Source organism: Kribbella sp. NPDC056861, assembly GCF_040687575.1.
Classification (GTDB): domain Bacteria; phylum Actinomycetota; class Actinomycetes; order Propionibacteriales; family Kribbellaceae; genus Kribbella.
In genome coordinates this window covers 88,900-145,374 of the sequence record NZ_JBFBNQ010000002.1, presented here as the reverse complement: position 1 = coordinate 145,374, position 56,475 = coordinate 88,900, and the positions used below count along the sequence as shown (strand labels likewise).

The window sequence follows — 56,475 nt, the reverse complement described above, 5'->3', positions numbered from 1 at the left end:
GGCTCCTGGAACTCCGAGCGCGCGATCCTGTACCGCCGTCAGGAGCGGATCGCCAAGGACCTCGGTACCGCGGTGAACATCTGCTCGATGGTGTTCGGCAACCTGGGCATGGACTCCGGCACCGGCGTCGCGTTCACCCGTGACCCGTCCAGCGGCCAGCCCGGCGTCTACGGCGACTACCTGCAGAACGCGCAGGGCGAGGACGTCGTGGCGGGCATCCGCAACACGGTGCCTCTCGCCGACCTCGAGCAGATCGACAAGAAGTCGTACGACGACCTGATGGCGATCATGACCAAGCTCGAGGGTCACTACCGCGACCTGTGCGACATCGAGTTCACCGTCGAGCGCGGCAAGCTGTGGATGCTGCAGACCCGGGTCGGCAAGCGGACCGCCGGGGCGGCGTTCCGGATCGCGACCAGCCTGGTCGACGAAGGCGTGATCGACACCGACGAGGCGCTGCGCCGGGTGAAGGGCGCGCAGCTGGCCCAGCTGATGTTCCCGCGGTTCGACGGCGATGCCTCGAAAGACCTGGTCACCAAGGCGATCGGCGCCTCACCGGGTGCCGCGTCAGGCAAGGTCGTCTTCACCTCGGCGGCCGCCGTCGAGGCCGCTGAGGCCGGCGAGAAGGTCATCCTGGTCCGCCGAGAGACGAACCCCGACGACCTGCACGGCATGATCGCCGCCCAGGGCGTGCTGACCAGTCGCGGCGGGAAGACCTCGCATGCGGCAGTAGTTGCCCGAGGCATGGGCAAGACCTGTGTCTGCGGCGCCGAGGACCTCGAGGTTGATGTTGCCGGGGGCAAGATCAAGGTCAAGGGCCGGACCGTCTCCGAGGGTGACGTGATCTCGATCGACGGCACCACCGGCGAGGTCTTCCTCGGCGAGGTCCCGGTCGTCCCGTCGCCGGTCGTCCAGTACTTCGAAGGCTCGCTGGCGGCCGACGAGGGTGACGAGCTGGTCGCCGCGGTGCACCGGCTGATGACGCACGCCGACGAGATCCGGCGGCTCGACGTACGGACGAATGCCGACACCGGCGACGACGCGGCCCGGGCTCGCCGATTCGGTGCCCAGGGCATCGGTCTGTGCCGGACCGAGCACATGTTCCTGGGGGAGCGCCGGGAGGCCGTCGAGCGGCTGATCCTGGCCGACTCGGCGGAGGAGAGCGACGCGGCGCTCGCAGTACTGGAACCCCTGCAGCGCAAGGACTTCCTGGAGCTGCTGGGCGCGATGGACGGGCTGCCGGTGACGATCCGGTTGATCGACCCGCCGCTGCACGAGTTCCTGCCGCCGCTGACCGAGCTGGCGGTCAAGGTCGCGCTGGCCAAGGAGCGGGGCGAGGAGCCGGGGCGCGACGCCGTCCTGCTGACCGCGGTCGAGCGGCTGAACGAGCAGAACCCGATGCTGGGGCTGCGCGGTGTGCGGCTCGGGCTGATGATCCCGGGCTTGTTCAAGATGCAGGTGCGGGCGATCGCCTCGGCCGCCGCGGAGCTGGTCAAGGCCGGCAAGGATCCGCGGCCGGAGATCATGATTCCGCTGGTCGGCGCGGTCCAGGAGCTGCAGTTGGCCCGCGACGAGGTCGAGGCAGTGCTCGCCGAGGTGGCCTCCTCCGAGGGCGTTGAGTGGGCGACCCCGATCGGCACGATGATCGAGCTGCCGCGGGCCGCGGTGACGGCCGAGCAGATCGCCGAGTCGGCCGAGTTCTTCTCCTTCGGCACCAACGACCTGACCCAGATGACCTGGGGTTTCAGCCGCGACGACGTGGAGGGCTCGTTCTTCTCGAAGTACCTGGAGAAGGGAATCTTCGCGGTCTCGCCGTTCGAGTCGATCGACCGGGAAGGCGTCGGCGCGCTGGTGCGGATGGGCGCCGAGCGCGGCCGCTCCACCCGCTCCGACCTGAAGCTCGGGGTCTGCGGCGAGCACGGCGGTGACCCGGACAGCATCCACTTCTTCCACGAGGTCGGCCTCGACTACGTCTCCTGCTCGCCGTTCCGGATCCCGGTCGCGCGGCTGGAGGCCGGCCGCGCCGCGTTGGCCTGACCTCCGGACACCGCACCACTTTGTGTCAGAGGATGACTGCAGACGGTCACGCCTTTGAACGGGGAGCTCAGTGGTGCGGTGGAAGCGGGTCCTGGCTCGGATCTTGGCGCGAGTCGGCGGCGGCAAGGAAGCCGGCTGGTTCCTGCTGATCGTGGTGGTCCTGGTGTTGCTGGTGGTCGGTGGCGTGCGGTTCTACCGCGACTACGCGGCCGTCTCCGACTCCGGAGCGCCACTCGACGATCGGGGGAGCGCCTACCTGTACTTCGACCGGCCCGGCGTGACCGCGACGATGGAGGTCACCGTGCGGGACGCGACGCTGGACTTCGACGTACAGGTCGACAAGTCGTTCGCCGGAGCTGAGGTTGGCTACTCCCTGGTCCTGACCGGCAATGCCGTCTACACGGCCGGTGGCGAGGTCGTGGACGGCTGCCCGGGCGACGCAGTACGCAGTACGGGCGGGGTGCGGTGTCAGGTCGGCAAACTCGATGCTGCGATGACGAGTGCGGCACCTGAGCTGCCGACCGAGGCGAGCGTGATCAGCGGGCGGATCGTTCGCGATGACGACGGGCTGGCGGCGACGATCGGCGTCGACACCGGACGCGGTTTCTCCAACGCCGACGGCAAACGGATCTACTTCGGTCTGCCGGCCATCGGGACCAGCTACCTGCCGACCGCTGAGCGCCGCGCGGTGAGCTTCCCGCTCAACGGCGCGAAGGTGCTCGTGCCGGAGCGGCTCACGCTGACGATCGACTACGGCGAGCTGCCGGTGACCAACCGCGCCGAGAACGTCAGCCCGGAACCGCTCGTCGCGGGCACGCTGTTCTGGTACGAGGAGGACGTGTCCGCGATCAAGGGCCGCGGCTCGCTGGTCGACTCGATCACCGAGGACGACGAGCAGCGCACGCTCTTCCTGGTCGGCCTGTACGTCGGACTCGCCACCGCTTTCCTGCCGCTGCTGCTGCCCGCGCTCTGGCGCTCCGGCGGGCGCATTCGTCGTAATCTTCAGCAATGAGCCGGGAGACGTTGCGTCAGACCTTCGGAGAGGACGCGGAACTCTACGACCGGGTCCGCCCCACCTACCCACCCCGCCTGTACGACGACCTGGCGGCGCTGCTCGGCAAACCCAAGCGCCCGCGGGTGCTGGAGATCGGCTGCGGCACCGGTCAGGCGACCAAGCCGATGCTGAAGCGCGGCTGGTCGGTGAAGGCGGTCGAGCTGAGCCCGGAGCTGAGCCGGGTGGCACGCGCCAACCTGCCGGAGCTCGAGGTGATCACGGCGCCGTTCGAGAGCTGGCCGTTGCCGGCCGAGAAGTTCGACCTGGTGCTGGCCGCGACCGCGTTCCACTGGGTCGACCCCGAGGTGCGGGTGCCGAAGTCGGCCGACGCGCTGCGTCCCGGCGGGTTGCTCGCGATCGTGTCGACGCATCACATCGCGGGTGGCAGCGAGCAGCTGTGGATCGATGTCCAGGGCTGCTACGACCGCTTCACCGAGGATGCCCAGCAAGGCGGGCTGCAGCCGGCGGACGCAGTACCGAAGGACTCGGCCGAGATCGACGCCAGTGGCCGGTTCGGACCGGTCGTCTTCCACCGTTACGAGTGGGAACAGACCTACACGACCGCCGAATACCTCGATCTGCTCAGTTCTTATTCGGGACACCGGGCCTTGACTTCGCAGCGCCGTGACGGTCTGTATGGCTGTGTAAGCGCTCTCATCAACGCCGCGGGCGGGTCGATCACCAAGCGTTACCTGACCGAACTATCCGCTGCAAATCAACTTAACCAACCTCTTGCATCCAGCTGATCCGGTGGTCAAACTAACCGAGCGGGAAGGGCGATCACCGTCGACTTTAGGGTCCGACCTGAACCAGCCGCTGTGGCGGCTCGTGACTCCCTTCCCGCACCAACGTGGAGTCGCGACCGGGCCATGGCCTCCCTGAGTAGGGTTGAGGCCATGGCCCTTTTCGCGCTTCAGCTGAAGTTCACCGACCCGGACCGCCGGATGGAGGTCCGCCCGGCGCATCGCGACTACCTCGCCGAGCTGCACGCCGCCGGCAAGTTGCACGAGGCCGGTCCGTTCGCGGACCAGTCCGGCGCGCTGCTGATCTACGACGTCGCCGACGAGGCGGAGCTCGGCGAGATCCTCGCCAGGGACCCGTACACCACGGCGGGTGTCTACGAGATCGTCACGCTGCTGGAGTGGGAGCGGGGGTTCCCGCCGGCGTGATGGCCGGCGGGCGTACGTAGTACGGGTCAGACCGTCGGCTCGAGCTCGAGGTAGTCGACGTAGGCCCACAGCCAGACGAGCGGGGCGAGCACCATCTCGGGTTCGCCCGTCTCGTCGTCGGCGACGAACAGCATCGACGCCTCGCCGTTCGAGATGTCCTCGATGACGGCCGGGCAGACCTCGACCGCGGCGTCGAACGGCAGGATCTCCGGACCGTTCTCCCACAGCGGCGCCGGCAGCGGCAGCACCGGCGCCTCGTCGGTGCCATCCATGTCGACCGAGACCTTCTGCAGCATCTCGTACAGGTCGTAGGAGATCAGCCCGGCCAGCGGGCTGCCGTCAATGCCGATCAGGTAGGGATCGTCGGCGCCGGACCGGAACGCGTCGCGTACCTCGGGCAGCGCCGCGGGCAGATCCGCGACCTCGATGTACGGCGCCTCGGCGACCTCTTCGTCGTCCTCGTCCTCCTCGTCGGCCAGTTCGCCGCTGCGCATCTGGTCGAACGAGTGCAGCAGCTCGCTCAGCTCGTCGAAGGCGCCGCCGCCAGGAGCCGCCTGCGCGCGCCGCTCCAGGTCACGCAGGTGCTCGATCAGGTCGTCCTCGAAGTGCAGGTCGTACTTCGGCAGCCCCAACTGGCGCCCGGCGTTGATCTGCGCGACGAGCTGGGTGGAGATCGGCCCGAGCCGCTCGGCCAGCACCTCCAGTGGCGTGGTCGGCTTCTCCTCCTCGTCGTGCGCGCAGGAGTCGTCGTCGGTCTTGCCGTCGCTCTCCATCGCGAGCAGCACCGAGAAGGCCGGGAACGCGATCAGCGCCGCGGTCGCCAGCATCCCGTCGCCGATCAGCATCAGCGGGTTGCCGCCGGCCTCGGTCCGCCGGAGGTGGTCGGGCAGCAGCACGGCGGCCTGCTCGACGTTCACCTGGCTGGCCAGCGAGGACAGGCCGTGATCGGTGTCCACGCCGAGCTGCTCGACCAGGGTCTCGGAGCTCATGTCGAAGGTGGAGCGCAGGTAGTAGCGCAGCCAGCCGGCATCCACCGGATTGCCCAGCAGTTCGGCGATCCGGGCGCGGAAGTCGGCCAGGTCGGCGATCGACAGCACCACCAGCACCGGCTGGTCGCCGTCCCCGATCACCAGCGGCCGGGTGTCGCCGTTCTGAAAGCCGTCGATCACTTGGTGCAGGCCTTCAGCTGCTGCTTCCAGCGGCCAGGACTCCGCCTCAAACTCGGTCACACCTGACGTTGTGACGTCGTCTGGCATCGATACTTCCTCTCCGGGCGGTCGGAATGGCTAAGACTATGACGCTGGGGATGCACCGAGGGTTGGCGGCCGGTGCGTCGTGACGTTGGCTACGCTGGGAGCGGTGGGTCGGTGCAGCGGTATCTCACATGTGAGATAAGGTCCGGCGCATGACTGTTGACTACCTGAGCCGGATCGGCAATCTCATTCGGGACGCCCGCAAGCACCGCGGGTGGACGCAGACCCAACTCGCCGATGTGCTCGGCACCAGTCAGAGTGCCGTGAACCGGATCGAAAAGGGTCATCAGAACCTCACTCTCGAGATGCTGGCCCGGATCGGTGAAGCACTCGACTCCGAGATTGTCTCTCTCGGTGGCGGTCCGGTCCACCTCCGTGTCGTGGGTGGACTCCAGCTGTCCGGATCCATCGACGTGAAGTCGTCCAAGAACGCCGGTGTCGCGCTGCTGTGCGCCTCCCTGCTGAACAAGGGCCGGACCACGCTGCGCAAGGTCGCGCGGATCGAGGAGGTCAACCGGCTGCTCGAGGTACTGAACTCGATCGGGGTCAAGACCACCTGGCTGAACGACGCCGGCGACCTGGAGATCGTGCCGCCGGAGCACCTCGACCTGGCCGCGATGGACGCCGAGGCGGCCCGGCGTACCCGCAGCATCATCATGTTCCTCGGCCCGCTGCTGCACCGCGAGGACACCTTCGCCCTGCCGTACGCCGGTGGCTGCGACCTCGGCACCCGCACGGTCGAGCCGCACATGTCGGCGCTGCGCCCGTTCGGGCTGGAGATCAAGGCGACCGCGGGGGAGTACCACGCGCTGGTCAACCGGGCGATCACGCCGGGCAAGCCGATCGTGCTGACCGAGCGCGGCGACACCGTGACCGAGAACGCGATCATGGCCGCCGCCCGGCACAACGGCGTCACCGTGATCCGGAACGCCTCGTCGAACTACATGGTCCAGGACCTCTGCTTCTACCTGGAGCTGCTCGGGGTCCGGATCGACGGCGTCGGCTCGACCACGCTGACCGTGCACGGCCAGGCGGAGATCGATGTCGACGTCGACTACGCCCCGTCCGAGGACCCGATCGAGGCGATGAGCCTGCTCACCGCGGCGATCGTGACGAGCTCCGAGATCACCATCCGGCGGGCGCCGATCGAGTTCCTGGAGATCGAGCTGGCGCTGCTGGAGGAGATGGGCCTCGACTACAGCCGCACCGACGAGTACCTGGCCGAGAACGGCCGGACCCGGCTGGTCGACCTGACCACCCGGCCGTCCACGCTGCACGCGCCGATCGACAAGATCCACCCAATGCCGTTCCCGGGCCTGAACATCGACAACCTGCCGTTCTTCGCGGTGATCGCGGCGACCGCCACCGGCCAGACGCTGATCCACGACTGGGTCTACGAGAACCGCGCCATCTACCTGACCGACCTGAACAAGCTCGGCGGCCGGGTCAAGCTGCTTGACCCGCACCGGGTGATGGTCGAGGGCCCGACGCACTTCTCCGGCGCCGAGATCATGTGCCCGCCGGCGCTGCGCCCGGCCGTCGTCACGCTGATCGCGATGATGGCCGCCAAGGGCACCTCGGTACTGCGCTCGGTCTACGTCATCAACCGTGGCTACGAGGAACTGGCCGCCCGGCTCAACCTCCTGGGCGCCCAGATCGAGACGTTCCGCGACATCTGAGTTTTCTGTCGGTGGGGCCGTCTAGCTTTCGAGTTATGCGGCCCCATGTAGTGGCTCAACTAGCGGTCTCGATCGACGGTGCGACCACCGGCTTCGAGGCCGATCACGCGCGGTTCTACGCGATGGCGACCCTCTGGCAGGAGGACGTCACGCTGATCGGCGCCGACACCTTGCTCGCCCAGGAGAGTGCTGTCCGGGTGGCGCCCCGGCCGGGTGCCCGCGAGGCAGGTCCACTGCTCGCGGTCGTCGACAGCCGGCACCGGGTCCACAACCTCGAAGAGCTCCGAGACCTCGGTTACTGGTCCGGCGTCCTGGCCCTGTACTCCGAGCTGACGCCGGCCCGCGCCCTGGACAGCACCACCCCGGAGCTCGTCACCGGTTACGACCACGTCGACCTGGCCGAGATCCTCGACCTGCTCGGCCGTCGCGGGGTCAAACTCGTCCGCGTCGACAGCGGCGGTGGGTTGCTCGGAGCGATGTTCGACCTCGGCCTGGTCGACGAGCTCAGCCTGCTCGTCCACCCGGTGATGACCGGCGCGGGACCCCGCTGGAACGACTCCTTTACCGGCCACCTCAACCTCGAGCTGGCCAACGTCGAGACCTTCAAGACCGGCGTCACCTGGCTCCGGTACTGCGTTGCCGGCAGTCCACTCGAGGTTGCCGAAACTGTCGGTGCGACTGGCTAGTGTGAGCAGCAATGAGGAAGCAACACGAGTGGTACGACGAGCACGACGCGGAGCGCTGGGTCGCGGAGCCGGTCAAGCGGCCCGGGCGGACGGCGTTCGCGCGTGACCGCGCGCGGGTGCTGCACAGCGCGGCGCTGCGCCGGCTGGCGGCCAAGACGCAGGTGGCGACAGCGGGCAGCGACGACTTCGTCCGCAACCGGCTGACCCACAGCCTGGAGGTCGCGCAGATCGGCCGCGAGCTGGCCAGCACGCTCGGCTGCGACCCGGACATCGTCGACGCGGCTTGTCTGGCCCACGACCTGGGCCATCCGCCGTACGGGCACAACGGGGAGCGGGCGCTCGACCAGCTCGCCGAGAAGATCGGCGGCTTCGAGGGCAACGCGCAGACCTTGCGGCTGCTGACCCGGCTGGAGTCGAAGACGTTCGACGCGGCGGGCCGCAGCGTTGGGCTGAATCTGAGTCGCGCGACGCTTGACGCAGCCACGAAGTACCCGTGGCAGCGCAAGCCGGGCGAGCGGAAGTTCGGCGCGTACGACGACGACGCGGCGGTCTTCGACTGGCTGCGGCAAGGCGTCGAGGGTGGCCGGCGTTGTCTCGAGGCGCAGGTGATGGACTTCGCCGACGACGTGGCGTACTCGGTGCACGACGTCGAGGACGGGATCGTCGCGCGGCACATCGATCTCGGCCGGATCGGTGCCGAGCGGGCGCCGTACTGGGAGACGGTCCGGCGGATCTACTTGCCGGAGGCAACCGATGCGGAGCTGGACGACGGCTGGGCCCGGCTGACCAGGCTGCCGTACTGGCCGACGGCGGCCTTCGACGACAGCCGTCGGGCGCAGGGTGGGCTGAAGGATCTGACCAGTCAGCTGATCGGCCGGTTCGTCACCGCGGCCGAGCAGGCGACCCATGCGCGCTTCGGGCGGTCGCGCCTGATTCGGTACGAGGCTGATCTGGTCGCGCCGGACAGCGTGCGGGTCGAGATCGCGTTGCTGAAGTGCATCGGCATGTTCCATGTGCTGAACTCGCCCGAGCGGCAGGCCCGTCGGGCGGTCCAACGCGAACTGCTGACCGAGCTGGTCGAGGCGCTGTGGGCGTCCGCGCCTCGCGATCTCGACGCTGCCTTCGCTGCAGATTTCCTGGCGGCTCCTGATGACGACGCCCGGCTGCGGGTCATCATCGACCAGGTCGCGTCGCTCACCGACCCGTCGGCGCTGAGCTGGCACACACGTCTGGTCTAACCTCGGGATATGACCGACTCTGAGCGCATTGTCATCATCGGAGCGAGCCTGGCCGGGGCCAAGGCCGCGGAGACGCTGAGGGACGAGGGCTGGACCGGCGAGATCGTGCTGGTCGGCGCCGAGGCCGAGCTGCCCTACGAGCGGCCGCCGCTGTCCAAGGACGTGCTGCTCGGCAAGAAGGAGCCGTCGGACGCCCAGCTGCACGACCAGGCCTGGTACGACGAGAAGAACATCGAGCTGCGACTCGGCACCGAGGCGACCGGCATCGATACCGCTGCGCGCACGGTCAAGCTGGGCGAGGGCGCTGAGCTCGGGTACGACAAGCTGCTGATCGCCACCGGCAGCCGGGTGCGCAAGCTCGACGTACCGGGTGCTGACCTCGAAGGCGTGCACTACCTGCGTACTGCGGCTGAGTCGAAGGCGCTCACCGACGCGTACGCCGCGAAGCCGCGCGTGGTCGTCGTCGGCGCAGGCTGGATCGGTCTCGAGTCTGCTGCCGCTGCCCGTGAGCGTGGCTGCGAGGTCACCGTCGTCGAGCCGCAGTCGACGGCGCTTGCCTCGGCGATGGGGGAGCAGATCGGCGAGCTCTACGCCGAGCTGCACCGGCAACACGGCGTACAGCTACGCTTCGACACCACCGTCGAGGGCTTCGAAGGCGACGGCAAGGTCACCGGCGTACGGGTGTCGGGCGACGAGGTGCTGCCTGCGGATCTGGTGATCGTCGGAGTCGGCGTCCAACCCAACACCGAACTCGCCGAGGCCACCGGCATCAAGGTCGCCAGCCCCTCCGACGGCTCCGGCATCCTCACCGGCCCCGACCTGCAGACCTCTGCGCCAGGCGTCTACGCCGCTGGCGACGTCGTCCGCTGGGACCACCCTCTGCTCGGCCACTCGGTCCGCGTCGAGCACTGGCAGAACGCGATCGACAGCGGCACCGCCGCCGCCAAGGCGATCCTCGGCCAGGACGTCGCGCAGGACGAGCTGCCGTACTTCTTCACCGACCAGTACGACCTCGGCATGGAGTACACCGGGGACGTCCCCCGCGGTACGTCGTACCAGGTGGTCCTCCGCGGCGACCCCAGCACCGGCGCCTATGTCGCCTTCTGGCTCGCCGACGACCATCACGTCCTGGCCGGCATGCAGGTCAACACCTGGGACGGCACTCTGGACACCGTCAAAACCCTGATCCGCTCGAAGAAGCAGCTCGACCCGGCCCGCCTCGCCGACACCTCGATCGACCTCGCGGAGGTCTAGCGGCCGTCCGTTGTGTCGCGGCCTTCGGCGGGACCGTAGACTCACCGCGTGGCAGGCAGGATCAAGGAAGAGGACATCGCGCTGGTGCGCGAGCGTGCTCGGATCGACGAGATCGTCGGCTCGTATGTGACGTTGAAGAACGCGGGCGGCGGTTCGCTCAAGGGACTGTGCCCGTTCCACGACGAAAAGTCGCCGTCGTTCAACGTCACGCCCGCGCGCGGCTTCTTCTACTGCTTCGGCTGCCAAGAGGGCGGCGACGTGATCGACTTCATCCAGAAGATCGATCAGATCAGCTTCCACGAGGCCGTCGAGGTGCTCGCCTCCAAGGTCGGCATCCAGCTCCGGTACGACGACTCCGGCGCGCCGATCCAGCGCTCCCAGAGCAACCAGCGGCCGCGGCTGGTCGAGGCGCACAAGGTCGCCGCGGAGTACTACTCCGAGCAGCTGTTCGGCGCCCCGGAGGCGATGCTCGGCAGGCAGTTCCTGGACAAGCGTGGCTTCGACCGCGACGCCGCCGTCATCTTCGGCGTCGGCTTCGCGCCCCGCGGCGGCGAGTCGCTGGTGGCGCACCTGCGCGGCCGCGGCTTCACCAACACCGAGCTGATCGCCTCCGGCCTGTGCTCGGACGGCCAGCGCGGGCTCTACGACCGCTTCCGTGGCCGGCTGATGTGGCCGATCCGCGACGCCGGCGGCGACGTGATCGGCTTCGGCGCCCGACGGCTCTTCGACGACGACAAGATCGAGGCGAAGTACCTCAACACCGGCGAGACCGCGATCTACAAGAAGTCCAAGGTCCTGTACGGCGTCGACCTGGCGCGCCGGGAGATCGCCAAGGGCAAGCAGGCGGTCGTCGTCGAGGGTTACACCGACGTGATGGCGTGCCACCTGGCCGGAGTACAGACTGCTGTGGCGACCTGCGGCACCTCCTTCGGCGAGGACCACTCGCGCGTACTGCGGCAACTGCTGCTCGACCACGACCAGTTCCGCGGTGAGGTGATCTTCACCTTCGACGGTGACAGCGCCGGCCAGCGCGCCGCGTTGAAGGCCTTCGAAGGCGACCAGGCTTTTGCCTCACAGACCTATGTCGCCGTGGAGCCGGACGGGCTCGACCCGTGCGACCTGCGGCTGCAGAAGGGTGATGCGGCCGTCCGCGAGCTGATTGGCCGGCGGGTTCCGCTGTACCGGTTCGTGCTGTCCAACGTGCTGTCGAAGTACGACCTCGACCGCGCCGACACCCGGATCGACGCGCTGCGCGACGCGGCGAAGCTCGTCGTGAGTATCCGGGACCGCTCGAAGGTGGATGCCTTCACTCGCGAGCTGGCCGGGCATCTGGGGATGGAGGTGGACCAGGTGCGGACCGAAGTACATCGTGCTGCTTCTCGTCCTGCCCCTGCTACGGCCGCGCCCGACCGCGGTCCTGTGCAGTCGACCAGCGAAGCTCCGGTGGCGCCCCCTCGGGTTGACCTGCCGTCGCCGCGTGACCAGCGCTTCACGATCGAGTGGGACGTCCTCAAGATCGCGATGCAGCACCCGCACCTGATGGGTACTGCGTTCGACGAGCTGGACGACCAGGACTTCACTCACCCCTGGCTGGCTGCTGTGCGCGCCGCGATGGCGAAGACGGGCGGTCCCGTGAATGCCGCGCCGGGGGAGGCGTGGGTTGTCGCAGTACGCGAGGCGATGGGTATCGACCCTGCGGCCGCCGTGGTCAGCGCGCTGGCCGTCGACCCTGTGCGCCTCGACCGCGACCCCGACGAGATCTACGCCCGGGCCCACCTTGCGCGCCTCCAGGAACTCACCTGCCTGCGCCGGATCGCCGACCTGAAGTCGAAGCTGCAGCGCACCAACCCGATCGACAAGGCCGACGACTACAACCGCATGTTCGGCGAACTGATCGCGCTGGAGCGCTACCGTGCCGAACTCCGCGAACAGGCCATCAGCGGCGCCATCTGAGCCCGGTTTTCCACAGCTCAGGAATTACTTGCCAGTCACCCCAGGTAATCGCGGCACTCTCTCTAGTAACAAAGGGAGACTCCCATGCCACACCTGGACTGCGACCCGGCCGACCTGCACGCCCTGATCGCCTACCTCCGCGACATCGGCCGCCACGACCTGCTCACCACCGAAGAAGTCACCAGCCACGCCACCTGGATAGAGGCCGGCCTGCTGGCCGCCGACCGCCTGACCGCGCTCCAACACCCCGCGGACCTCATCGCCGACCTGCAGACCATCGTCGAACTGGGCGAGCGATCCCGTCGCACAATGATCGAGTCGAACCTCCGCCTGGTCGTGTCTCTCGCCAAGCGCTACACCGGCAAAGGAATTTCTCTCTTGGACCTCATCCAAGAGGGGAATCTAGGCCTGATGCGAGCGGTGGAACGCTTCGACCACAAGCTGGGCAACCGTTTCTCGACCTACGCGATCTGGTGGATCCGCCAGTCGATCGGCCGCGCCATCTCCGACCGCTCCCGCCTGGTCCGGATGCCCGCGCAGGCGTACACCGACGCCAGCAAGGTCACAGCAGTCCAACGCGAGCTGACCCAAAGCCTGGGCCGCGAGCCCTCGATCGCCGAGCTGGCAGCCGGCGCCTCCCTCACCATCGCCCGGGTCGAGCGCGCTCACGCCTGGAAGATCCGCCCGGAGACCCTGGACCTGGACGAGACCGACCAGTACGTCGACGACGAACCGATCGTGCTCCGAGCCGGCCTCCGACGTGATCTTCATTACCAACTCGAGTTCCTCGACGACCTGCAACGAGCAGTTCTCACCCTCCGCTTCGGCCTGATCGGCCCGGCCGCCGCCTCCGTCGACGAAACAGCCGCCCTGCTCGACCTCGACGCCGACCAGGTCCGCACCCTCGAAGCCGAGGCCCTGACCGAGCTCCGCCGCCGCTGCGCGATCGGACTGCGTGACTATGCCGCGGCCTGACGCTTGGACCGGGCTGAGATCATGGGGGAGTGCTGAGACTTCGTCGTACGTCGTGGCCGCGCGAGCTGACCGAGGCGGTCACCATCGCCTCCAGGTACTCCCCGGGCGGCAAAGAGGACATCCTGGCCGCCGTCCAGCTGCTCGACGGCAACTGGGTCGCGGGCAGCCGCGCAGCGGTCTACCTACCGACCGAGACCGACGGCGCAGTCCGCCGAGTCGGCTGGGAGAAGATCGAGCGAGCCGGCTGGGACTCCGAGGAGTCGATCCTGCGCGTCTACGAGACCACCGCCTTCGGCACCCCGCTCCGCGAAACCGAGCTGAAGGTCGAAGACCCCGCCCGCTTCGGCCAGCTCCTGCGCGAGCGAGTGGACGCCAGCGTCGTGGTCCAGCGCCACGTCCCCCTCGCCGGCAAGAAGGGCGTCCGCATCGTCGGCCGCCGCAACCACTCGGAACCAGACGCCCCGGTGAACTGGAATTTCGTTCTGGACAAGGGATTGGAGCCCACCGACCCCGGCCTGATCGAGCGCGCCGAAGCCGCCCTGGCAGCCATCCGCGACGAGTTCGGAATCTGACCTGACAGCAACCCCAATTCCCATTTTTGTACTTGGTCCAAGGCCTGCTAACCTACTCAAGTCCTCGGGGTTGAGGACGAAGAAGCACCTCGATCCCGCGTAGCTCAATTGGCAGAGCAGCCGGCTGTTAACCGGCAGGTTACTGGTTCGAGTCCAGTCGCGGGAGCAAGAACAGATCAGGCCGGTTCCTCACCAGGAACCGGCCTTTCTCGTACCTGCCCACGCATCGGCCAGGGCCAGCCCGGCGCACTCACCACCCCGAGCCAACCCTTCGGCCTCTCACGTTCCTTCTCAGCGCCTCTTGTTCTCTTTGCGCTTCTCGATCGCCCGCTGAATCCGGTGCTGCGGTTGCCCCGTCAGCTTCGCGATCAACGGCACCCGGAACTTGTACGCCGCCACGGCACCCACAACGAGCACCAAAAAGATGAACCAGCCCATCGAACTTCCCTTCATCGGACCTGGCTCCCCATCATCCCCCACCACGGAAGCAAAACCCCTCCGTCATCCCCCTGACCCACCCCTGGAATCCGATACCATCACCACGCGGCAAACCCGTTCGGGGGCGGTAGCTCAGCCGGTTAGAGCAAGGGACTCATAATCCCTGGGTCGTGGGTTCGAGTCCCACCCGCCCCACCCCGTACTGCGCCCGCGCACCCTCCGCCCGCTCGCTCCTCCGTCGCTCCCAGCTCCGGGCGCTCCCACCCACCCTTCTGCGACTACCGCTCCTCCGTCGCGCGGGTGCCCAAGGTGCGGCGGCCTTCTGCCGGAACGTAGCTCGTGACTTCCGCCCGATCGGTACTGAAGCGGCGGCCAGGCTTCTAAACGGAGAGATCAACTCGCGAGACCCGACGCAGGCTCACGAGGCGGCGCGAGCACGGACCCGTCTTCTTAACGAGATCGATGACAAGCGCAACCCACCGCGACCGACACCCTGCCCCAACGGCTGCCGTGAACGCGTCACGCTGAGGAAGAAGCGGCGTGAGTCCGATCCGGAGCGCGGGCGGCTCCGAAGTGGGGGTGTCAGCGTTGGCGATACTGGGTACGGACTTGCCATACCAGGCAGGTCCTGATCTTTGACGGATCGGGTCCCGCGATTTCGAAGAGCTGCTTGATTCGGTACCTTCGCGCTGTGCGACGAGTACCGTCGTCAACCAGCTTCACCGCTGCCCCAGCCCCCGGCGGCGCTCCACGGAGTGCCTAGCAAGGGGGTCCGCCCATGTCCGGAACGCTCATTTTCCAGCACCGTCGATCCAGGGCGGCGCTATGACCTTGGCGAATCCTGATCGGCGCCGAGCTCACCATCGGCGCGAGACCTTGGCATCGGACCCGGAACAGCCTTCTGCGAAGGCGTTCGCGATGTTGGCGTCGGATCTGTCTGTCGCGCCGAATCTCGGTCGGGTCCTGGCGCTTGTCCTCGAGTGCGCCGTTACGGCTGTCCACTGTGACTGGGCCGCGATCGACGTTCGGCCGGCAGGGCAGTCCCCGGCGGTATCGGCGACTTCCGACCCACGCCTCACTGATGCTCTCGGCTCGCGGAACGTGGGTACTGGCGGGAAATACGGACTGGCGGTTCAGCCTGGGCCCGCCACGGTGTCGAACCAGGGAACCTCACTGGATCAGTTATGGCAGGAATGGAGCACGGGCCTGTCCGAATTGGGCGTACGCAGCGCGTACGTCGTCAGGCTCCGCGCCGGCCAGTCGTTCTTGGGCTCCATCACCTTCTACGCTGCCCAAACCAGCAGATTCGGGCCAGACGACAAAGCCTCGGCAGACTTACTCGCCGTCCATGCCGCCCTGGCAGTCGCCGCTACCCAGGCAACCGCGGATCTGACCGGGGCGATCGAGTCTCGCACTGCGTGAGCAGCCTGAGCTGTGACGCAGTCTTGCCAGGATCTACGCCGGCCGGCCGCTTCTTGCCGAGACGGTTGATGGGAGAGGTGACTGAAGTGCCAGTTCGGTCAGCGCGGCCATCGTGATGGCTGACTGCGAGGCGCCTGTGGAACCCCGACGGCGGCGGATCCAGGGCGGTCGCAGTACGCGAGGGCTGTACTACCCAGGTCCACGAAGGGTAGGTGTGACCATGTCGAGGATGCCCCAGTAGGCGTTGAAGAGCCTGTTGTCCGGCTTGAGTCCGTCCGAGTCGACGCTGGTCGACGTTTCGACGCCTACCCAGCCTTGTAGCTTCCGGTCGTCGTCGATCACCTGCAGCAACGACTGCACGTGGTTGTTGGCCTTGTAGCAAGGTTCGTCCTTGGCCAGGCACACGCACCAGTAGGTGTAGATGTTGTTCCGGGCCGGGGGTGCGTCGGCGAGGTAGCGCATCCGGTCTGTGCTTTTCCACGGTGCCATGCAACTTGCTGCACACGATTCGACGCCGGTCTGGCGGTAGCCCACACACTTGCCGCTCGGACATGACCGCCACTGGTCGTATCCGACGAACCGCAGTCCGGAGGCCTGGCGCTGGACGGTGTCGCGATTGGCAACGACGTAGCGGCCGACGAACTCTGCCTGGCCGTACTCCGTCCGGATGTCCGTGATGCTTGCTTTGTTCGCCGCCGAGAGCGGCGCGTTGCTGCCGTACCCGATGCCGAACTTCGCCGTATAGGTGGAGAAGTTGGCCGGCGGCGTCAACACCTCCGGTACCGGTCCGTGGAACTCGTCGCTGCTGATCCGGGCCACCTTGCCACCAGGGATGGCGTCGAGGTTCCAGCGCTCGGTCAGGGGCGGATTGAAGGTTTGGCCCGAGTTGCTCTTGGTCCAGCTGACCTCGAGCTTGCCGGCGGAGGTCTGATAGGTGCCCTCGAAGGCGCCGGTGGGCGCCTTCAGGAAGCTGTCCATCGTCTGGACGGCGCAGGTCGGGACGTTGCCGCCGCAGCTTGCGGTCATCGCGTCGACGCGCATCGGCTTGTCGAGCTGGTTCCAACTCCACCAGCTGGTCCGGACGGTGCCGTCGGTGGCGAAGATGTACCACCCGAGCCTGGTCCAGTTCGCGTAGTTGTTCACCGATGAGTTGTTCAGCCCGCCGACCGATACCACCCAGTTCGCCTTGCCACCTGGGAGCTCGGTGACCGCAGTGACTGTGGGGGTCGCTGGAAGCGGAACCAGGATGCTTGCTATCAGCCCCAACACGATCCAACCGACGAGTCGTCTCATGGACCAGAGCATGCAGTAGGCAACTACTTCGTGCAACCGATTGGTCACCGATGGAGTTCGTCGTACCAGTCGAAGGCCTCTGTGGGTGACGGGGAGATCGGCAACGAAGTCGGCGTAGCTGTGCTTCGATACGGATGGCTTGAAAGCGGTGACGGGTACACGAACCCCGGGCGCCGGTTGCCGAAACCTTTCCCTCCAGTGACAGGCGGAGGCTGAAGATGCCGACGCTGATGATGAGCGCGATCGTCGGACTCAGACGGCAGGCCAGATGCATGGTCGAGGAGTTGGAGTCCGGGTCGGTGACCGGGTGTCGGTTCACGGCTTTGGTCCCTCCGTCCGCAGGAGGCTTCGTTCGTCTGGGACGTGAGAAGCCGCCGGCTCAGATGAGCTGACGGCTTGAAGGTAGGGAGGCTATGGCGGGCTTATGGCGATGAGCCGGCCGGGCCGGGAACTCAGTGAGCCAAGGTGTAGGCGGAGATGATTCCTTCGCCGTAGGGCTCGACGATCACCCGGAGTTTGATGCCGTCGCAGGTTCCGTCGACTCTGAAGCGCGCGGGGATCGCCGCGTCCACGTCGGGCAAGGTGTGCCAGGGGTTGAACAGTGTGTCGGGTTTGCCGCTGAAGTCGTCTTCGCCGCGGGTCCATCGCGATGAGGGGTCGCTGGCAACAGACTGAGCCGCCTCGAAGATTTGATCGTCCGACCAGTCGGTCGGAAACAGGCTCTTGCCGAGTTCGCGGGCGGCGGCACGGTCGGAGTGAAGCTCTGCGATGTGGTCCATCCGGAAGGGGGACAGGTAACTTCCGCGTTGCCTGATCTCTGGCGTGACCTCGAGAGTTTCAGCGTGGACGGTGAGCTCGTCCGGCCCGCCGAAGCGGCCACTCATCGGCGGACGGCTGGATGCCTCATGCCTGTAGGTGTTCTTGGCGTCGTACGGTTCAGGGCCGGTGGGCATCGCGGGTTCCCTCTACAATCGATCTGGTAAAGGTACGACCCGTCCGTAGCGTTCCGCCAGTCTCCGAGGGGGAACTTGATGCCGAGTTCGACACCGTCAGAAGGTGTTGTCGCGGCAGGTCGTTACCTCCACAACCTTTTGGCAGCGCGGCCGGAGTACCGACGCCGGTGGGCGATGCATGCCAAGAGGATTCGGTCCGGCGATGTCAGCTATGCGGCGATATCGCAGGTCGTCGCGCTCTTTCTCTGGGATGAGGGCTTGAAGCCTGATACGGATCGAGATCTCCCGCGCCGGTTGCGGGATCGCATTCGGCAGGCGCTGCTCGGTGAGCAATTGGGCCATGAAACCTTGACCTGGCTGGCCGGAGCGTTCGATTTCGATGCCGAGGACACCCGTCAGGTCTGGAGCCTGTTCGCGGGGAAGAACGCTATTGATATCGAAGGGGAAGGTATCGCCTTCACGCTTCGGCATCCTGCGATTCCCATTGTGCTGCCCCAGCGACATCGGACGATCGCCCTCTTCTCGAGGTATTTCGTCGGATCGGATCGCTCGCTGTACCGGGTCGAGACGAGCCACGTCATCGCTGCCCTCGAGGATCGCGTGACCTCGTTCGGCTACAGCCCGCCTGACACGGTGGAAGAGGTCACCGTTGACTCCGGTGGTCGTTTGGTTGGATTGCACGCCAGCGATCCCGGCTTCGTTGGTGTCGAGATCGAACTTCGTCCAGCGCTGATGCGAGGACATCACTCGTCACTCCAGTACTCGACGACTCACCGGCCGGAAGCTCAACCGAGTACCGAGGTGCGAAGGGCGGCCAGAAAGCGGATCGAGAATGTGGATCTGCGAGTGATCTTCGAGGGCAGGCAGCCCCTCAGGAGCTGGTGGTGCCAATGGGACGAGTATGCCGGCGGGGAGCCAAGCCAGGAGATCGCGGTCGAGCCGTCATCCACAGCAGAGCTGCACCAGTTCGTGCCGTACCTCGAACAAGCCGTCGTCGGGTTTCGCTGGGAGTGGTAGCGCCGGCTGTCGAGGCAGAACCTCGGAGCTGGCGATTGTTCATTCCGGCTTAGCAATCGCGCCGATCTGCTCATTGATCGCTGATTCGGAGGCGACCAGGATCGTCCTGACAGCGTCGGACTGAGGAGAAGCATGAGCAAGCTGGTTGTGTACATGTCGATGTCGCTCGATGGGTTCATTGCGGCGGAGGGTGATGACGCGCCGGGGCGCGGGCTGGGGGTCGGTGGCGAACCGCTGCATGCCTGGATGGCTGAGGGCGGCGAGCACGGGCGCGGGGTGAATGCCGGGGTTCTCGAAGAGATGATGACGTCCGGTGCAGTGATTGTCGGGCGGCGATCGTTCGAGCTCGCCAACGAGTGGAGTGGCGACCACCATGACGGAGTACCGATCTTTGTGCTGACTCGCCAACTGCCGGACCACCCGGCGCCGGGGGTTGCGCAGTACGTCACCGGGATCGAGTCGACGGTGGCGAAGGCTAAGGCTGCGGCTGCGGCTGGTGATCGTGACGTGATGATGCATGGAGCGGAACTGGTCCGGGCGTTGCTGGCGGTCGGGCTGGTGGATGAGTTGGTGATCAGTCTGGTGCCGGTGTTGTTGGGTCGGGGGCGACGGCTCTTCGATGAGCTGCCGGGGGAGATGCGGCAGTTGCGGCTGGTGGAGTCTCTTGACGGGGAAGGTGTGCTGCATCTGCGGTATCAGGTCTGTTAGTGGCCGGTCAGTTTGGCTACGGCGGGGGCCAGGGCTTCGGCGGCGTTGGCGCCGATGACGAAGTACGAGAAGCCGCCTTCTTCTCGGCGTTTGAGGATTTCCTCGACGGCTGCCGAGGGGTCGTTGGGGAGGGCCAGTAGCGAGTCGGCCGCTTGCAGGGCGGCGGCGTCCGTGTCGGGGCCGGCCATGAAGGGGGCCACGATGTCGCCGACTACCGGGATGTGGAGGGCGAGTTCGACGTCTCGGGTGGTGCTGGCGTCGATCGCTCGTTGGATGGTTTCGGCCCGGGAGTCGCTGGTCACTGCGGCGATGATGGTGTCGGCGAGCTCGGTTGCCAGGGTCCAGGATTTGGGGCCGCGGGCTGCGACGACTACCGGCGTACGGCGGTCTGAGCCGTCGAGTTCTCGAAGGGAGGTGATGGCGTTGCGGACCTGGGTCAGGCGCTCGGCTGGGGTCGCGACGGGGAGACCTGACTGGCGCAATTCGCCTTCCATACCAGGGCGGCCGGGGCCGATGCCCAGCTCGAAGCGGCCTTCGGTGAGTACCGACAGCGAGTGTGCTTCCCATGCCACGCTGGAGGGAGCGCGGAGGGGAGAGGCGTAGACCCAGGTGCCGATCCGCAGAGTGGGGGCGAGGGTCGCGGCGACCGCCAATGCGGGGCCGGGCGCCGGCTGCCATTGCTGTACGTCGGGCATCAGGATGGTCGAGTAGCCCTGGTCGGCGATACGGCGTACCTGGTCTCGCCAGGTCGGTAGGTCGGTCTGGACGGGTGCGACGACTCCGAATCGGAAGGGTCGCGGTCCGCTGGTTTTGTCAGCCATTGTCGGTGTCCTCTGCTTCTTGTGACCTGCTCTTTCCAGTACTACGAACGAACGCGGGCCGATCCGACAACCCACGCGGAGACTGATCGCTTTGGTTGCCGTTGCGGCGGTGCTGGCCGGTTCCGGTGTCTTCGTCGGAGTGCGGCACTTGTTGCTGGCCGGGTCCTTTTGCCCCTTGAGGTTCGACACTGAGAAGGTTCCGCACCTGGCGGACTTCGGTGGCCGTACTGCCGCCTATGCCGGGCCAGGTCCGCACAGCCTCGCCAGCTACAGCGCCGAGGGGCTGACTCCCGCCATCTTCAAGATGGAGGCCGCCAAACCGTCCGCTGAGGGCCTTCCGGATTCCTGGAACGCAAGATACGACGGCGGCGAGCCAGTCGATGTTCAGTTGCTGCTGTGCGCCTACGACAAGCAGTACAGCCGCGATGCGATGAGCGGGGACCATGTGGACAAGGTGAGCGAGGTCCTGGGGCAGTGCGAGGGATATCGGTATCTCAACACCACCGGATATCACGGCTCTTCGATCAGGGTGCCGGTGCGGGCGGCTCCCGTGACCTATCTGCTCTACGAGGCAGCAACCCAGCGCCTGCTGACGAAGTTCACTCTGGTCGCCGAGGACTTCACGCAGGCGGACTGCCCGTACACGGCCCCCTCTGATGAGGAGCCCGTCATCTGGCTCTCCCCGAAATCAGCTGAGGTCGAGGCCGCACTCAAGCCTTTCGTCGAAGTGTCCCGGTAGCGCTGGTACTTGGCGCGTTGCTGCGACATGGAGCCGGGGTCAGCTCGGTTGGGAGAGGCAGAACTCGTTGCCTTCGGGGTCGGTCAGGACGATGTTGCCCGGGTGGCGGGCTTGCACGGTCGCGCCGAGTGCGGTCAGGCGCTGGAGCTCGGACTCCAGGTCGGCAGCCAGCAGGTCCAGGTGTACCCGGTTCTTCCCGCGGGTGGGATCGGGCACAAGCTGGAACCAGAGGCGAGGTCCGCCGGAGGCCGGCTCGACGAGGACGGTGGGGTCGTCCTCGATGTTGGTGATCCCCAAGGAGCGCAGGCGGGCGAGTTCTGCGTCGTCGTACGGGGCTACGGCGTAGCCGTCCAGGGCGGCGGCCCAGAAGTGGGCGGTGGATGCGGGATGGAGGCAGTCGAAGACGATGTCGTGGAGTCGGGCCATCTGTCCATCATGTACACAGCCGGCGGAGGATGTCGCGCAGATCTGCGGCGCCAGCTGATATGGAGTCGCGCGACCGAGCGGGCATGCGTCGGCAGCCGACCAGCCGGTCGCTTTCCTCGACGCGGCGCCGGCCACCTGGTTGCTTGTAGCAACGATCAGCGTGCGGTGGTCGAAGACTACGATCACTGAATGGAAACCGACCGAGTTCGTGTCCAGGGTGAGTCCGGGCCGCCGGTGTTGCTGCTCCCCGGTGGGGCTGAATCGTGTGACGGGTTCTTCCCGGGGTTGCCCGAAGGCCTGGCCGCCGATCCCGGGTGCAGGGTCATCCTGCAGGACCGACCCGGTACAGGTGCCGCCGCGGATGGTTCGCTGGCCGATGCCGCGGCTTACGTCAGTGGGCTGATCGACGAGCTCGGCTGCGGGCCTGTCGTGGTGGTCGGGCAGAGTCTCGGGGGAGCGGTGGCGGTGCTGCTGGCTCGCGAGTATCCCGAGAAGGTCGCCGGTCTGGTGCTGCTCGATCCGACGCCGATCAACGACGTACGGCTGGCTGCGCAGGTCGAGCAGACGATGCGGAGGACTGCTCGGGTCGCGTCGATTCCGGTGCTGGGTGGGCTGGTCAAAGCCGGCCTTCGCGCTTCGGCCGCGAAGATCGTTCGCAGGCAGCAACTCCGGCCGGACTGCGCGGAGGCTCAGGCGAAGATCGGGCAGCTCGACATTCCGCAGTTGGGGCGTGCGGTCGAGGGGCTGACGGAGTTGGCAAAGAGCTTCGAGGAAGTCGAGCTTCCGCGGCTTCCGGCTGTGGTGGTTACGGCGGATCGCAAGCCGGACAACAAGATCCGGCAGGCGCACACCAGACTCGCCGCGGCGCTCGGTGCGCCGATCGTCTGCTGGCCGGGTGCAACCCACAGCGTGCACCTCGACCATCCTGACGAGACCCTCGCCGTCGTCCGCGATCTCGTCAGCAGCATCAAACCCGCACGTTAAGGCAGATCGTCCACGCCCGCGGCGACGGCCTCGTCGTGGCGGCGGCGCGCTGACGGAAGCGCGAGTGCAGCCAGTACTGCGAGTACTGCGACTCCCGCGCAGGCCCAGAAGCCCATCGTGAAAGCCCGGTCGGCCGGCAATCCTCGCGAGGTGCTGTTCGACGAGATGATTGCCGCGATCACCGCAGTACCGATGCTGCTGCCGATGGTTCGTGCGATCGTGTTGACGCCGGACGCCTCGCCGGTCTGCGCGGCGGGGACGCTCTCGATGATCGCGTTCGACATCGCCGCGAAGGCGAAGCCGATCCCCGCGCCGGTCAGTACTCCGGACAGCAGGATCTGCCAGACCGCGCCGTGACCCAGAGCCGGGAGCACGAAGGCGACGACGACCAGCGACGTACCGATGACCATCGGCACCTTGGGGCCGAAGCGGCGGTCCAGTGCGCCGGCCAGTGGGCCGAACAGGACCATCATCACCACGGTCGGCAGCAGGAACAGGCCGGCCTGGGAGACTGATTTGCCGAAGCCGTAGCCCGTCGCGGCGGGGAGCTGCAGCAGCGTTGGGATCAGGACGAACGTGCCGAACATGGCGAAGCCGAGCACCAGCGCGACCATGTCGGTCGCCCAGACACCACGGATCTTCATCAGCCGCATGTCGATCAGCGGCTCCTTGACCCGGAGTTCGACCTGGACGAACACGATCAGTGCCACCACGCCGATGGCGAGCAGGGCAACGGTCTTGGTGTTGCTCCAGCCCCAGGCCTGACCCTTGCTGATCGCCAGCAGTAGCGTGACGAGGCCGATGGACAAGATGCCGGCGCCCAGGACGTCGAGCCGGCCCGGCGTACGGACCGGGGATTCCTTCATCCCGAAGATCGCGCCGAGCAGCGCGATCACCACCAGCACCAGTGGCAGCCAGAACAGCCAGTGCCAGGAGAGGTGCTCGACGATCGGGCCGGCCGCGACGATGCCGATCCCGGCGCCGATCCCGAAGATCGCCGACAGCAGGCCGACGACGACACCGACCCGCTCGCGCGGCAGGGCGTCGCGGACGGCGCCGATCGACAGCGGCAGGATCGCGCCCGCCGCGCCTTGCAGAGCACGCGCGACGATCAGCACGGTCAGGTTCGGGGCCAGCGCGGCCAGCAGGGTGCCGAGGGCCAGCGTCGCCAGTACGCCGATCAGCACCTTGCGCTTGCCGACCATGTCGCCGAGGCGGCCCAGGATCGGGGTCAGCACCGAGGCCGACAGCAGGTACGCCGTGATGATCCAGCTGCTGCTCGCCGTCGAGGCGCCGAGATCACGTCCGATGGTCGCCAGGGCGGGTGCTACCAGGGACTGGAGGACGGCGAAGGCCAGTCCTCCGAGGGACAGGTAGACCACCAGCAGCGAGCTGGAACCAGGCGCGGCGTGCTGTCCGGCTGGTCGGGTGTCCTGGACGGCGTGGCTCATGAGTTCCCCAAGCGATGTAAACAAATGCTGACTTAGCCAGTATTCTCGCTTCCGGAGCTAAGTCAACAGTTGTTTACGTCACAGCGGGACTCAGTAGGCTGGCGGTGACCGGAAGGAAGTTGATGTCGACAAGTTCTCGTCCCCCCACGCCGGTGGCAGCCCGGAGCGCCGACCAGCGACCGCGGAACGCTGCCGACACCCAGCACCGGCTGCTCGACGCGGCCCGGCGGCAGTTCGCCCGCAACGGCTACTCCGGTACGACGGTGCGCGACATCGCCGCCGAGGCGGACGTGAACGTCGCTCTGATCAGCCGCTACTTCCGGTCCAAGGAAGGGCTGTTCGCCGCCTGCCTGACCGGTGCCGTGGACGAGCTCGGCGACACGATCACCGCCGAGGTGTCGCTGGCGGATCTGCCGCTGACGATCGCCCGGCAGCTCGCCGAGTCCGACACCGACGGGCTGCCGACCAGGTTGCTCCTGCTGCTGCGCTCCTCGGGAGACGAGGGGGCCGACCGGATCCGGCTGGACGTTCTGAAGTCGTTCTCGGTCCGCCTGGCTGCGCTGACCGGCGGCGGCGAGGACTCGTTGCTCAACGCTCAGGTGGTGCTGGCGACCAGCCTGGGCATCACTGTGCTCCGGTCTTCAGTCGGCCTCGAGCCACTGGCCTCGGCCGGCGAGCAGGAGCTCGTCGTACCACTCGAAGCGCTGATCGCCGCGCTCCTTCCGCCGGCAAGTGGCCTGTCAAAAGACTCCTGAATTGGATGGTGCGATGACCCGTCGGCCAGGTGAGACTGCTGTCCATGAGTGAGATCGCGAATTCTGGGGCTGTGGTCATCGATCGGGCCGACGGCCGTGACGACGGCGAGGACTGGACCGAGAACTACACCGAGTTGCCTGGTGGGGTGGGCATCTCGCTGATTCTCGAGTCCACCAGTCAAGAAGGGGTCGGGCCGCGGCTGCATCTGCACCACTATCCCGAGACCTTCGTGATCCGGCGCGGGTCGGCGGTGTTCACCGTCGGCGACTCGCAACTGGTGGGCAAGGCGGGGCAGATCATCGTGGTGCCGGCCGAGACGCCGCACAAGTTCCGGACCGGGCCGGACGGCTACGAGGCGCTCCACATTCACGAGAGCTCCAGCTTCGAGACCGTCTGGCTCGAATGAGCGACACGGCTCTGTTTTGACGCGGTGCGCACAGTTGGGCACGCTGTGTGCGGAACACCTCGGACCCGCACCGCCCAGCCGGGTCGAGGTCACTGCCGGAGGTGCCTGTGACGGTTCTTCGTTCGGTTCGAGTGTTCACAGCCGCAGTCCTCGCCGGGATTTCCGGGGTGAGTGTGGCGCAGGCCAGGCCGGCCGCTGATCCGCCGGGTGGGGCGGTGATCATCGTCAGCGTGCCGAACGGCCGGGTGGTCGACCTCGACGGTGGCGGGGTCAACGACGGGCAGGAGATCCAGGAGTGGCCCGGCAACGGGTCGACCGCGCAGCAGTGGCAGGTGGTCCGCGACGGAGCGCAGTACCGGATCAAGTTGAGTGGCAACCAGGCGTGGTGCGTCGGCCGGGACCAGGCCAGAGTGGTACTGCGGAGTTGCTCGAACGCCTTGACTACTTGGGATTTCGAGGATCTCGGCGGGCGGTTCCGGATCAAGGCTCCGGGTGGCGGCTATCTACAGGTCGTCACGACCAGCCCGTCGAACGGCCGCGGACTCGCGATCGCCGCCGGGTCAGGCGCCGCGGCCGAGTGGCTCGTCAACGCGGCCGAGGTCCCGCGCCGCGCGATGCCCGCGGATCCGAGGCTCGACCAGGTCACCTTCCTGACGTCGCACAATGCGATGGCCAATACCGACGAAGGGTTCTGGGGGCGGTTTCCCAATCAGTCGTACCGGTTGAAGGACCAGTTGGCCCAAGGGGTTCGGGGGCTGCAGATCGACGCCTATGCGTCCAACGGTGACGTCAAGATGTGCCACGGCAGTTGCTGGGGCAACGAGCGCACCCTGACGGCCGGGCTGCAGGACACCGTCGACTTCCTCAACGCCAACCGCGAGGCGATCGTGACGGTGTTCATCGAGGACTACACGAGTGTGGAGGAGTTGCGGGCGGCCGTTGCCCGGGTCAACGGGTTCGCCGACCGCGTGTTCAACCCGGCGCAGGCCGGCGTACGGCAGAACGGCTGGCCCAAGGTCTCCGAGTTGATCGCGCAGAACAGGCGACTGCTGGTCTTCTCGCAGCGCTCGGGACGGGATGCGTACGGCGTGATGTTCGACCGCGACTGGACGGCGGAGAACTACTGGTCCCTCGGCTCCGGCGGCGGTGACGTCCAGTGCTACAGCCGCTGGGACGAGGTGCCGCTGGCCAAGGAGGAGCCCGGCTTCCGGCGGCTGCACTCGATGAACCACTACCGCGACGTCCCGTCCGAGGCCTCCGCCGGCACCGACAACGGCAGCAAACTCGCCGATCGCGTACGCCGGGTCTGCGGTCCCGTCGCCGGTCGCAAACCCAACTACGTCGCCCTCGACTTCTACCAGAAGCCCGAAGGCGGCGCGGTCCGCAACCTGATCGCCGACCTCAACACCTATTGGTGATCAACGAGGACGTGATCCGTCCGGATAGCTGGGTACCGTGCTGGACATGGCTATTGGACGATTCCCGAGCTTCGTCATCGACTGTCCCGACCCCTCCACCCTGGCGGCGTTCTACGGTGAACTGCTGGGGTGGGAGGTGAAGGCCTCCGCCGAGTGGGGCGAGGTGCGCGGCGACGGCCAGTGCATCTGCTTCCAGCCGGTCAAGGACTACCGCCCGCCGGCCTGGCCGAGCCAGGACACGCCGCAGCAGATCCACCTCGACGTGATGGTCCCGGACCTCGACGAGGGCGAGGCGGAGGTGCTCGCGATCGGCGCCACCAAACCCGACCACCAGCCCGGTACGTCGTTCCGCGTCTTCCTCGACCCGGCCGGCCACCCGTTCTGCCTCTGCGTCAGCTGAGCACCCGCGTTTCGGCCGCCGGGAGGGTTGACCACCAGCGGCCGTAGCGGGTGTAGACCTCCGGGTCGCGGTCGGCCAGGAGGGCCAGCAGCGCCGATGCCTCGCCGGTCAGGGCTTTCCACACAGCCTTGGGCAGTGGACGGAAGGCGGTGGCTTCGATGCCGTCGGCAACTGGTCGCCAGACGCCGGCGACGTGGCCGTCGACCAGGAGGGTGGGCAGGACGTCGCCGTTGGTGCGGGTGACCACGGACTTGTACTCCGCCGGGACGATTCGGGTGCGGTCGTCGTAGGCGAGCAGGGTGCTGTCCCACATCGCCATCAGCCTTGGTGGCGCAGGCGTGTCCGCGGGCGGCAGAGGCGCGCTCGGTACGTCGTACAGGTCCTTGCCGTCGGGGCCCTCGAAGACTGTCAATTGTGGCCGGAGTGCTTCGACGGCAGCGCGGGTGCGGGTGCGCTGGACGGACGTGAAGTTGGCGATGTCGGCGATCGAGGCGGGGCCGAAGCCGGACAGGTAGCGCAGGACGAGGTCTTGCAGCGCGAGGTCGGACTGCTCGACGGAGTACGGGACGGCGGGCGTCGCGACGTACGCCGGGCGTTGGCCGAAGGACCACGGGCCGCCGGTCGGGGTGTGCAGCATCGGGACGAAGCAGCGCAGGCCCCACCACACGTCCTTGCCGACGACACCGGGATGCGTACTGAGCCAGGTCTCGACCTCGGTGTTGCCGCGGGGCTCCGCGAGGAACTCCAGCAGAGCGGGGACCAACTCATGCACGGCTTCGGGCGGCAGTCCGCCAGAGCGCGCCTGGGTCAGCCGGGAGCGCATCGTCGGCTGCATCGCGAGATGCCAGGGCCCATGATCCTCGGCATGCACCGCGTGCAGGGTGAGCCGCAGCAGCGTGCCCTTCACCACCTCTCCGGCCGAGAACGCCGTGTCCAACTCAGCAGGATCGAAGGACACCAGGCGATTCCACAACGCGATGTACGGCGACGCCGGGTGCTGCGCCTGAATCGCGACGATCCGCCGCGTCCCCTCGGCCGCGCTCAACTCCTGCCGCTCCAGCAGGAACTGCCGAGCCAACGTCGCCCGATTGAGCTCACCAGCACTGAGCTTCGTCATCCCTCAACCTCCTTCGGACCATCCCGGTACTCCGTAGGCCCGGTGATCGTGACCGGAATCGACAAGCTGAACCGCCGGAACCCGTCACGGAGCGCCGTCGCATCCCACGGCGTCTCCGAGTCCGGCGTCTTCCACTCCTTCGTGCTGCCGTCCCGGAGGACGAGCCGGATCTCCTGGGGCTCCCGGTACCTGTCGCTGACGAACTCGTCCGTGGCGAGATCCCAGTCGTAGACCGGCCCGATGACGATCCCGCGGACCTCGTCCCAGGCCACCGTGGTGCTTCCGAGCCGGATCTGCCGACTGTCCACGGCCAGCGCCGGACGGATGATCGACCGAGCTGTGGTCACCAGGCCGAAGGCCCCGAGGGCCAGCAGCAGCAAGGGGCCCACGCCGAACAGCAGGAACACGTACAGCGGTTCCCCGCCTTCGCCGCGCGACAACCGGACGCCGGTGAATCCGAGCCGGCCCGCCAGTGCGATCACCAGTGCGCTGAGCGCGAACCCGCAGGCCTGAGGCGCCAGCCTGACGCGCACCGTCCACTGCTCCGGAACAGAATCGTTCATCCGGTCGCCGGAGGCAGATCTGCCGCGAGGGTCAGCAGGCGATCCAGTACTGCGCTGCCCGAGACGCGGACGCCGTCGTGTTCCCACTCGTTGGTGACCCAGGTCTTGAGGTTGCCGATCCGGGCGGCGGTCTCCAGCGAGAGTCCGGCGTCGACGTACATGTCGTCGTGGTAGACCGCCGCGGCGACCGGGACCTGGTTGGCCTGCAGGCGCGGTACGTCGTATAGGGGTGGCCAGTCGGTCGCGGCTGCGAGCAGATCGGCAGCCTCCTTGAAGGGCCGAAGCAGCGCGATCTCCTCGAGCATCCAGGGGTAGATCATCTCGCCGGTGAACAGCAGTTGCGAGGCATCCCCAGCAAACGCGGCAGGGCGCAGGCGGGAGGCGGACCACTGGGTCGGGCGCGAGTCCTGCGCGTAGGTGGCCTCGTGCAGCACGCTGAAGATCGGGCGGAGGCCGAACGAAGTCTGGGCCAGCACGCCGTGCAGGAACGTGGCGGCCAACTCGTCGCCGTCCCACGCCTCGTCGAGCAGCCAGTGCAGCGTCTCGGCGAAGTCGCCCATGCCGAGACCGAAGCCGAGCGTCTGGAACCGCCGGACGCTCAACGGATCACCGTCGGGCAGCCGTACGTCGTGATCGCGCAGGTGGTCCGCGATCCGGCGTACGCGGCCGACGTCCTCGGGATAGCGCCGGTAGTACGCCTCGACCTTGCCGCGGACACGCGGGTAGGTGCGGCTGTAGACGTCATCTGCGGTCGACTCGATACCAGGCAGGCCGCCGGTGATCAGGCAGGTGCGCAGACCCTCGGGCGCCAGCGACAGGTAGGTCAGCGTGATGAAGCCGCCGTAGCTTTGGCCGAGCGTCGTCCACGGCGTGCCCGGGCTGAGCTGTGCCCTGATGAGCTCCAGGTCCCGCACGATCGAGTCGGCGCGGAAGTGACGCAGGTACGCCGCTAGCTCGGCGGGGGCCAGGCTGTTCGCAGTACGGGCTGTTACTGGCGTACTGCGTCCGGTGCCGCGCTGGTCGAGCAGCAGCACCCGGTAGTCCTGCGTGGCACGGCCAATCCAGCCACTGGCCGCCATTGGCCGGGGCGCGCCGGACCCCGGGCCGCCCTGCAGGTAGACGAGCCAGGGGAGGTCGGCGTCGACCTTGCTCGCGGCGACGGCTTCGCGCGCCAGTACCTCGATGGTCGGGCCGTCCGGCTGCGAGTGATCGAGCGGCACGGTGAACACGTGATCGGTGACGACTAGTCCCGGGAGTCTTGGCACCCGCACATTGTCCACCCCGCGAGAGCTACGGTAGGCGGGTGCGAGTAGCGACTTGGAATGTGAACTCGGTCAAGCAGCGGATGCCCCGGTTGTTGGACTGGCTGGACGAGCGGCAGCCTGATGTCGTCTGTCTGCAGGAGACCAAGCTGGCGGACGATGCGTTCAACAAGCTCCTGGGCGACGAGTTGACGGGGCGTGGGTACGAGAGCGCCGTCTACGGCCAGGCGCAGTGGAACGGTGTCGCGCTGCTGTCCAAGGTGGGGCTGGAGGACGTCGTCACCGGGATCGCGGGCGCGCCCGGATTCCCTGACCCGGAGGCGCGGGCGATCGCCGCGACGTGTGGCGGGGTCAGGATCCACGGGCTCTACGTGCCGAACGGGCGCGAGCCTGACTCCGATCACTACCAGTACAAGTTGGCCTGGTTGGCCGCGCTGACCAAGGTGGTGGCGGCCGGGCCGGAGAACCAGATTGTCTGCGGTGACATGAACATCGCGCCGGCCGATGCCGATCTGTTCGACCCGTCGGCCTTCGTCGGGTCGACCCATGTGACGGTGCCGGAGCGGCAGGCGCTCGCCGACCTGATGGCGACCGGGCTGCACGACGTGGTCCGGGATCGCTGGCCGACCGAGCGGGTCTTCAGCTACTGGGACTACCGGGCCGGCATGTTCCACCAGGACCTCGGCATGCGGATCGACCTGGTGCTGGCCTCCGCACCGGTTGCCGAGCGCGTGCAGGCGGCCTGGATCGACCGGAAGGCACGCAAGGGCACCGGACCGAGTGACCATGCGCCGGTGATCATCGACCTCGACACCGCGCCGGACGGCGATATCGGTCCCGTCGTACCGCCGCCGTCGGCGCCGCGGGGAGCGAAGAAGACCACCAAGCTCCCGCAGAACCGCTAGCTGGATGAGAGGCCTCCGCCTGGCCGCCCTGGTCGGGGCGCTCGTGCTCGTAGCCGCAGGTTGCAATGAGGAAGAGGAAGCCGCGCCGCCGCCGGTGGCGTGGACAAAGGTCACCCTCGCGGCTGAGCCCGTCGTACTGAGCGGGCACGGTGACCAGCTACTCATCGGACTGCGCGACCGCGGCAAGAAGGTTGTGCCCAGACTCCTGCTCCAGCAGGCCGACGGCAGTCAGAGCGAGCTCAAGGTCGAGCCGAAGAGCCCGTACGCGTTCGAGGCGATCTGGCAGTCGATCGCGTACGACGGCCGCCGGTTGCTCGCCCTGGGTGGCGCGTCCGGCGGTGCGCACTCCAACACTCGCTGGACGGTGTGGACCGGCGACGGCAAGACGCTCACGGAGCACCCGCAGGAGTTCAACACCTTCGGCGGTCAGGCTGCCGGAGCCCTGTACTCCGCGATCGTCACCCCGACCGGTCAGGCGCTGGCCGGGTCGTGGGGGAGTGCGCAGACCGGCCTCGACGGTGCGATCTGGTCGCCGCAGGGGAGCACGAAGTGGGTGCGGCAGCCGTCGGTGAAGACGCCGCTGGAGAGCGTCCCGTCACTGCTGCTCAGCCCGGGCTTCGGCACGGCCGCCGGCAACGGGATCGTGCTGGTCGGCTCGCAGGTCCGGCTCGCTCCGAACGTCGTCAAGCAGGAGGCAGCCGTTTGGCGCTCGCGGGATGTCAACCAGGGCTGGAGCCGGATCGCGCTCCCGGAGCTGGGCGATCGCAGTCAGGCCAATGTGGCGACCTGCACCAGCGCGACGACCTGCACGATCTCCGGCTTCGTCGGCAACAAGCTGGCGATCTGGCAGCTCGACGGTGACCAGGCCCAGCGGCTGCCGAACGTGCCGGCGATCGAGGTCGGCGACAAGGACAAGCTCCCGCCGCCGGTCAGCTCGGACGGCCGCCTCTACCAGGTGGTTGCGGAAGGCAACAAGGTGAAGGTGGTCAGCGGGCGGGACGGCAGCTGGACGGTGCGGGAGTCGACCGGACCGGCGGGCGCCGTGACGGCCACCGCGCTGGTCGGCAAGACGCTCTACCTGATCGCCGGCGGGTCGCTGTGGAAGACCACGCTCAGCTGAGCAGACCCCGGAGGTACGCCGCTTGACCGGCGTGCTGGAGATCGTCGGACAGCACGCTGATCAGCCGGACGCCGAGTGTCACCGGCGGGTTCCAGCGCTTGTCGACGACCCGGTCCAGCTCGTCGTCCGTCAGGGTCCGCAGGTATTCGAGACTGCGGGCGTGGACGGCGTCGTAGTACCCGAGGAGTTGCTCGCTGGACAGCTTGACCGCCGCGACGTCATCGGCGGTGTGCCCGTAGCCGGTGTCGGCCGGGTCGAACGGAAGCCCGAGCCGCTCGTGCCAGCCGTCGGCGGTGTAGGTCTGCTCGTAGCCGCCCGCGTCGGCCAGGTGGTCGTCCTGGATGCGCGTGAGGTGCCAGACGAGCCAGGCGATCGAGTTGCCGGACTGCTCCGGCCGGAGGGCGAGTTTCTTCTCGTCGAGATGTTCGACGGTCTCGTGCAGGACCTCCTGGATCCGGCCGAAGGCGTCGAGTAGCAGTTCGCTCGTGTTCATCGATTTCCCTTCGTCACGCGGAGTCTAGTCTGGTCAGGACATAGAGTTTTCTCGAGCGAGGAGTAGTCGTGGAATACCGCACTCTGGGCAGCAGCGGCACGGTCGTGTCGACGTACGCGCTGGGCACGATGACGTTCGGCAACGAGACCGACGAGGCCGGATCGCACGAGCAACTCGACCGCTACCTCGAGGCCGGCGGCAACTTCGTCGACACGGCCGACGTGTACACGGCCGGCGCCTCGGAGAACATCATCGGCGGCTGGCTGGCCAAGTCCGGCAAGCGCGACGACGTCGTTCTGGCGACCAAGGGCCGGTTCCCGATGGGCGACCGGCCGAACGACCTCGGCACCTCGCGGCGGCATCTGCGGCAGGCGCTCGACGCGTCACTGACCCGGCTCAACACGGATCACGTCGACCTGTACCAGCTGCACTCGTGGGACCCGATCACGCCGCTGCAGGAGAGCCTGAGCTTCCTGGAGGACGCAGTACGGGCCGGCAAAATCCTGTACGGCGGACTCTCCAACTTCACCGGTTGGCAGTTGCAGAAGGCCTGCGACCTGATCGACCGGCGTGGCTGGTCGCCTCTGGTCACCCTGCAGCCGCAGTACAACCTGCTGGTGCGGGAGATCGAGTGGGAGATCATCCCCGCCGCCCAGGAGAACGGTCTCGGCCTGCTGCCCTGGTCGCCGCTCGGTGGCGGCTGGCTGACCGGTAAGTACTCCTTCGACGAGGAGCCGACCGGCGACACCCGGCTGGGCGACGACCCGAACCGCGGCGTCGAGTCCTGGCACCGCCGCAGCCAGAACCAGCGCGTCCGCGACGTGGTCGACGCAGTACGGGAGATCGCCGAGGCGCGCGGGATCTCGATGGCTCAGGTCGCTCTCGCTTGGCTGGTCGACCGTCCCGCGATCACCTCGGTGATCCTCGGCGCTCGCACGACCAAGCAGCTCGACGACAACCTCGCCGCTGCCGGTCTCCACCTCACCCCGGAGGAGACGGCTCAGCTGGACGAGGCGAGTGACCCCGGCGCAGCCGACTACCCGTACGGCGGCCCCGGCGTCGACCAGCGCGATCGCCCCATCGCAGGCACCCGCGGCTAGCCACGCAAGCTTGCGGCCGCGGCTACTTGGGCAGCAAGCCTGACCAGACGACACCGAGGGCCAGGCAGGCAAGCGTCAACAGGCCGAAGAAGCCGACCCAAAGGATTGCCGGTACGCCGGTGAGCCGGCGCAGCTGATCCGCGTCGGAGCTCCGGCCGCCTCCGTGGCGTCGCGAGTGCTGCAGCTCAAGCACCGCTCGCGGCGCCGCGAGCAGGAGGAACCAGGTGAGCAGGTGCGCGAAACCGGACTGCACCTGCTCACTGCCCCACCAGGAGACGCCGAAGACGATCGCGCCGAAGGCGAGCACCGACCAGAGGCCGAAGAGGTTGCGGATCTGGAGCAGTAACAGGAGTAGTGCGAGCAGGAGTCCCCAGAGCAGCGCAACGGCGTACCCCTTGCTGAGCGCGAAGGCTGCGGCGATGCCGAAGAGGGCAGGGCCGGGGTAGCCGACCAAGAGCACGGCGATCATGCCGGCGCCGTCCGGCTTGCCGCGGGAGACCGTCACGCCGGAGGTGTCCGAGTGCAGACGGATGCCGGCCAGCTGGCGGCCGACGATCAGCGCGATCAGTCCGTGCGCGCCTTCGTGCGCGATCGTGACGACCTGCCGGGTCTGCCGCCAGACCGGGCGCCACGCGATCAGCAGCAGCGCGGCGATACCGGTCCCGATCACCACTCCGACAGAGGCGTCCGGCTGCACGCTCGTGATGTTGTCCCAGACGTCACCCATCAGCACATCCTTGCAGGCCGGTGGTGAGTCCTGCGCAGCAGCTACGAAGCGTTGACATCACCCGGGCCGGGCAGGACGGTGGAAGGATCGCGGCCCAGGGGAGGGGCTGCCTCGCTTGGGGGAACCATGTCGCAACCACGCAAGACCGTCAGCCGGCCGGCCCGGCGTACGCCGAACACTCAGACAGCCCGGAAGGCAGCGGATGCCGCCGTCGTCCCGCTACCGCAGTTTCTCGCCTCGGCCGGATCGCTGACGCTCGGCCAGCGCAAGCTGCTGATCGACCAGGCATTGCTGATCCTGGAGCAGAACTACGTGCACCTGCAGCTGAAGGTGGCGATGCACGCTGTCAATCCCTTGCAGCGCTTGCGGGTGATGCGCGCAAGAATCGAGCGGCAGACCGCCGAAACGATGGAAGCGGAGTGGGTCTTCCATCGGCAGATGTCGAGCATCTTCCATTCGGTCCGCGATCTGCACACCAACTACCTGCTGCCGGCACCGTTCGCCGGCAAGATCGCCTACCTGCCGTTCATGATCGAGAAATGCCACGACGCGGCCGGTGACCACTACCTGATCACCCGGACCGTCACCGGGTACTCCGCGCCACAGTTCGGCCCCGGCGCCGAGGTGACGCACTGGAACGGTACGCCGATCGCTCGCGCGGTCGCCCTGAACGGGGCCCAGTTCGCCGGCAGCAACGACGCCGCCAACCTGGCCCGCGGGCTGGAGTCGCTGACCCTGCGTCCGTTGGTGATCCAGTCGCCACCGGACGAGGACTGGGTCACCTTGAGCTATCTCGGCCTGGACGGCTCGGCCCAGGAGTTGCGTGAGCAGTGGAAGGTGACCACCAACCTGCCGCCGATGACGGACCTGGACGCGCTCAGCCCGGCCTCGGCGTTGATGGGCCTCGACCTGGACTCCGACGAGAAGGCCCGGGCAAAGAAGGCGCTCTACGTCCGTGAAGTCGTGGACCTGGAGAAGGGCCAGAGCTCGGCCGAGCTGGCCAAACCCCAGGCGGTCGGTGGCAGCGACCTGCCGACCACGATGCCCGGCGTGTTCCGGGCCCGCGAGGTGGTCACCGCGCACGGCACCTTCGGCCAGTTGCGTATCTTCACCTTCAGCGTGACCGACCCGATCGCGTTCCGGGACGAGTTCGTCCGGCTGGCCGCGGCGCTCCCGCAGAACGGCCTGATCGTCGACGTCCGGGACAACGGCGGCGGGCACATCTACGCCAGTGAGTTCACCCTGCAGACGTTGACGCCCCGGCACATCACGCCCGAGCCGGTGCAGTTCATCAGCACGCCGCTCAACCTGCGGATCTGCCGGCGCCACAAGGACAACCCGTCCGGCATCGACCTCGGCCCCTGGTACGAGTCGCTCGACCTGGCCACCGAGACCGGCGCCGCGTACTCCGCCGCGAAGCCGATCACCCCCGAGGACGGCGCCAACGCGATCGGCCAGACGTACTACGGTCCGGTCGTCCTGATCACCGATGCCCGGGTCTACTCGGCGACCGACATCTTCGCGGCCGGGTTCGCCGATCACGAGATCGGCCCGATCCTCGGCGTCGACGACAACACCGGCGCGGGCGGCGCGAACGTCTGGACGCACGCGCTGCTGGCCGGTCTGCTGAACGAGCCGCAGCCACCGGACCCGACCTCGCCGTACGAGGCGTTGCCCAACGGCGCCAACCTGCGGGTCGCGATCCGCCGGACCTTGCGGGTCGGCGAGCTGTCCGGCTCACCGGTCGAGGACCTCGGGGTGCGCCCGGACTCGACCCACCAGATGACCCGCAAGGACCTGCTCGAAGGCAACGCCGATCTCCTCGACGCGGCCGGAGCGCTGCTCGCGGCGATGCCGGTCCGGAAACTCGAGGTCGCCACGGCGCTGGCGAGCGGCACGCTGACCGTCGACCTCGAGACCGTCGGCCTCGACCGGGTCGACCTGTATCTGGACGGCCGCCCGATCAGCTCCGAGGATCTGGCCGGCGCCCCGCTCAGCATCGACATCATCGAGGTCACCGCCGGCCAGCTGCTGCGGGCCGACGGCTACGACAGCGGCAACCTGGTCGCCTCCCGGCGGATCACCGTCTGAGTGCGGTCAGGATCACACCAGAAACGAATGATCGTTCTTGATTTCCTCGCGCCACCGAGCGCAGGGTGGAAACCGGTGAACGATCGTTCGGTTTCTGGGGGTGGGCGGGGTGGCGCAGCTGACTCTGTGTCAACCGGTGGCAGGGCGGCACGCGCTTCCTGACCAGCGGACGCGAGTCAAACGCATCGTGCGCGAGATCGCCTTGCTGGCGGTGCTGTTCGGCGTCTACAACCTCGGCCGGCTGATCTCGGCCGATCATGCCGGGGCGGCCTTCGAGCACGCCGCCGAGCTGAGGAACCTCCAGGGTCGCCTCGGCCTGCCGAGCGAGGCGCAGGTCCAGCAGCTCGCCGTACAGATTCCCGATCTCGCCCGGGCGGCGAACCGGTACTACGCGTCGGTGCACTTCCCGCTGACCGCGATCGTCCTGCTGTGGCTGCTGGTACGCCGCCCGGCGGAGTACGTGAAAGCTCGCTGGGCCTTCGCGTCACTGACCGGGCTGGCGCTGATCGGGCATCTGGTGTTCCCGCTCGCGCCGCCGCGGATGTTCCCGCAGTACGGATGGATCGACACCGCGCAACTGCTCGGGCAGTCGGTCTACGCCGCGAACGCCGACAGCGGGCTGGCGAACCAGTTCGCGGCGATGCCGAGTCTGCACGTCGGCTGGGCGTTCCTGGTCGCGGTGTTCCTGATCCGGACGACCAGATCGCGCTGGCGCTGGCTGTGGATCGCGCATCCGGTCGTCACCTTCGCGGTGGTGGTCGTGACGGCCAACCACTACTGGCTCGACGGGCTGATCGCGATCGGGCTGGCGATCCCGTTGGTGCTGATCTTCGACAGCCGGCGGGTGAGCCGGGACAGCCCACCCGCCGGTGCCGAACAGTGGCCGACCGATCAGTGGTCGGCCGGGGGAGGTGCGGTGGCGGCCAGCTCCTCGTCGGCGCGAACCAGGTAGGGCTCGCGACCGAGCACCAGCCGGGCCGCGGCCGCGCCGATGTCGAAGTACAGACCGACCAGTTCGAGTCGGCCGGCTTCCTCGGCCTTGCGGACGCAGGCGAAGCTGCGCAGGTTCTCCAGCTGGACCGCCACGTTGGTGACGGACAGCTTGTCGGCGGCCGAGAGCTTGATCCCGGTCACCGGGTCGATGATGTCGGGCAGCTCGGCGGACCGGCGTACGGAGACTTCGAGGTGTTTCAGCCAGGTCCGCAAGGCGGAACCGTCCTGACCGGACGCATCCAGCGCCGCGGCGGCCGCGCCGCAGTGCGAGTGACCGCAGACCACGATCGACGAGACGCCCAGGACGTCGACGGCGTACTCGACCGCCGCGTCGACAGAGTTGCTGTTCGACCCGGACGGCGGAACGAGGTTGCCCACGTTGCGGACGCAGAACTGGTCGCCCGGTCCGGTGGTGGTGATCATGTTCGGCACGATCCGCGAGTCGGCACAGGTGATGAACAGCTGCTCCGGCTTCTGGCCGTCGGCCGCCAGCCGCGCCATCATCGGCCGGATCGGGTCGGCCGACGCCTCGAACTCGCGGATCCCGTCGAGCATCGCGGCGCGCTGGTCGAGCTCCGGCACCACCTGGCGTTGCTGCCAGGGGATGATCCGGCGCTCGGTGTCGTGGCGGAGCGCGGCCCGGAAGGCCGCCCGGTTCAGCACGACCGAGCCGCCGCGCGCGAGATGCCCGCGCCGCCAGTCCTCGATCGCCTCGTACGCCGCGTGGTCCAGGTGGTCGACCTGGAGATCCACCCGGACCGAGGCGCCGACCGGAATCGTGCGCAGGGCGCGGACAAGGGAGGCCACCCCGAGGAAGACCAGCGTCCCGCTGATCCGGACGATCCACTCGCCGCCCTCCTCGGTCACCGTGACCGTTGCCCTCGCCAACCGGTAGAGCACCCGGGCGAGCGCGAGGACGAGCCCGGCGAGCACTCCCTCGGCCAGTCCCAGGACGGCGACGCCGGCCGCGGTGACGACGTACACGATGAGTTCGTCGTGGCGTCTGAGGGTGCGGATGTGGGCCAGCTGGACCAGCCGCAGGCCGGTGACCAGCAGGACGCCGGCCAGCGCGGCCATCGGGATCAGCTCGAGCATCGCGCCCGCGGCGAGCACGAAGACCGCGATCCAGACGCCGTGCAGGATCGCCGAGGCCCGGGTGCGGGCGCCCGCGGCGACGTTGGTGGAGCTGCGGACGATCACCCCGGTGACGGGCATGCCGCCGAGGGCGCCGGAGATCGCGTTGGCGGCGCCCTGGCCGATCAGCTCGCGATCGAGGTTGCTGCGTTTGCCGCGGTGCAGTTTGTCCACGGCAACGGCCGAGAGCAGGGACTCCACACTGGCGACCAGAGCCACGGTCAGGACAGCCGTCGCGATCGCGAGCGGGCCGCCGTCCGGCAGGGTGGGCGGGATGAGCTCCTTCAGGGGCTGGTCCGGCAGGTTGACCCGGGTGACGTCGACCATGAAGAAGGACGCCAGCGCGGTGACCGCGACCACGGCGACCAGCGGCGCGGGAACGATGCTGACCCGGGGCAGCCGGGGCCAGACGAGCAGGATCACCACGGTCAGGATCCCGACCAGGACGGACCACGGATGATGGGCCATCAGTTGCTCGGGAAGCCCGGCCACATTGGCGATCAGGGAGCTTTGGGCCTGTCCGCCGAGCACCACGTGCAACTGCTGGACGGCGATGGTGACGCCGATTCCGGCCAGCATGCCGTGCACGACGGCGGGGGAGAGGGATAGCGCGAGCCTGCCGATGCGGGTGACGCCCAGCAGGATCTGGAGCAGGCCGGCCGCGCAGGTGATCCCTGCAGTGGCGGCCCAGCCGAACTGCGCGGCCAGACCGGCCACGACGACCGTGAGGCCGGCGGCGGGACCGCTGACCTGCAAGGGGGAGCCGCCGAGTGCTCCGGCGACGATGCCACCGACGACGGCGGCGACGAGCCCGGCGATCAGCGGGGCTCCGGATGCGGCGGCGATCCCCAGTGACAAAGGGATCGCGATCAGGAAGACGACCAGCGAGGCCGGTACGTCATGGCGGACGATGGACCTCCACGAACTGCGCTGCTGCGCAGGCTCGGGTGAGGGCGGTGAGTGGTTGTGCGACATGCTCGGCACGGGTCCTCCGGCGTTGGGTGCTGACAGCAACAGAACGTCGAAACAAAGAGTGTCGATCTGATTACTGATAGTACCGGCCGGATCAAGCCCGGACGACCGGTAATTCCAATTCGTTGTGCTCGGCACCGAATAGGGTGGGGTCCGGCGCAAGGACCAGGACCGATCCGGAGGACGAACGACGTGGACCTGCACATTTCCGGCCAGACCGCGGTGGTGACCGGGGCGAGCAAAGGGATCGGGCTGGCCTGTGCCGAGGCACTCGCCGGGGAGGGCGTGCGGGTGATCGGTATCAGCCGGGACGCCGGCAATCTCGCCGCCGCCCAGCAGCAGCTGGCAGGCAAGGGGCTGAGCCTCGAGGTCGAGGCGGTCGACCTGACCGATCCGGAGGCGTCGGCCGCGGTGTTCGAGCGGCTCGGGGTGCCCGACATCCTGATCAACTGCGCCGGCGCGGCCCGGCAACTGCCGCCGGCTGAGCTGGACAGCAAGACGCTGCATGCGGCGATGGAGGCGAAGTACTTCACCTACATGCACGCGACCGAGGCAGTCGTCCGCGGGATGGCCGAGCGGGGCAGCGGCGCGATCGTGAACGTCGTCGGCCAGGGCGGCCGGGCGGCGAACCCGCTGCACATCGGCGGTGGCGCGGCCAACGCGGCGCTGATGCTCGCCTCCGTCGGTTACGCCAAGGCGTACGCCGATCGCGGTGTCCGGGTCAACGTGATCAACCCCGGGCTGACCCGCACCGGCCGCGTCGACGACCGGCTCGAGGCCGCCGTCCGCGCGACCGGGCGGCCGAAGGACGAGCTGGCCGCCGAGCTGGTGGCCGGCATCCCGATGGGCCGCGGCGGCGAGCCGAGGGAAGTCGCCGATGTGGCGGTCTTCCTCGCCTCGCCGCGCGCCAGCTACGTCACCGGCGCCATCATCACGATGGACGGCGGCGTCACCTCGTCGATCTGATCGGCTAGACGGTGATCCAGTCGATGTCGGCGACGTAGCCCGACGGGTTGGAGACCTTGATCGAGTTCGCGCCGGCCGCGAGCTCGACCGGCAGGTAGACCACCTGCGGCGTACCCCAGTCGTTGTCGCCGAGGCCGTGGTAGTTCACCCAGTAGCTGCCGGCGTCGTTGATGGTCAGCAGGCTCTGCCGGCTGGTGTCGCCGTCGGTGTAGGCGATCTTCACCAGGTAGGTCCCGGCGGCCGGGACGGTGATGTCGTGCAGGGTCACCGAGGCGTCGTAGCCGAGGTTGCCGACCTTCTTGCCGCCCGAGCACAGCGTGCAGCCGTTGGCGCTCGCGTTGCCGGTATAGGTGCTGCTCGCCGCCTCAGCCTCGTACCGAACGGGCCCGCCCGACTTGGAGCTGAACAGAGTGATCGCGGTGCTTGCCTCCGACAACTTGTTGCCGTTGGCACCCTTCACCTCGAACCTGTACTGCGTCTGCGGCAGCAACCCGCTGACCACGGTGCTGGTGCCCGTGCTGGTCGCGACCTGCTTGCCGTTCGCGTAGACCTTGTACGACGTGGCATTCGTGCTCGGCCGCCAGTTCAGCGAGACCGTGGTGTGGCTGACATCGGTCGCCGTCAGATCGGCGGGCCTGCTCACCGGGCCGGTGCTGTCCGGGAAGATCTTGTACAGCTTCGACCCGTGCGCCGGCAGCACCGCGGAGACCTGGCCGGAGACGTTCTTGGTGTTCTGGTTCGCCCAGATGTCGCGGACCGTCGCCTTGCCGGAGACCCCCAGCTGACCGAAGTCGCCGGTCACCGTCGCAGGCGTCTCGGCCAGGTTGAACAGGCCGACCGTGACGCTGCCGTCGGCGTTCTTCGCGTACCAGGTCTGCTGCAGTTGGTCCTGGTTCAGCGGCCGGGCCGGGTTGCCGGACTGGTTGATCGCGATCACCTCGCGGTTGGTCAGCAGCTTGAGACCGTACGCGTCGAGCTTGGTCAGGTCGTCACCGGCGAACAGCGGCGCCGAGTTGATCGCCCAGAACGTCATGTAGCTCTGCCGTTCGGCCTCGTTCAGCCCGTCCATCTCGCCGACGCCGACGTTGATCGCGTCCAGGTTGTTCCAGTGCCCCGGTCCGGCGTCGTCGATCCACTGCGGCAGGTCCCACCAGCGCTGCTTCACCGAGCCGTCCCAGCGGACGATGGTGTCGCAGTAGCACTCCACGTCGGTGTCGATCCGCCAGCCGTTCGAGTTCGCCTTCCAGGTGTCGGCGTACCGGTGGCTGAGCGACCACGACAGCGTGTACTGCATCGGGCGGCCGGCGTTCTGCACCGAACGCCACCAGGTCTCGACGTCCTCGGTGTTGTTGTGGTTCGGGTCGTCCGGCGCACCCTTCCAGGAGCCGGGGCCGACGCCGTCCATCTTGATGAAGTCGACGCCCCAGCCGGCGAACAGCTTGGTGATCGAGTCCGCGTACTTCGCCGCGCACGGGCCGGCGTAGTTGATCTTGTACGCCTGGTCCCAGCCGTTGGTGGTGCGCAGGTCGGGGTAGACGATGTCGCGGGTGAAGCAGCCCGGCGCGTTGTGGATCGGGGTGTTGCCGTCGCGGTAGACGTCGAAGCCGAGCCCGACCACGGTGTAGATGCCGAACTTCAGGCCGAGCTTGTGGAGGTCGTCACCGACGGCCTTCATCCCGCGCGGGAAGCGGGCGGTGTTGGCGACCGGCCGACCGAACTCGTCGCCGCCGAGCTGCCAGCCGGCGTCGATGTTGATGTACTCATAGCCGAACGGTTTCAGCTTGGTGGCCATCGCGTGGGCCTGGGCGAGGATGTTCTTCTCGCTGATGAAGCTGCCCGGGCCGTCGGGGTTCACCCCGGGATAGTTGGTGGACTGCAGGCTCCAGCTGCTCCAGCCCAGGTACGGCTTCGCGGCGAGCTGCGGGTACTTCGCCGGTACCGGCGACTTCGCGCTGGTGGCGGCCGTAGGGGCGGCGGGGGGCGGGACGGTGGCGTTCGCGATCGAGGCCGCCGCCGACACCAGGGCGAAAGCGGCCATCGCGACGACGCCGGTACGGCGGAGGCGTAGGGACATGCGGATTAATTTACCATGTGAAGTAACCGAGCGTCATGGCCGTGAGCGATTGCTGTAACGGAACCGCCATGGAACTGAGATCAACATTGCGGGGGGCCGGCTAGTCAGTACTCACGTAAGGGTTCGATGACCCGTGTGAGGCGGGTCGGCCCGACCGGGAGGGGATCAATCATCAACATTTCCAGGAAGTTCGGTCGTACGGCGGTCGCCGTGACCGGAGCCGCGACGCTGGTCGCACTGGCGGCGGGGGCCGCCGGCGCCGCGTCGTCCACGCCGCAGGCGGCTGCCGAAGCGCAGCTCAAGCTGGTCGCCGCGACCGCCGAGGTGACGCTGGACCGCTACCCCGAGGGTGGTGGCGTGGTGCTCGACCTCGGCACGCACATGGTGGCCGGGAAGAACCCGATCGAGATCCGCGCGACCCGCAAGTCGTACCAGGATCCGATCGTCGCCAACCTGCTGGTCAACGGGAAGCCGAAGGCGCTGCCGGCCGGTGCGGTGACCGACTTCGGTGGACTGAGCAAGTTCCTGCACCTGACCATCACCGATGCCAAGGGCAAGAAGGTCTACGACAAGGACCGTGGTTTCTGCCTGAACGGCGAGGGTTCCCGGACCCGGCCGGACGCGCCGGCCACCTCGCCGTACCCGCAGGGCTGTGCGGCCAACCCGTTCACGCTCGGCGCGGTCTGGGGTCTGCAGGCCGGCTGGTCCGCGAACACCACGAGCTACTACGACGGTGAAGAAGTCGACCTGCCGGTCGGCAAGTACACCGCGAAGGTGACCGTCAACAAGCTGTACAAGGACTACTTCAAGATCGGCGCCTACGACTCGGCGGCGACGGTGAAGCTGACGATCCGGGACGCCCCGGACTGCCATGGTGGTCACGCCGAGGGCTGCAAGCAGGCCTTCGCGGCGGCCAAGCTGAAGCACCTGACCAACGCCCCGGCTGCCGCGAAGTCGGCCAAGGCCGCGCTGAAGCCGAACGCGCAGCGGCCGACCAGCCGGGCCGCGGTACCGAAGGGTCCGAAGCCGGACCTGCGGTCGGTGCCGGCCTGGGGGATCGAGATCGGTCCGGGCGACGAGGGGACGCCGGAGGCCAACCGGGACTTCCTGGCCTTCTCGGCCACTGTCTGGAACGCGGGTCCGTCGCCGCTGGTGCTGGACGGGTTCCGGCAGAAGGGCAAGGACCTGATGGACGCGTACCAGTACTTCTACGACGCGAACGGCAAGGAGATCGGGCACCAGAACACCGGCACGCTGGAGTGGGACCCGCGCGAAGGCCACACCCACTGGCACTTCACCGACTTCGCCCGCTACAGCCTGCTGAACTCCAAGCAGACCGAGGTCGTCCGCAGCCAGAAGGAAGCCTTCTGCCTGGCCGCGACCGACGCGATCGACTACACGGTCAAGGGCGCCAACTGGAAGCCGTCCAACACCGACCTGCACACCGCCTGCGGCAGCCAGTCCTCGCTGTCGGTGCGTGAGGTGCTGGACGTCGGATCGGGTGACACCTACGCGCAGTTCCGTCCCGGCCAGTCCTTCGACGTCACGGACCTGCCGAACGGCGAGTACTTCATCGAGGTGAAGGCCAACCCGGAGAACCGGCTGGTCGAGACCAGCACGAAGAACAATGTCGCGCTCCGCAAGGTGATCCTGGGCGGCACGCTGCACCACCGCACCGTCAAGGTCCCGCCGGTCGGCGTGATCGACGCTCCCTGATCCGGTCTCGCGCCTCCTCTGCATGGGAGGCGCGAGTCCGCCAACCTGGCGGCCCTTCCTGGGGGAGGGCCGCCTTCGCGATGTTCCCCGACCAGTTTGCTGTTCTTGACAACATTAGTTGTCGGTGACAGGGTCGGGGCCATGGAGGACGTGGTGGTGATCGACGATCCGGCCGCGGCCGGGGTCTCGCTGGATCCGGTCCGGGCGCGGCTGCTGGCCGAGCTCGCGGTGCCGGGCTCCGCGACCACGCTCGCCGGCAAACTGCAGCTGCCCCGGCAGAAGCTGAACTACCACTTACGGGCGTTGGAGAAGCACGGGCTGGTGGAACTCGTCGAGGAGCGCAGGAAGGGCAACTGCACCGAGCGGGTGCTGCAGGCCAGCGCATCGGCGTACGTGATCTCCCCGCAGGTGCTCGGCGGCGTACAGCCTGATCCGTCGGTCTCGCCGGACGGGTTGTCGGCGCGGTGGCTGCTCGCGCTCGCGGCCCGGACGCTGCGCGAGGTGGGCCTGATGCTGGCCGGCGCGCGGAAGGCGCGGCGCAAGCTGGCCACCTTCGCGATGGACGGCGAGATCCGGTTCGCTTCGGCGGCCGACCGGGCCGCTTTCGCCGACGAGTTGAGTCAGGCCATGCGGGTACTGGTGGCGAAGTACCACGACGAGTCCGCGCTGGGTGGCCGCAGTCATCGGCTGCTGGTGGCAGTGCACCCCAAACCGACCAAGAACACGGGAGAATGACGATGACCGAGGAACGCCGGATCGAAGCCGAGATTCCGCTGGAGGCGTCGCCCGAGCAGGTCTGGGAGGCGATCTCCACGGAGGCCGGCCTGACCGCCTGGCTGTTCCCGATGGACCCGTCGCCGGAGGCGAACGCGCCGGGCGCGGTACTGCGCTGGGAGCCCGGGCACGGGTTCGCCATCCAGGCCGAGACGAGCGCCTTCGAGTACCTGATCGAGGCCCAGGACGACGGCTCGACGGTACTGCGCTTCGTTCAGAGCGGCTTCCAGAGCGATGACTGGGAGGCGGAGTACGAAGCCACCGCGCGAGGCTGGGACCTCTACTTCCACACGCTGCAGGTCTATCTGACCGGGTTCGCCGGGGAGCCGGCCACCTATGTGGTGGCCGAGGGCCCGGCATGGTCCGGCACTCCCGAGGCCTGGGAGAAGTTCCGGGCAGCCGTCGGGGGCGCGGTCGGCGACAAGGTCGAGCTGGACGTGCACGGGCTGGGCATGGTGGTCGGCGAGGTCGACTACGTCGGCCCGAGCCACCTCGGCATCACCACCGAGAACGCGTTGCTGCGCTTCCACGACCGCAGTCTGATCGGGATGCCCGTTGCCCTCGGCCACCATTACTACGGCCCCGGCCAGGACGCCGAACGGCTGGCTGACATCTGGCAGTCCTGGCTGGCCGAGTTCTACCTCAAACTTCAGTGATTGAGCGGCTTCTTCCGCGTACGCCGCGGGCGCGGGTGGCCCGCGTCGCGCTGATGGTGCCGTCGGGCGAGGGTCAGGGGCCGCTCGATCCGCGGCGCCGCCGGGCGCGCGACCCGTACCTCGGACTGCGTCAGCCCGAGTCGCGGCGGCTGCAGCCAGGGTGACCGGGTCGGCTTCCGGACCACGACCACGCGGAGGCGGCCGGTCCGGGCGAGTTTGAGGCCGATCCCGATCGTCGCGACGGCCGGGATCATCCCGGCCAGCAGCAGACCGGTCCGGGCGCCCCAGTGCTGGGCGATCCAGCCGACCATCGGCCCGCCGATCGCGCCGCCGCCGATGAAGACCAGGTTGTAGATGCCTGCGACTCGGCCGCGAAGGCCGTCGGGAGTGGTCAGCTGGACCATCGACTGGGCTGCGGTGAGGAACATCAGGGTGGCCATGCCGAGCGCCGCGAGCAGTGGCAGGAAGGTCCACAGCGACGGTTGCAGCGCGGCGATCATCTCGGTGATCGCGAGGATCGAGGCGATCCCGACCAGGTTCCGCAGCCGGGTCGGCCGGACTCTCCTTGCCGAGAGCAACGCCCCGGCGAGTGAGCCGACGGCAACGACCGAGTTCAGTACGCCGTACCCGGTGGCTCCGGTGTGGAAGACCCGGTCGGCGAAGGCAGTCAGGGTGACCGGCAGGCTGATCGTGAACATGCCGTAGATGCCGACCAGTGCGATGGCCCAGCGGACGGCCGGCTCGTGGAACGCGTAGTGGACGCCGTCCCGCAGGCCGTCCCGGATTCGCATCCCCGCGCTGGCCTGGCGAGCAGCCTGCAGGCCTGGCATCTCGTGTTCGCGCATCATCAGCAGCGCTGTGATGGAGCCGAAGAAGGTGACCGAGTTGAGCGCGAAGGCCCAGCCGGTGCCGACCGTGCCGAGCAGCAGCCCACCGAGAGCGGGGCCGATCAGGCTGCCGAGCTGGAACGTCGAGGAGACCATGCTGATCGCGTTCCGGAGGCGGGCCTTGCCGACGAGCTCGGTGACGAACGACTGCCGGGTCGGGTTGTCGACGGCGGTCGCGAGGCCGAGGAAGAGAGCGAGCGAGTAGACCTGCCAGACCTGCACCGAACCGGCGAACGCCAGTACGGCGAGGATGGCCGCGGCCAGGCCCATCGTGGCCTGGGTGCAGAGCAGGATCCTGCGCTTGGGGAAACGGTCGGCGATCACGCCGCCGTACAGGCCGAGCAGGAGGGTGGGCAGGAACTGCAGGGCGGTGGTGATGCCGACTGCGGTGGCACTGCCGGTCAGCGTCAGGACCAGCCAGTCCTGGGCGATGCGTTGCACCCAGCCGCCGGTCGAGCTGACGAAGAGGCCGCTGACCAGAAGGCGGAAGTTGCGGATTTGCAAGGCGCTGAAGGTGTCCCGGAAGCCTGGCCGTTTGGCGGCGTCGGGGCTTGGGGCGGTGCTGCGGTGGGTGTGGAAATCGGCGACGGGGTGGACAGAACCGGTGGCCCGGGTGGTCAAGAGTCATCCCTAGGGAAGTGGCTTGTCAGGGGAGGTCTCCTCCATCCTCACCGGTTGAGACGGGATCTCGACACAGAATGACTCCTATTAGTCTTATTGCGTCCTGCAATGACGGCGGCGGTTGAGGAGTGACGGTGACCTACGATCCGGATCAGTTGCGGACCTTCCTGGCGGTGGCGCAGTCGCTGAGCTTCACCCAGGCGGCCGAGCGGCTGGGGATCCGGCAACCGACCGTCAGCCAGCACGTGCGCAAGCTCGAGACGGCGGTCGGCCGGCCGCTGTTCGTGCGCGACACGCGGACCGTGACGCTGACCGCCGACGGTGACGCGATGGCGGGTTTCGCCCGGACGATCCTGGCCGCGCACGAGGAAGCCGCGGGGTACTTCACCGGCTCGGAGCTGCGCGGCAGGCTGCGCTTCGGCGTCACCGACGACCTCGCGCTGACCCCGCTGCCGCGGATCCTGCGCGACTTCCGTCAGCTCTACCCGCGGATCGACCTCGAGCTCACCGTTGCCCAAAGCCCCAACCTGCTGCGCCGGGTCGAGTCGGGTCACCTCGACCTCGCCTACGTCAAACACAGCACCGGCGGCGGCTACGAGCCCAACGGCCGGGTCGTCCGCCGCGACCCGCTGGTCTGGGCCGGCATCTCCGGCACCCGCATCGCACCGGACGGCCCGGTCCCGCTGGTCGCGTATCAAGCCCCCAGCATCAGCCGCTCGCTCGGCGTCCAGACCCTGGAGCAAGCCGGTCGGTCTTGCCGGATCACCTGCATCGTCCGAGGCGTCAACGGCGTACTAGCTGCGGTCCGGGCCGGCCTGGGGATCGCCATCTTCGCCCGCTCGCTGATGCCGGCCGACCTGGTCGAGCCGCCACCCTCTGCTGGGTTGCCGGAGTTGCCGGCCATCGATCTGGTGCTGATCACCAACCCGCGCGCCGCCAAGGAGCCGTCCGAGGCTCTGACCGCAGCCATCCTGGGCAGCAACACTCCGCTGAAGACTTCGGATTAGCGGGTGAGGGCGTCGCCTCGGAGTACGAGGGTGAGGATGCTGACGGCAGCCACGGCGATGGTGACCAGGAACGGTGCGTTCTTCCACAGAACGATCACCGCGAGCAGGGCGGCGACGACCGCAAGGGTCAGCCAGCCGATCACGCCGACCGCGCCGGGCGGTGCGACGACCAGAAGCGCGGTCGCGACGGCGAGTGGCAGCGGAGCGGCGTACCGGGCCAACTTGCCCAGCCGCTGTGGCCAGCCCTCGACTCCGGTCGCGAGATCATCGGCAAGATCCGGTACGACGTTGGCCAGGTGCGCGCCGACGCCGAGCAGCGCGGTGGCCGCCGACGCCCACCACGGCGCCCACTCGCCCGAGGTGCCGAGAGTGACGAACGACGGCAGCAACCCGAAGGCAACGGCGTACGGGAGCCAGGACACCTGCGTCGACTTGAGCCGCCAGTTGTAGGCCCAGGCGGCCGCCACCCCGACCAGATGCGCGAGGCCCGCGAGCACGCCGCTGGCGAGCGAGAGCGGGACGCAGGCAACTACCATCAGAGTCGCGCCGATCCACAAGGTCCGCCGACTCACCAGTCCGAGCACGATTGGTTTGTCGTTCCGGTGGACACTGGTGTCGCGGGGTGCGTCAATCGCGTCATTGCTCCAGCCGATCGAGAGGTGGCCGGTGAGGATTGCTGCGGCGACTAGCAGGCACCCGAGAGCGTCCCGTCCCGCCGACCAGGCGACGACGGTGACCAGGGTGGTGACGGCAACGGTCGGGCCGGGATGGCAGGCCATCGCCAGACCTTTGAGGACGTTCAGCCGGCTCACCGACCCCACGATGTCACGATGACGCGGGTCGCCGCGGTGCGGGCCGCGTTGCCGCCGAACCGCTACGCCCAGGAGGAGATCACCGCCGCCTTCGCGGAGATCTGTCTTCCCGACGGCAAAGGCATCGGCCTGCTGCGCCGGCTGCACGCCAACGCGGGGGTCTCGCATCGTCACCTCGCGCTGCCGCTGGAGCGGTACGGCGTACTGAAGGACTTCGGCGAAGCCAATGACGCGTGGATCTCGGTCGCCGTCGACCTCGGCGCCGAGGCCGTGGCGGGGGCGCTGGCGCAGGCCGGGCTGACCGTGGACGACGTCGACATCCTGATGTTCACCACCGTGACGGGTGTCGCCGCGCCGTCGATCGACGCGCGAGTCGCGGTCCGGCTCGGGATGCGTGAGGATCTCAAGCGGCTGCCGCTCTTCGGGCTGGGCTGTGTCGGGGGAGCGGCCGGGATCGCGCGGTTGCACGACTATCTCAAGGCCTGGCCGACGCACGTCGCAGTACTGCTGTCGGTGGAGTTGTGCTCGCTGACTCTCCAGCGGGATGACTCTTCATTGCCCAACCTGGTCGGTGGTGCGCTCTTCGGTGATGGCGCAGCCGCGGTGGTGTTGACCGGTTCGGACCACCCGGCCGCTGCTGGGCCGTCGGTGGTGGCGACGCGTTCGCGGCTGTATCCGGACTCGGAGCGGGTGATGGGGTGGGACATCGGCTCGGGTGGGTTCCGGATCGTGCTCGGCGCTGATGTGCCGGAGGTAGTGCGGACGTATCTGGGTGGCGATGTCACGTCGTTCCTTGCATCGCAGGGGTTGACCGTCGAGGAGATCGGCACCTGGGTGAGTCATCCCGGCGGGCCGAAAGTGCTCGAGGCGGTGGCGGAGACGCTGTCGTTGCGGCCGGGCGCGCTCGATCTGACCTGGAAGTCGCTCGACGCGGTCGGGAACCTGTCGTCGTCCTCGGTGCTGCACGTGCTCGGTGACACCCTCGCGCTGGATCCTTCGGGGATGGGTGTGTTGCTCGCGATGGGCCCAGGCTTCTGTTCCGAGCTCGTACTCCTGGAGTGGTGATGGACTCGTCGTTGTGGTGGTACGTCGCGCTGGTGCTGGTCGTCGGGCTCGAACGCGTGGCCGAGCTGGTGGTCTCGCTGCGCAACGCGGCGTGGAGTTTCGCCCGGGGCGGGGTGGAGTCCGGCAAGGGGCACTACCCGTTCATGGTGGTGCTGCACACGGGGTTCCTGGCCGGGTGTCTGGTCGAGGCGATCGTGGCGGACCGGCCGTTCATCCCGGCGCTCGGGTGGTCGATGTTCGCCGTGGTGCTGCTGGCGCAGGGGTTGCGCTGGTGGTGCATCGGGGTGCTCGGGCCGCAGTGGAACACCCGGGTGATCGTGGTCCCGGGCCTGCAGTTGGTTGCTAAAGGCCCCTATAAGTTCCTGCGGCATCCGAACTACGTCGCGGTGGTCGCGGAGGGGATCGCGTTGCCACTGGTCCACACGGCTTGGGTGACGGCGGCGGTGTTCCTGCTGTTGAACATCCCGCTGCTGGCCGTCCGCATCCGCGCCGAGGAAGCGGCGTTGGACTCTGCGCTGACGAAGTGATCGACCTCCTCGTCGCCGGCGCGGGCCCGGCCGGCGCCGCGACCGCCATCCGCGCGGCGCTCGCTGGTTTGTCGGTGGTCGTCGTCGAGCCGCGCTCTGGGCCGATCGACAAGGCTTGCGGGGAAGGGATCGCGCACAGCGCGGTCTCGTACCTGTCCCGGCTCGGTGTTGCCTTAGAAGGCCGCCCGTTCTTCGGGATCCGCTATCTCGACCCCGGACATGTGGTCGACGCGCGCTTTCGCGCCGGCCCGGGGCTCGGAGTACGCCGTACTACGTTGCAGAGCGCGCTCGCGGATCGCTTGGCTGAGCTCGAGGTGCCGGTCATCGCTGCTCGGGTGGAGAGCATCACGCAGAACCAGCAGTCGGTCACCGCCGCTGGTATCACCGCTCGCTACCTGGCGGCTGCCGATGGCCTGCATTCACCGATCCGCCGCCAGCTGGGTCTGGGGGCAAGCGCTGACCGCCCCCTCGGCCCAGTTGCGCATCTTCCCTTCCCCCGCGACGTGACGCAGCCGCGTCGCGGGCTGCGGAGGCACTACCTGGTCAGACCGTGGAGTGAACTCGTCGAGGTCTACTGGTCCCGCCTGGGCGAGGCCTACGTGACTCCGGTCGCCGACGACCTCGTCGGCGTCGCCGTCCTCACCTCGGCCCGCGGCTCCTTCGACTCCCACCTCGACGCCTTCCCGGCGTTGAAGCGCCGATTGCTCGGGGCAACCGAGGCGACCGCCGTGATGGGCGCCGGCCCGCTCCGCCAACGAGTCCGCGGCCGGGTGGCCGGCAGAGTGCTGCTGGTCGGCGACGCGGCAGGGTACGTCGATGCGCTGACCGGCGAGGGAATCGCCATCGCGCTCCGCACCTCGGCAGAGCTGGTCCGCTGTGTCCAGGCCGATCGGCCCGCGGAGTACGAGGCGGCCTGGCGGCGGGTTTCCTGGGAGTGCCGGTTCCTCACCGGTTCGTTGCTCTGGGCCCGCAACAGGTCGTTGCTCGCTCCCCGCATCGTCCCGGCCGCCGCGCGGCTGCCGAAAGTATTCGGTGCCATCGTCAACCAACTGGCCTGAGAACGTGCGTTGGCCCGGCGATCGCTCAGACAATCGCCGGGCCCACACGCCGACCGAGCATCCTGGTGAAATGCTCGCTCGGGTTGCTCCAGCCTCCTGGTGAAAGGCTGGAACGATCTGGCCCCAGCCTCCTGGTGAAAGGCTGGGACAAGTTCTCGGTGTTTCTGAGTTAAAGATTGCCAGCCGGATGTTGCCCATCCATTGCCGGAATGTGAAGCCTTGTTACCTGGCGCTGTGTCCTGCGTCTCAGTGCTCGGTGCGCACCGCCGCGATCTGCAGCTGCAGAGCCAGCCGCTCGCGCGGGCTGGACAGGTCCAAGCGGGCGATCTCGCCGATCCGCTTCATTCGGTGCCGCAAGGTGTTGGTGTGCAGATGCAGTTGCCGAGCTGCCTGCTGCGGCTGGCCGGGATAGTTCAGCCACGCCTGCAACGTGTCGACGAATGCGGTGTCGTGCTCGATGTCGTGCCTGAGCAGAGTCGCCAGCGGCCCGTCGAGCTTGGTGGTGTCGAGTGAGGTGACGGCCCGGTGGACCGTGAGGATGTGCCACGCCTGCTCCACTCGCAGCGCGGGGCCGGGGGCGAGCTCACGGCGTACTAGGCCTAGGAGCTCTACCGCCTCGGCCCGGGAGCTCGGGAGATCCGCCGGGCCACGTGCACGCCCGCCGGCGGCGGCCGTAGTACCGGGGGCGTCTTTGGCGAGGTCTATGACGAGTTTGCGCAACCAGCGCCAGGAGCCGGGGCCGTCGCCGTCCGAGACGACTGCCAGGACGTTGCCGTCCAGGTCGGCCAGTTGCGGCTCGCTCCAGCCGTGGCGGCGACCAGTGGACTCCCACAGATCCAGCTCCTGCGGTACGTCGTAGTCGCCTGGCGAACCGAGTGCCACCACCCGCCAAGGCGCCGGTGGCAGGCGTACGTCGAGTGGAGTGTCGGGGGAGAACTGCCGCAGTACGGTGCGCAGGCGGTCGATCGCACTGCGCCTGGCGACGTCTGCCTGAGCCCTGAGTCGCAGCAAGTGCAGCGCGAGCACCGACGCCGCCTGGCTCAGCTCAGCAGTCACCTCGTCGCTCACCGGGCCATCCACAACCGCCCAGATAGAGCCCAGCCACTCACCACCCGCCCTCACCGGTACTACGAGCCGCGGGCGGATGCCATTGGGGCCGTCGGGGACCAGGAACGGCTCACTGGACCTGGCAAGGCGCCGGAAGATCCCCCGGGCCCTGAAGTGCGCAATGACCTCAGCAGGCACCCGGCGGCCGACAATCGTCGACACCCGGGTCGGGTCGGTGTCAGTGACGTCATGGAGGCTCGAATAGGCCAGCACCCGAGACTGGTTGTCCTCGATCGTCACTGGAGCGTCGACGATGGCCGCGGCGGCGTCGGCCAGCGCAAAGAGCTGCTGATGTACTCCGGCGTCGCCGGCCACGGGGGAGTCAGGGGCGGCCGCCCTGTCGATCACGCCTCGCAGTAGCCAGACCACGTGAGCCCAGGTGACCGTCGGCTGCAGCGCGACCAGCGTGAGGAGCCACTTCTCAGCCCTGGCCATCACCACCGGGTCCTGGGCGAGTGTCGTCCGCAGGATGATCGCTGACGCGTTGCCGGCCGCACAGCGGTCGACGAGCGCTATTGCCTCCTCCGGGCTGCCCAGGCCGAAGCCCAGCACCAGGTCACCCGGCTGCCCGGTGGCGTCTTCCTGCGGATCCGCCAGGAAGACGTCACGTACCTCGCCGTCGCCTTGCCCGGCGACGACGATCTCGAACAGGGCTGGTCCGACGGCAACGACCAGGTCAGGGACGGTGATCATGAGGTTATTGTGCTCTTGCCACTGTCATTAGGGCCAGCTGTGGTGCGATCGCACCATGACAGGGGTTCGGAGCGGAAGCACTATCGATACATGGTCGCTTCCGTGCAAGGCACTCACATCGTCCCGGACCGGGTCGCCGTAGTCGGCGCCGGCATGGTCGGTCTCGCCACTGCCTGGTTCCTTCAGGAGGCCGGCATCGAGGTCACCGTGCTGGATCGTGAAGGTGTCGCCGCTGGTGCTTCCTGGGGCAACGCGGGCTGGTTGACCCCAGGCCTGGCGACCCCGCTGCCGGAGCCTGCTGTGCTCAAGTACGGCATCGGCGCAGTACTGAGCCCGTCCTCGCCGGTGTACGTGCCGCCGACGGCGAGCCCGCGACTCATCTCGTTCCTGACCCGCTTCGCCCGCAACAGCACCGCGGGACGCTGGAAGACCGCGATGGAGGCGCTGGTGCCGATCAACCGGCAGGCGCTGAACGGGTTCGACGCGCTCGCCAAGGCGGGGGTCGAGGCCGAGACCTACGAGGCCAAGTCGTTCCTGGCGGCGTACCGGACCGAGGCCGAGCGGACGGTGCTGCTCGAGGAGATCGAGCACATCCACGCGGCCGGCCAGGGCATCGAGTTCGAGGCGATCACGGGTGACGACGCCCGCGAGATCGAGCCGTCGCTGTCCGACGAGATCGGCGCGGCCATCCGGCTGCACGGTCAGCGCTTCATCAACCCGGGCGAGTACGTGAACATGCTCGCCGACTCGGTCCGTGCTCGCGGCGGCGAGATCGTCACCGGGGTCGCGGTCAAGGACATCGTGGACGAGATCCGCGGCGTCCGGATCGTCACCGCGGCGGGCGAGAGCCTGCCGTACGACGCGGTCGTGATGGCGACCGGCGCCTGGCTCGGCGACCTGGCCCGGCAGGTCGGGGTCAGGACCGTGGTCCAGGCAGGGCGTGGCTACAGCTTCAGCGTTCCGATCGCCCACGTGCCGGCCGGACCTGTCTACTTCCCGGCGCAGCGGATCGCCTGTACTCCGCTGGGCGACCGGCTGCGCGTCGCCGGGATGATGGAGTTCCGCAAGCCTGACGCGAAGCTCGACCCGCGTCGGATCGACGCGATCGTGGAGGCGGCCCGGCCGCTGCTGCGCGACGCCGACCTGGACGCTCGCACCTTCGAGTGGGTGGGCCCGCGTCCCTGCACCCCGGACGGCCTGCCGCTGATCGGCGCCACGTCGTCGCCCCGCGTCTTCGCTGCCGGCGGTCACGGCATGTGGGGTATCACCCTCGGCCCGATCACCGGCCAGCTGCTCGCCGAGACCATCACCACCGGCCGCGCGCCGGCCGAGCTGGCCCCCTTCGATCCACTTCGCTGATTCCCAGTCGCTCCCTGACAACTGAATCGCGGAATTACCACCACCAGACCACCCTCGAACTCCTGTCGTGGCTGAGTCGTACCCCAGCCGCCTCACCACGACGGGACCAGACGGCCTCTCCTTTTGCGGGAGGCCCACTCCGCCGGCCCTGCTATCTCCCAGGGCTCCGGCAGCACCACCCGGGCCGCTGTGACTCCAAAGCACCCGGTAGCCCCACCCGGTACTCCGTGACCCCACGGAGCCGGCGCAGTACCCGGACCCCATCACCAGGGTCCGGCGCACGATCCGGACCCCATCACCAGGGTCCGGCGCAGTACCGGGCCCATCACCAGGCCTGGCGCATCATCCGGGTTCAGACACCAGCCCGGGAGCACGATCCGGGTTCTTCGACCCAACCCGGAGGTACCACCGGATCCAGTAAGTGCCGATCCGGCAGCAGCACCCGCGACTCCCGCCCTGCCGGGAAGCGCAGTACCACCGGCCCAGCGAGAGCGGGTCGGAGCACCGCCGCCCCAGCCACAGCGGGACGGCAGCACCACCGGTCCGGCGCAAGCGGGACCGCGAAGTACCGGCTCCTGCCTCACCTGGAGCCGCAGCACCAGCGGTGACGTCCCGGCCCCTGTCGGGAAGCCACCGTCCGGCGGATCTCCGACAGCCAGCGGAGGATCCGCCAAGCACCACCCGGTACCCGCAGCACGCCTGCTCCTCGGGCGCCGGTCAGCACCACCCGCGACTCCCACCCTGCTGGGACCGCGGCGCACCACCCGGGTCCCGCGAAGCCTCACTCGCGGAACCCGGGAGCGGTCCTCACCCGAGCGCCTGGCGGGACCGTGCCTGCAAGACCCGGCTCCCGCGATGCCGCGCGGGAGACGGCCGCACCATCCAGCAGTCCCCTTGCGGAAGGGCAGCTGGCGCAGTACCAGCGGTCCTCGGGCGGAGGACCGCAGCACCACCTGCCTCAGCCATCTGAGCCTGAGACAGAAGAGAGCGTGGCTCCCACTCTGGGAGCCACGCTCTATCTATTTCCGCTCAACAACAGCTACTCCCACTCCCACCGCACCCCGACCAGCCCCGGCGCGACATCCCGGTCGACCCGATGCACCCCGTACGTCGACCCCACCAGAACCTCGCGAACCCCTTGGTCCGGCGCATCCTCCCGCCGCCGGCTGTACCGGAAACACCGAGCCGGCAACGCCTCCGGATCGAACTGCACCTGCAGCAGATAATCCCCGGTCTCAGCAGGAAAGGCCCGGTGGTAATGGTCCGCGTGCACGTTGGGCCCGAAGCGGGTCTCGTACTCCACCGCCGCGGTCTCGCCGGTGTCCAGCACCCGGTCGTAGATCAACTCGGCCACCAGAAACTTCCCGTCGGGATCGGACCGGGTCCGACCGATCCGGCAGTTGCGAACCGGATGAACGGTCGGCAACCCGCCCTCTCCCTCGTCGTTGTGATAGACGAACACGCTGCGGGAGACCTTGTCGACAGTGGCGCGAACGACCGCGCGGGTGACCAGGGAGATCGCACCCCGATCCGGGCCGATCGTGAACAGGTCGTGCAGGCTCACCCGGTACAGG

General features: G+C 68.1%; 52 protein-coding genes and 2 tRNA genes (2 of these 54 cut by a window edge). 36 read left to right on the top strand and 18 right to left on the bottom strand.

The window, feature by feature from the left end:
• The 4 genes from ppdK to AB0P21_RS07675 form a co-directional block, all read left to right on the top strand.
• Positions 1-2,037, top strand: the 3' portion of a protein-coding gene (gene ppdK, locus AB0P21_RS07690; RefSeq protein WP_363694643.1) for a pyruvate, phosphate dikinase. The gene continues 630 nt to the left of window position 1, outside the view; the window shows 2,037 of its 2,667 coding nt (coding positions 631-2,667); its start codon lies off the left edge, out of view; the stop codon is at positions 2,035-2,037.
• A 73-nt stretch (positions 2,038-2,110) separates the two neighbouring features.
• Entirely contained in the window at positions 2,111-3,049 is a 939-nt protein-coding gene (locus tag AB0P21_RS07685; RefSeq protein ID WP_363694642.1) for a hypothetical protein, read from the top strand.
• Positions 3,046-3,837 (top strand): class I SAM-dependent methyltransferase, encoded by a 792-nt coding sequence (locus tag AB0P21_RS07680; RefSeq protein ID WP_363694641.1) that lies wholly within the window; start codon positions 3,046-3,048, stop codon positions 3,835-3,837. Before AB0P21_RS07685 ends, AB0P21_RS07680 begins: the two co-directional genes overlap by 4 nt.
• 150 nt (positions 3,838-3,987) lie before the next feature.
• A complete protein-coding gene (locus tag AB0P21_RS07675) occupies positions 3,988-4,260 on the top strand; it encodes a muconolactone Delta-isomerase family protein (RefSeq protein ID WP_363694640.1) in 273 nt (90 codons plus the stop codon).
• A gap of 26 nt (positions 4,261-4,286) precedes the next feature.
• Here AB0P21_RS07675 and AB0P21_RS07670 read toward each other — a convergent pair whose 3' ends face one another.
• Entirely contained in the window at positions 4,287-5,489 is a 1,203-nt protein-coding gene (locus AB0P21_RS07670; protein ID WP_363694639.1) for a hypothetical protein, read from the bottom strand.
• 176 nt (positions 5,490-5,665) lie between these two features.
• On the opposite strand from AB0P21_RS07670, the gene AB0P21_RS07665 reads away from it, so the two are divergent.
• The 8 genes from AB0P21_RS07665 to AB0P21_RS07630 all read left to right on the top strand — a co-directional run bounded on the left by AB0P21_RS07665 (position 5,666) and on the right by AB0P21_RS07630 (position 14,036).
• Positions 5,666-7,192 (top strand): UDP-N-acetylglucosamine 1-carboxyvinyltransferase, encoded by a 1,527-nt coding sequence (locus AB0P21_RS07665; protein ID WP_363694637.1) that lies wholly within the window; start codon positions 5,666-5,668, stop codon positions 7,190-7,192.
• 35 nt (positions 7,193-7,227) lie between these two features.
• Entirely contained in the window at positions 7,228-7,878 is a 651-nt protein-coding gene (locus tag AB0P21_RS07660) for a dihydrofolate reductase family protein (RefSeq protein ID WP_363694636.1), read from the top strand.
• A gap of 11 nt (positions 7,879-7,889) precedes the next feature.
• Positions 7,890-9,116 carry a deoxyguanosinetriphosphate triphosphohydrolase gene (locus AB0P21_RS07655; protein WP_363694635.1) on the top strand — a complete coding sequence of 409 codons (1,227 nt, stop codon included), beginning with the start codon at positions 7,890-7,892 and terminating at the stop codon, positions 9,114-9,116.
• A gap of 9 nt (positions 9,117-9,125) precedes the next feature.
• Entirely contained in the window at positions 9,126-10,370 is a 1,245-nt protein-coding gene (locus AB0P21_RS07650; RefSeq protein ID WP_363694634.1) for an FAD-dependent oxidoreductase, read from the top strand.
• 48 nt (positions 10,371-10,418) lie between these two features.
• Positions 10,419-12,323 (top strand): DNA primase, encoded by a 1,905-nt coding sequence (dnaG, locus tag AB0P21_RS07645; protein WP_363694633.1) that lies wholly within the window; start codon positions 10,419-10,421, stop codon positions 12,321-12,323.
• Between the two features lie 84 nt (positions 12,324-12,407).
• Complete coding sequence (locus AB0P21_RS07640) at positions 12,408-13,298, top strand: sigma-70 family RNA polymerase sigma factor (RefSeq protein ID WP_363694632.1); 891 nt, start codon at positions 12,408-12,410, stop codon at positions 13,296-13,298.
• A 29-nt stretch (positions 13,299-13,327) separates the two neighbouring features.
• Entirely contained in the window at positions 13,328-13,870 is a 543-nt protein-coding gene (locus AB0P21_RS07635) for a hypothetical protein (RefSeq protein WP_363694630.1), read from the top strand.
• Positions 13,871-13,963: 93 nt separating this feature from the next.
• Positions 13,964-14,036: transfer RNA gene (locus tag AB0P21_RS07630), tRNA-Asn, on the top strand.
• Between the two features lie 125 nt (positions 14,037-14,161).
• On the opposite strand, the gene AB0P21_RS07625 is transcribed toward AB0P21_RS07630, so the two are convergent.
• Positions 14,162-14,308 carry a hypothetical protein gene (locus tag AB0P21_RS07625; RefSeq protein WP_164603490.1) on the bottom strand — a complete coding sequence of 49 codons (147 nt, stop codon included), beginning with the start codon at positions 14,306-14,308 and terminating at the stop codon, positions 14,162-14,164.
• 121 nt (positions 14,309-14,429) lie between these two features.
• Between AB0P21_RS07625 and AB0P21_RS07620 the strand changes: the two genes are divergently transcribed.
• Together AB0P21_RS07620 and AB0P21_RS07615 are read left to right on the top strand one after the other, a co-directional pair.
• Positions 14,430-14,503 (top strand) — tRNA-Ile (locus AB0P21_RS07620).
• A gap of 630 nt (positions 14,504-15,133) precedes the next feature.
• Entirely contained in the window at positions 15,134-15,730 is a 597-nt protein-coding gene (locus AB0P21_RS07615) for a GAF domain-containing protein (RefSeq protein WP_363694628.1), read from the top strand.
• Positions 15,731-15,919: 189 nt separating this feature from the next.
• Here the strand turns inward: AB0P21_RS07615 and AB0P21_RS07610 are convergent, their stop codons facing one another.
• The gene (locus AB0P21_RS07610) at positions 15,920-17,023 is read right to left on the bottom strand and encodes a hypothetical protein (protein WP_363694626.1); all 1,104 of its coding nucleotides are present in this window, start codon (positions 17,021-17,023) and stop codon (positions 15,920-15,922) included.
• A gap of 452 nt (positions 17,024-17,475) precedes the next feature.
• Positions 17,476-17,976, bottom strand: a complete 501-nt coding sequence (locus AB0P21_RS07605; RefSeq protein WP_363694624.1) for an EndoU domain-containing protein — start codon at positions 17,974-17,976, stop codon at positions 17,476-17,478.
• 78 nt (positions 17,977-18,054) lie between these two features.
• Here AB0P21_RS07605 and AB0P21_RS07600 point away from each other — a divergent pair, with 78 nt between their 5' ends.
• Together AB0P21_RS07600 and AB0P21_RS07595 are read left to right on the top strand one after the other, a co-directional pair.
• Positions 18,055-18,993: a hypothetical protein gene (locus AB0P21_RS07600; RefSeq protein ID WP_363694623.1), complete on the top strand. Its 939-nt coding sequence runs from the start codon at positions 18,055-18,057 to the stop codon at positions 18,991-18,993.
• A 132-nt stretch (positions 18,994-19,125) separates the two neighbouring features.
• Positions 19,126-19,701: a dihydrofolate reductase family protein gene (locus AB0P21_RS07595; protein WP_363694621.1), complete on the top strand. Its 576-nt coding sequence runs from the start codon at positions 19,126-19,128 to the stop codon at positions 19,699-19,701.
• On the opposite strand, the gene AB0P21_RS07590 is transcribed toward AB0P21_RS07595, so the two are convergent.
• Positions 19,698-20,522 (bottom strand): LLM class flavin-dependent oxidoreductase, encoded by an 825-nt coding sequence (locus AB0P21_RS07590; RefSeq protein WP_363694619.1) that lies wholly within the window; start codon positions 20,520-20,522, stop codon positions 19,698-19,700. The genes AB0P21_RS07595 and AB0P21_RS07590 overlap by 4 nt on opposite strands.
• Before the next feature lie 91 nt (positions 20,523-20,613).
• Here AB0P21_RS07590 and AB0P21_RS07585 point away from each other — a divergent pair, with 91 nt between their 5' ends.
• Entirely contained in the window at positions 20,614-21,261 is a 648-nt protein-coding gene (locus AB0P21_RS07585) for a hypothetical protein (protein ID WP_363694618.1), read from the top strand.
• 39 nt (positions 21,262-21,300) lie between these two features.
• Here AB0P21_RS07585 and AB0P21_RS07580 read toward each other — a convergent pair whose 3' ends face one another.
• Positions 21,301-21,687 carry a VOC family protein gene (locus tag AB0P21_RS07580; protein ID WP_363694617.1) on the bottom strand — a complete coding sequence of 129 codons (387 nt, stop codon included), beginning with the start codon at positions 21,685-21,687 and terminating at the stop codon, positions 21,301-21,303.
• A 189-nt stretch (positions 21,688-21,876) separates the two neighbouring features.
• On the opposite strand from AB0P21_RS07580, the gene AB0P21_RS07575 reads away from it, so the two are divergent.
• Complete coding sequence (locus tag AB0P21_RS07575; protein WP_363694616.1) at positions 21,877-22,671, top strand: alpha/beta hydrolase; 795 nt, start codon at positions 21,877-21,879, stop codon at positions 22,669-22,671.
• On the opposite strand, the gene AB0P21_RS07570 is transcribed toward AB0P21_RS07575, so the two are convergent.
• On the bottom strand, positions 22,668-24,122 hold the full coding sequence (locus tag AB0P21_RS07570; protein ID WP_363694615.1) for an MFS transporter: 1,455 nt from the start codon (positions 24,120-24,122) through the stop codon (positions 22,668-22,670). The genes AB0P21_RS07575 and AB0P21_RS07570 overlap by 4 nt on opposite strands.
• A 122-nt stretch (positions 24,123-24,244) precedes the next feature.
• Between AB0P21_RS07570 and AB0P21_RS07565 the strand changes: the two genes are divergently transcribed.
• The 4 genes from AB0P21_RS07565 to AB0P21_RS07550 all read left to right on the top strand — a co-directional run bounded on the left by AB0P21_RS07565 (position 24,245) and on the right by AB0P21_RS07550 (position 27,102).
• Entirely contained in the window at positions 24,245-24,877 is a 633-nt protein-coding gene (locus AB0P21_RS07565) for a TetR family transcriptional regulator (protein WP_363694613.1), read from the top strand.
• 44 nt (positions 24,878-24,921) lie between these two features.
• Positions 24,922-25,284 (top strand): cupin domain-containing protein, encoded by a 363-nt coding sequence (locus AB0P21_RS07560; RefSeq protein WP_363694611.1) that lies wholly within the window; start codon positions 24,922-24,924, stop codon positions 25,282-25,284.
• 167 nt (positions 25,285-25,451) lie between these two features.
• The gene (locus AB0P21_RS07555) at positions 25,452-26,702 is read left to right on the top strand and encodes an RICIN domain-containing protein (protein WP_363694609.1); all 1,251 of its coding nucleotides are present in this window, start codon (positions 25,452-25,454) and stop codon (positions 26,700-26,702) included.
• Positions 26,703-26,748: 46 nt separating this feature from the next.
• On the top strand, positions 26,749-27,102 hold the full coding sequence (locus AB0P21_RS07550) for a VOC family protein (protein ID WP_363694607.1): 354 nt from the start codon (positions 26,749-26,751) through the stop codon (positions 27,100-27,102).
• On the opposite strand, the gene AB0P21_RS07545 is transcribed toward AB0P21_RS07550, so the two are convergent.
• From AB0P21_RS07545 to AB0P21_RS07535, 3 genes are read right to left on the bottom strand one after another with little or no spacing between them, the layout of a single operon-like run.
• Entirely contained in the window at positions 27,095-28,219 is a 1,125-nt protein-coding gene (locus AB0P21_RS07545) for a winged helix DNA-binding domain-containing protein (RefSeq protein WP_363694606.1), read from the bottom strand. The genes AB0P21_RS07550 and AB0P21_RS07545 overlap by 8 nt on opposite strands.
• Positions 28,216-28,782 (bottom strand): hypothetical protein, encoded by a 567-nt coding sequence (locus AB0P21_RS07540; protein WP_363694605.1) that lies wholly within the window; start codon positions 28,780-28,782, stop codon positions 28,216-28,218. Before AB0P21_RS07540 ends, AB0P21_RS07545 begins: the two co-directional genes overlap by 4 nt.
• Positions 28,779-30,047, bottom strand: coding sequence for an alpha/beta fold hydrolase (locus AB0P21_RS07535; RefSeq protein WP_363694603.1), 1,269 nt, complete (start codon positions 30,045-30,047; stop codon positions 28,779-28,781). Before AB0P21_RS07535 ends, AB0P21_RS07540 begins: the two co-directional genes overlap by 4 nt.
• A gap of 38 nt (positions 30,048-30,085) precedes the next feature.
• Between AB0P21_RS07535 and AB0P21_RS07530 the strand changes: the two genes are divergently transcribed.
• Positions 30,086-30,949, top strand: coding sequence for an exodeoxyribonuclease III (locus AB0P21_RS07530; RefSeq protein ID WP_363694601.1), 864 nt, complete (start codon positions 30,086-30,088; stop codon positions 30,947-30,949).
• Positions 30,950-30,953: 4 nt separating this feature from the next.
• A complete protein-coding gene (locus AB0P21_RS07525) occupies positions 30,954-32,069 on the top strand; it encodes a hypothetical protein (RefSeq protein WP_363694600.1) in 1,116 nt (371 codons plus the stop codon).
• Here AB0P21_RS07525 and AB0P21_RS07520 read toward each other — a convergent pair.
• Positions 32,062-32,562 carry a DUF664 domain-containing protein gene (locus tag AB0P21_RS07520; protein ID WP_363694598.1) on the bottom strand — a complete coding sequence of 167 codons (501 nt, stop codon included), beginning with the start codon at positions 32,560-32,562 and terminating at the stop codon, positions 32,062-32,064. The two genes, AB0P21_RS07525 and AB0P21_RS07520, sit on opposite strands and share 8 nt — an antisense overlap.
• A gap of 68 nt (positions 32,563-32,630) precedes the next feature.
• Between AB0P21_RS07520 and AB0P21_RS07515 the strand changes: the two genes are divergently transcribed.
• Positions 32,631-33,662, top strand: a complete 1,032-nt coding sequence (locus tag AB0P21_RS07515; RefSeq protein WP_363694597.1) for an aldo/keto reductase — start codon at positions 32,631-32,633, stop codon at positions 33,660-33,662.
• Positions 33,663-33,684: 22 nt separating this feature from the next.
• Here AB0P21_RS07515 and AB0P21_RS07510 read toward each other — a convergent pair whose 3' ends face one another.
• Positions 33,685-34,389 (bottom strand): M50 family metallopeptidase, encoded by a 705-nt coding sequence (locus AB0P21_RS07510; protein ID WP_363694595.1) that lies wholly within the window; start codon positions 34,387-34,389, stop codon positions 33,685-33,687.
• 126 nt (positions 34,390-34,515) lie between these two features.
• Here AB0P21_RS07510 and AB0P21_RS07505 point away from each other — a divergent pair, with 126 nt between their 5' ends.
• A complete protein-coding gene (locus tag AB0P21_RS07505; RefSeq protein WP_363694593.1) occupies positions 34,516-36,480 on the top strand; it encodes a S41 family peptidase in 1,965 nt (654 codons plus the stop codon).
• Between the two features lie 109 nt (positions 36,481-36,589).
• On the top strand, positions 36,590-37,432 hold the full coding sequence (locus AB0P21_RS07500; RefSeq protein ID WP_363694592.1) for a phosphatase PAP2 family protein: 843 nt from the start codon (positions 36,590-36,592) through the stop codon (positions 37,430-37,432).
• Here the strand turns inward: AB0P21_RS07500 and AB0P21_RS07495 are convergent.
• Positions 37,372-39,582: a bifunctional SulP family inorganic anion transporter/carbonic anhydrase gene (locus AB0P21_RS07495; RefSeq protein WP_363694591.1), complete on the bottom strand. Its 2,211-nt coding sequence runs from the start codon at positions 39,580-39,582 to the stop codon at positions 37,372-37,374. The genes AB0P21_RS07500 and AB0P21_RS07495 overlap by 61 nt on opposite strands.
• Before the next feature lie 189 nt (positions 39,583-39,771).
• On the opposite strand from AB0P21_RS07495, the gene AB0P21_RS07490 reads away from it, so the two are divergent.
• Entirely contained in the window at positions 39,772-40,545 is a 774-nt protein-coding gene (locus AB0P21_RS07490; RefSeq protein ID WP_363694590.1) for an SDR family oxidoreductase, read from the top strand.
• Between the two features lie 4 nt (positions 40,546-40,549).
• Here the strand turns inward: AB0P21_RS07490 and AB0P21_RS07485 are convergent, their stop codons facing one another.
• The gene (locus AB0P21_RS07485) at positions 40,550-42,619 is read right to left on the bottom strand and encodes a CBM35 domain-containing protein (protein ID WP_363694588.1); all 2,070 of its coding nucleotides are present in this window, start codon (positions 42,617-42,619) and stop codon (positions 40,550-40,552) included.
• 210 nt (positions 42,620-42,829) lie between these two features.
• On the opposite strand from AB0P21_RS07485, the gene AB0P21_RS07480 reads away from it, so the two are divergent.
• The 3 genes from AB0P21_RS07480 to AB0P21_RS07470 all read left to right on the top strand — a co-directional run bounded on the left by AB0P21_RS07480 (position 42,830) and on the right by AB0P21_RS07470 (position 45,765).
• Entirely contained in the window at positions 42,830-44,335 is a 1,506-nt protein-coding gene (locus tag AB0P21_RS07480) for a lysyl oxidase family protein (RefSeq protein WP_363694587.1), read from the top strand.
• A 141-nt stretch (positions 44,336-44,476) separates the two neighbouring features.
• Positions 44,477-45,070 carry a helix-turn-helix domain-containing protein gene (locus AB0P21_RS07475; protein WP_363694586.1) on the top strand — a complete coding sequence of 198 codons (594 nt, stop codon included), beginning with the start codon at positions 44,477-44,479 and terminating at the stop codon, positions 45,068-45,070.
• Between the two features lie 2 nt (positions 45,071-45,072).
• Positions 45,073-45,765, top strand: coding sequence for an SRPBCC domain-containing protein (locus tag AB0P21_RS07470; protein WP_363694584.1), 693 nt, complete (start codon positions 45,073-45,075; stop codon positions 45,763-45,765).
• Here the strand turns inward: AB0P21_RS07470 and AB0P21_RS07465 are convergent.
• Entirely contained in the window at positions 45,759-47,273 is a 1,515-nt protein-coding gene (locus AB0P21_RS07465; protein WP_363694583.1) for an MFS transporter, read from the bottom strand. The genes AB0P21_RS07470 and AB0P21_RS07465 overlap by 7 nt on opposite strands.
• A gap of 134 nt (positions 47,274-47,407) precedes the next feature.
• Here AB0P21_RS07465 and AB0P21_RS07460 point away from each other — a divergent pair, with 134 nt between their 5' ends.
• Positions 47,408-48,280, top strand: a complete 873-nt coding sequence (locus AB0P21_RS07460; protein WP_363694581.1) for a LysR substrate-binding domain-containing protein — start codon at positions 47,408-47,410, stop codon at positions 48,278-48,280.
• Here AB0P21_RS07460 and AB0P21_RS07455 read toward each other — a convergent pair.
• Complete coding sequence (locus AB0P21_RS07455) at positions 48,277-49,092, bottom strand: UbiA family prenyltransferase (RefSeq protein WP_363694579.1); 816 nt, start codon at positions 49,090-49,092, stop codon at positions 48,277-48,279. The two genes, AB0P21_RS07460 and AB0P21_RS07455, sit on opposite strands and share 4 nt — an antisense overlap.
• An 18-nt stretch (positions 49,093-49,110) precedes the next feature.
• Here AB0P21_RS07455 and AB0P21_RS07450 point away from each other — a divergent pair, with 18 nt between their 5' ends.
• Genes AB0P21_RS07450 through AB0P21_RS07440 form a run of 3 tightly spaced genes read left to right on the top strand, consistent with a single transcriptional unit; the run spans position 49,111 to position 51,742 of the window.
• A complete protein-coding gene (locus AB0P21_RS07450; RefSeq protein WP_363694577.1) occupies positions 49,111-50,157 on the top strand; it encodes a type III polyketide synthase in 1,047 nt (348 codons plus the stop codon).
• Positions 50,157-50,684 (top strand): isoprenylcysteine carboxyl methyltransferase family protein, encoded by a 528-nt coding sequence (locus tag AB0P21_RS07445; RefSeq protein ID WP_363694576.1) that lies wholly within the window; start codon positions 50,157-50,159, stop codon positions 50,682-50,684. Before AB0P21_RS07450 ends, AB0P21_RS07445 begins: the two co-directional genes overlap by 1 nt.
• Positions 50,681-51,742 (top strand): FAD-dependent monooxygenase, encoded by a 1,062-nt coding sequence (locus AB0P21_RS07440; protein ID WP_363694574.1) that lies wholly within the window; start codon positions 50,681-50,683, stop codon positions 51,740-51,742. Before AB0P21_RS07445 ends, AB0P21_RS07440 begins: the two co-directional genes overlap by 4 nt.
• Before the next feature lie 246 nt (positions 51,743-51,988).
• On the opposite strand, the gene AB0P21_RS07435 is transcribed toward AB0P21_RS07440, so the two are convergent.
• Positions 51,989-53,542, bottom strand: coding sequence for a helix-turn-helix domain-containing protein (locus AB0P21_RS07435; RefSeq protein ID WP_363694573.1), 1,554 nt, complete (start codon positions 53,540-53,542; stop codon positions 51,989-51,991).
• Positions 53,543-53,632: 90 nt separating this feature from the next.
• On the opposite strand from AB0P21_RS07435, the gene AB0P21_RS07430 reads away from it, so the two are divergent.
• On the top strand, positions 53,633-54,901 hold the full coding sequence (locus AB0P21_RS07430; protein ID WP_363694572.1) for an FAD-dependent oxidoreductase: 1,269 nt from the start codon (positions 53,633-53,635) through the stop codon (positions 54,899-54,901).
• 1,039 nt (positions 54,902-55,940) lie between these two features.
• Here the strand turns inward: AB0P21_RS07430 and AB0P21_RS07425 are convergent.
• Positions 55,941-56,475, bottom strand: partial view of an XRE family transcriptional regulator gene (locus AB0P21_RS07425; protein WP_363694571.1) — the 3' portion only. Its footprint extends 398 nt past the window's final position; the window shows 535 of its 933 coding nt (coding positions 399-933); its start codon lies off the right edge, out of view — the gene reads right to left on this strand; it ends in the stop codon at positions 55,941-55,943.

Bases quoted from the DNA above. Each gene is read 5' to 3' on its own strand.
- AB0P21_RS07680 (WP_363694641.1), top strand. From the start codon at position 3,046: ATGAGCCGGGAGACGTTGCGTCAGACCTTCGGAGAGGACGCGGAACTC.
- AB0P21_RS07675 (WP_363694640.1), top strand. From the start codon at position 3,988: ATGGCCCTTTTCGCGCTTCAGCTGAAGTTCACCGACCCGGACCGCCGG.
- AB0P21_RS07665 (WP_363694637.1), top strand. From the start codon at position 5,666: ATGACTGTTGACTACCTGAGCCGGATCGGCAATCTCATTCGGGACGCC.
- AB0P21_RS07660 (WP_363694636.1), top strand. From the start codon at position 7,228: ATGCGGCCCCATGTAGTGGCTCAACTAGCGGTCTCGATCGACGGTGCG.
- AB0P21_RS07655 (WP_363694635.1), top strand. From the start codon at position 7,890: ATGAGGAAGCAACACGAGTGGTACGACGAGCACGACGCGGAGCGCTGG.
- AB0P21_RS07650 (WP_363694634.1), top strand. From the start codon at position 9,126: ATGACCGACTCTGAGCGCATTGTCATCATCGGAGCGAGCCTGGCCGGG.
- AB0P21_RS07640 (WP_363694632.1), top strand. From the start codon at position 12,408: ATGCCACACCTGGACTGCGACCCGGCCGACCTGCACGCCCTGATCGCC.
- AB0P21_RS07625 (WP_164603490.1), bottom strand. From the start codon at position 14,308: ATGGGCTGGTTCATCTTTTTGGTGCTCGTTGTGGGTGCCGTGGCGGCG.
- AB0P21_RS07615 (WP_363694628.1), top strand. From the start codon at position 15,134: ATGACCTTGGCGAATCCTGATCGGCGCCGAGCTCACCATCGGCGCGAG.
- AB0P21_RS07610 (WP_363694626.1), bottom strand. From the start codon at position 17,023: ATGAGACGACTCGTCGGTTGGATCGTGTTGGGGCTGATAGCAAGCATC.
- AB0P21_RS07605 (WP_363694624.1), bottom strand. From the start codon at position 17,976: ATGCCCACCGGCCCTGAACCGTACGACGCCAAGAACACCTACAGGCAT.
- AB0P21_RS07600 (WP_363694623.1), top strand. From the start codon at position 18,055: ATGCCGAGTTCGACACCGTCAGAAGGTGTTGTCGCGGCAGGTCGTTAC.
- AB0P21_RS07595 (WP_363694621.1), top strand. From the start codon at position 19,126: ATGAGCAAGCTGGTTGTGTACATGTCGATGTCGCTCGATGGGTTCATT.
- AB0P21_RS07590 (WP_363694619.1), bottom strand. From the start codon at position 20,522: ATGGCTGACAAAACCAGCGGACCGCGACCCTTCCGATTCGGAGTCGTC.
- AB0P21_RS07580 (WP_363694617.1), bottom strand. From the start codon at position 21,687: ATGGCCCGACTCCACGACATCGTCTTCGACTGCCTCCATCCCGCATCC.
- AB0P21_RS07575 (WP_363694616.1), top strand. From the start codon at position 21,877: ATGGAAACCGACCGAGTTCGTGTCCAGGGTGAGTCCGGGCCGCCGGTG.
- AB0P21_RS07570 (WP_363694615.1), bottom strand. From the start codon at position 24,122: ATGAGCCACGCCGTCCAGGACACCCGACCAGCCGGACAGCACGCCGCG.
- AB0P21_RS07565 (WP_363694613.1), top strand. From the start codon at position 24,245: ATGTCGACAAGTTCTCGTCCCCCCACGCCGGTGGCAGCCCGGAGCGCC.
- AB0P21_RS07560 (WP_363694611.1), top strand. From the start codon at position 24,922: ATGAGTGAGATCGCGAATTCTGGGGCTGTGGTCATCGATCGGGCCGAC.
- AB0P21_RS07550 (WP_363694607.1), top strand. From the start codon at position 26,749: ATGGCTATTGGACGATTCCCGAGCTTCGTCATCGACTGTCCCGACCCC.
- AB0P21_RS07545 (WP_363694606.1), bottom strand. From the start codon at position 28,219: ATGACGAAGCTCAGTGCTGGTGAGCTCAATCGGGCGACGTTGGCTCGG.
- AB0P21_RS07540 (WP_363694605.1), bottom strand. From the start codon at position 28,782: ATGAACGATTCTGTTCCGGAGCAGTGGACGGTGCGCGTCAGGCTGGCG.
- AB0P21_RS07525 (WP_363694600.1), top strand. From the start codon at position 30,954: ATGAGAGGCCTCCGCCTGGCCGCCCTGGTCGGGGCGCTCGTGCTCGTA.
- AB0P21_RS07520 (WP_363694598.1), bottom strand. From the start codon at position 32,562: ATGAACACGAGCGAACTGCTACTCGACGCCTTCGGCCGGATCCAGGAG.
- AB0P21_RS07510 (WP_363694595.1), bottom strand. From the start codon at position 34,389: ATGGGTGACGTCTGGGACAACATCACGAGCGTGCAGCCGGACGCCTCT.
- AB0P21_RS07505 (WP_363694593.1), top strand. From the start codon at position 34,516: ATGTCGCAACCACGCAAGACCGTCAGCCGGCCGGCCCGGCGTACGCCG.
- AB0P21_RS07495 (WP_363694591.1), bottom strand. From the start codon at position 39,582: ATGTCGCACAACCACTCACCGCCCTCACCCGAGCCTGCGCAGCAGCGC.
- AB0P21_RS07485 (WP_363694588.1), bottom strand. From the start codon at position 42,619: ATGTCCCTACGCCTCCGCCGTACCGGCGTCGTCGCGATGGCCGCTTTC.
- AB0P21_RS07475 (WP_363694586.1), top strand. From the start codon at position 44,477: ATGGAGGACGTGGTGGTGATCGACGATCCGGCCGCGGCCGGGGTCTCG.
- AB0P21_RS07470 (WP_363694584.1), top strand. From the start codon at position 45,073: ATGACCGAGGAACGCCGGATCGAAGCCGAGATTCCGCTGGAGGCGTCG.
- AB0P21_RS07450 (WP_363694577.1), top strand. From the start codon at position 49,111: ATGACGCGGGTCGCCGCGGTGCGGGCCGCGTTGCCGCCGAACCGCTAC.
- AB0P21_RS07445 (WP_363694576.1), top strand. From the start codon at position 50,157: ATGGACTCGTCGTTGTGGTGGTACGTCGCGCTGGTGCTGGTCGTCGGG.
- AB0P21_RS07435 (WP_363694573.1), bottom strand. From the start codon at position 53,542: ATGATCACCGTCCCTGACCTGGTCGTTGCCGTCGGACCAGCCCTGTTC.
- AB0P21_RS07430 (WP_363694572.1), top strand. From the start codon at position 53,633: ATGGTCGCTTCCGTGCAAGGCACTCACATCGTCCCGGACCGGGTCGCC.